Source organism: uncultured Porphyromonas sp. (genome assembly GCF_938023125.1).
In the GTDB taxonomy this organism is placed as follows: domain Bacteria; phylum Bacteroidota; class Bacteroidia; order Bacteroidales; family Porphyromonadaceae; genus Porphyromonas.
Window position 1 is genome coordinate 1 of record NZ_CALHDW010000002.1, and the last position, 57,671, is coordinate 57,671.

Below are 57,671 nucleotides of genomic sequence, written 5' to 3' on the forward strand. Positions count from 1 at the left end.
CTCCTCCAGCATCTTCTCCAAGTCCGAAGCCTTGTAGAGTATCTTTCCTGCAAACAAGATGTAAAAGAAAAAGCTTTGCTTTGAGATGAATTTTCCATTACGTAGAGGTTCCTCTCTCGCTCTGTAGGGCGGGTTAGTCGAGGTTGTTGAGCATCGTTTGGTAGCGGTGCGCCTCCTCAGAGTAGCCGAGTTGCTCGGATACTTCGATTAGCTTGGTCAAGAGGGGCTTATTATCGGGATGCTCCACCACAGCTCGGCTCATTATCTTATAGGCTTCCTTATCCGCCCCCATCTCTAGATTGGTGAAGGCGAACTGCATGGCCACCTCTAGGTGTCGGAATAGCTTTTCGTACCCCTCTTTGAGTAGCTTGTGGGCTTCTTTGATGCGCCCGAGGGAGCGTAGCGCAAAGCCTTTGCGTGCTAGGGCTGTGGGATGGAGCGGATTGAGCGCGAGAGCCTTGTCGTAATTGTTGAGCGCCGAAGTCGGATCGTCGTATTCGTCGAGGCACTGATCGCCCATTTCTATGTACTCAAGAGCCAACTTCTCGAGCTGCGCCTTATCCTTCTTCGTCTCTTTCGTCTTCTTTTTCTGCTGTTCGATTACGCCCTCTACCTGATAGAGCTTGTGGAGTAGAAGTCTGCGCGCCTGGGGTGAGTCGAAGATGTTTTTCTCGTTAAGAGCCTGACCAAAGAGTGTAATGGCTTGATGGAGGTCGCCCTTATTGAGTAGTTGGAGAGCGGATTGGTAGAGTGAGTAGGCATGGCTCTCCTCCAGAGCTACCTGCAATTGCTGTGGATTGGCGGCAGCGCGGTAGTACTCAATGATGGAGGAGCGAGTGATTACATCCTGCTTGCGGAAGGGGCGAAGGAGATTCATCCCCTCGAGCGAGCGGCATCGGCTAAGGGCTACATAGGCTTGTCCTGCGGCAAAAGTGCCGTCGGAGAAGTCGATAGTGGCGTGGTCGAACGTTAGCCCCTGACTCTTGTGTATGGTAATAGCCCAGGCGAGACGCAGAGGGTACTGCGTGAAGCGTCCTATTACCTCCTCTTCTATGGTGTTATTCTCCTCGTTGAGCGAATATCGCTTGTTCTCCCACGTGTAGGGCTCTACTTGGCATTCTCTCCCATCCTCCAATGCCACTTCTATAAAACCAAACTCCTCGTTTGCCCCTAGGTATCGCCCTAGTGTGCCGTTGACCCACTCGTGGTTGGGATCGTTGGCAATAAACATCACTTGCGCACCTTCTTTGAGGGCGAGTACAAGGTCTGTGGGTAAACTGCTCTCGGGGAATTCACCCGATACCGAACCCTTAAATTCGGACTTCTTGCTCTCCAGCTCAGCCAGCTGACTTTCGTTGATAGCCATGGCGCGATCTCGCCGCGAGGTGAGGGTTATGTTGAAGTCCGAGGAGGAGGCAAGGGCTGCGTTTTGTCCGCTCCGCTCATTCAAGAGAGCTACATCTTGGTCGGACGTGTTGCCGGTGCGTATATGGTCTAGGATGGAAACAAAGGTGCGGTCGGTCTGCCGGTACACCTTGTTGAGTTCGATCAGCAGGGGCTTTTGGGTATCGAAGGCGGCAGCTCCATAGAAAAAGGGCGTTGTGTAGAAGCGGTTGATGATCTCCGTTTCCCCCCTCGTTACCACGGGTTCGAGTTGGAAGAGATCCCCCACAAAGAGCATCTGCACGCCCCCAAAAGGTGTAGACATAAGCCCCCTGATTACTCTTAGCAAATAGTCTATGGCGTCCACAATATCCGCCCTCACCATAGATACTTCGTCTATGATAATTAGTTCGAGTTTGTTGATGAGTTTGCGTTGCTCCTTGCGGATGCGCTTGAGCGAATTGCGGAGGAGTTCCTTGTCGCTCGGCGGAATGGGACTAAAGGGTAAACGGAAGAAGGAGTGGATGGTTTGCCCCCCGGCATTGAGGGCGGAGATACCCGTAGGAGCGAGTATGACGTGCTCCTTTTTGCTGTGGGCGCTTACATGCCTTAGAAGTGAGCTTTTACCCGTGCCAGCTCGCCCCGTGAGAAAGATATTGCGGTTGGTCTCCTCTACAAGTTGTAGAAGGTATTGCATCTCCAGATTCTCGGGGTCGGGGATACGGATTAGTGGGTCGCTCATTGTGGGTCGGTGGGGTTCGGGTTGTTCCCGCTTTCCTTACAAAGGAGAGGGAGGGCACTTCTTGCTTTACCGGAGGTAGGAGGTGGGGTCTGGGATACCTGCTAGGGCAAATGCCTCTTTGCGTTCACGGCACGTGGCACACTCTCCGCACTGCGTCTCGCCGCCTACATAGCAGCTCCAGGTGGTGGCGTAGTCCAGTCCGAGGGGCATCCCTACGGCTACAATTTCGCTTTTGGAGAGGTGGGTATAGGGGGCAGCAAGCTCTACTTGGTTGGAGGTCCCTTGCAGGATGGCCTCTGCCATAGGTTCGGCAAAAGTGGCTCGGCAGTCCGGATAGATGTTGTGATCGCCAAAGTGATTGGCAATGAATAGGCGTTTCAGCCCTCGGCTCTCGGCAAGTCCGGCGGCAATGCTCAGCATGATGCCATTGCGAAAGGGTACCACCGTGGCTTGCATATTCTCTTCGTTATATGCCCCCAAGGGGATCTCTCCGCCCGAGAGAAGTAGGTCGCTACGGAAGTATTGCCCCATAAAGCCAAGAGGAATGATCAGGTGCTCGATGCCCAATTGCCGGCAATGATGTTGGGCGCAAGGTATCTCCCTTTGGTTATGTTTGGAGCCATAGTCGAAGGTAACGGCTAGGGCAATCTCATGGCGATAGTCGTAGAGCAGCGTGGTGCTATCCAGCCCTCCGGAGAGTACGATAAGTCCATCTCGGACGCCATTATGCGCAGTTATTAGCATACGTACAAAGAAAAAGAAAGCCTTAGAAGGTCACCACACCAAGGCAGTGACCCTCTAAGGTCTTGTTGTTATTGGGGATTAGTAAGCTCGTGCAAAGAGTACACGTTGCTTAGAGGGTTTGCCCGTTACCATACATACTCCGGGCGTTGGGTCTCCGCCAAGAGGGATACAGCGAATAGTCGCCTTGGTCTCCTCTTTGATACGCGCTTCGGTCTCGGGGGTGCCATCCCAGTGCGCTAGGATAAAGCCGCCCTTCTCAATCTCTACCTTAAACTCCTCGTAGGTATCTACGGTGCGAGTGCTTGCTTCGCGGAAGGCGAGAGCCTTGTCGTAGATATTCTTTTGGATGCTCTGGAGGAGCGATTCGATATGATCGGCAATACCTTCGAAAGCAACCGTCTCTTTGGTAAGCGTATCACGACGAGCTACCTCTACCGTACCCTGCTCCAGGTCGCGTGCCCCGAGGGCAAGGCGTACAGGGATACCCTTGAGTTCGTACTCGGCAAACTTCCAACCGGGTTTCTTGTTGTCGTTATCGTCCAGCTTAACGCTTATGCCTCTAGCCCGTAGGTCCTTGATTAGCGGCTCTACACGCTCACGGATGGCCGCGAGGTGCTCTTCGGTTTTGTAAATAGGCACAATTACCACCTGTATAGGAGCGAGAGAGGGAGGGAGCACGAGCCCGTTATCGTCGGAGTGCGACATGATAAGAGCCCCCATCAAGCGAGTGGAAACACCCCATGAGGTAGCCCAAACCAATTCGCGTTGCCCCTCTTTGTTGAGGAAGTATACATCAAATGCTTTGGCAAAGTTCTGCCCCAAGAAGTGAGAAGTCCCCGATTGTAGGGCCTTACCATCCTGCATAAGAGCTTCGATGGTGTAGGTATCTACGGCTCCGGCAAAACGCTCTGTCTCGCTCTTGACCCCACGGATCACGGGTACGGCGAGCACCTTCTCGGCAAAGTCTCCATATACCTCGAGCATTTTCTCGGCTTCGGCTACAGCCTCCTCGCGAGTAGCGTGTGCTGTATGTCCCTCTTGCCAGAGGAATTCGGCAGTGCGCAAGAAAAGACGTGTGCGCATCTCCCAACGTACCACGTTTGCCCACTGATTGCAGAGCACGGGTAGGTCTCGGTAGCTTTGGATCCAGTTCTTATACGTACTCCAAATGATGGTCTCGGAGGTAGGGCGTACGATGAGTTCTTCTTCGAGTTTAGCCTCGGGGTCTACTACTACACCGCTTCCATCCGGGCTGTTTTTGAGTCTGTAATGAGTTACCACGGCGCATTCCTTGGCAAACCCCTCTACGTGGTCTGCTTCGCGGCTTAGGTAGCTCTTGGGTATGAATAGAGGGAAGTAGGCATTGACGTGCCCTGTTTCCTTAAATCGTTTGTCTAGCTCGGCTTGCATTTTTTCCCAAATAGCATAGCCATAGGGCTTAATGACCATGCAGCCTCGAACGGCAGAGTTCTCTGCAAGATCTGCCTTAGTCACCAAGTCTTGATACCACTGCGAATAGTTTTCGCTGCGGGGAGTAAGCTCCTTAATCTCTTTTGCCATACGTGCAATTACTGCTGATTTTTCGTTTATTTCTGCCGCAAAGGTAGTCAAAAAGTATCGCCCCCCTTGCACAAATGCCCCGTGGATAGTGGAGGTAAAAGGCTGGTCGCGGTGAGGCGGAACAAAAGAAATAGGGCAGACCTCCCGCTTGACGAATGGGGAAGCCTGCCCGAGAGAAGGAGAGGGGAGGGGTTAGAATGCCCCTGAGTCGCTATCCTCGTTGAGTTTTTGAGTCGATACGCTGCGGCTCTTGCCCCAAGAGAAGTCGAAAGCAACATTGAGGCGAATTACCGAGCGGTCGTCGCGGATATGAGTACGACCCCTGCTCTGTACCAGGCTTTGAGGCACAGTGTGCGCGAGGTACTCGCATTCGGTCAAGAACCAAAGACAATCGGTCTTAAACGTCCAAGGCCCTGTGGTGTAGCTAAGTCCTAGAGAAGATTGATTCTCATTACTGCTAACCAGCAATCCGTCTATATTATCCCTTAGGAGATTACCTATGTAATAGATGCTCCATTTGCCATAATTGAGCTCCACCGAGTAGTTGAGTGGTGTAATCCACTTTTGGATGGCGGCACGGTCGGCTCCTCTATCAATGCGTATGTTATAGACATCGCCGGAGGTCTTGAATACCAAGCTACCTTTGTCGCTCATCCACGGAGTGTATTGCAGGTTATAGCTCGCACCATAGCCTCTACGATAGCGCGCATTCACGGGAGTGGTGACGAGGTACTCACGCCCCGTTTTGGGGTCCTTCTCCAAGAAGTAATCGTCGTATTCGTCTCCCCAATTGCAGTGAGCTATCGGGGCTAGTTCTACATAGAGATTGGGATAGGTCAGGCTATAGGTTACCCTCGCTCCAAGGCTACGGGTTGGCTTGAGATTGGGGTTCCCTCGATAGAGAATGTATTGCTCTAGATAGCGCATATTCTCAGCATGGGAGCCTAGCTGAGACTCGTAATAGGTATAGCTTGTGCGCAGACGTAGGGCATTGTGTTTGTCTATTATGTACTTGGCATTGAGGTACACTTGGGGACTTAAAGAGGATTGGCGGGCTCCATAGTAATTGCTGTGTAGGTAATCCAATGTACCTTTAAGGGAGAGGTTTACCTGCCCGAGTTTGTAGGAGAAATCCCCATAGAGCGAGTGGTTGTTTTGCGTTGTTACACTCGGTTTATTCTCGAAAAAAGAGTTGGTTACGATGGAGTTTAGCTTTGCTCCGTAGTAGCGATACCCAAGAGAGAGTTGGGTAGGAGACTCAAAGGTATGTGTGTAGTCCGCTTGCAAGATGAGCGAATTTTTCTTGAGGTCTTGTACTATTTTGTCACTAAAGACCACCTCTTTGTTGCTGATTTTCTCTTCGTGATTGGTATCTGTTCTATCGGTGAAGATCCCCGTCCATACAGCATTAAACGAGAGCGAATTTTTTTTGTTTATCTCTTTGATAAAGAGAAGATCCACAGAAGATTTTACCTCTGTAGACTGACTGGTATTCTTCGTCGAAAGCTCTGTTCCATTCTCATTTATCGCACCACTTCCTACAGCATGGTAGGGAACGATAGAGGAGGCCGATACCAGTTGTAGGGTATAGTTGCCGGTCTCTTGTCGCTGATAGGTTAGGGTAGGTAGGTGCAGGCGATAGCCAAAGGCATCTTCGAGGCGGCTCTTTCTGGAGATCTTGCCAATGCTAGGGAGGGTAAAACTCTGCTCCTTATCGGTGATGCGTTCTTTATACTCTCGGCGAGAGAAGTAGTAAGTTGCGGCAAACATATCCTTTCTGCCAAAGGCTGCCCCTTGCAGCCATACATCACTCATCCCAAGCATGGGAGAGACGCTCTGTACAAGGTCTCCGGCGAGGCTCCCTCCGCGGAAGTTGCCATAGGTAAGTACGTTAATCACCTTGTCATACTCACGATAGCGCATGGGTACCATATCGAGGATCTCTAGACGTTTGATTTCTTCGGCGGACATGGATCGTAAGATGCTTACGTCCGATTGTACTCCGTTGATGAGAATAAGAAAACGCTCCCCGTTCATCATCTCGGGTTTGCGTGTCTCGGGATTCATAGCCACACCCGGTAGTACGGTAAGAAGATCCATGGCGTTGGCCGCTTTTTTGCGCGCTACTTCGGGAATCGAAAAAGCAACTCGGTCGCTTTTCGTTCGTACAGGATCTGCCTTGATTACTACGGTTTCGAGCTCTTTGCTAGGGACAGCAAGACTTGTGCTATCCTGCTGCGCCTTGAGGTACATGGGGAGCGATAAGAGACCGAGGCAGCCCATGCTGAGGAATAATTTTCTAAACATTTCTTTTTAGGGATTGAGAGTTGTTATTCGGAGAGTATCATACTATCGTGCTATACGATAGAGAGTGTGGTACGCTTGTTACACACACTCTCTCTCTATCCTATTTTCGCAACGAACGTTGCAATTCTTTTACTTTACCTTGATATGAATGCGGGGAGAAGCTTTTTGGTACGAGGGGACTTTCTTTAGCTGCCCAATGTAACGCATAATTGCCTCTGCCGTATTGTAGCCCTGTCCTACGGCCGGCTGCTTGTGTTCGTAGGGGTAAGCTGCATTGATATAGGAGTTGTAAGCCACTTTGTAGCGACGCTTGGGGCTAAGGGGTTTACCCTTTGCATCGCGCAGTTCGATGGAGGTGCATTTTTTGTCAGGGGTGAAGACGTAGTGGGCAGTAGCGCCGGAGATAAGGAAGGGTCGGTGCTCTTCTTCTCGCACGGTACCTGCCAAGAGTAGCGCCTTCAGTTCGTCTAGTGATAGATCTGCCACCATCATTTCGTTGCCAAAGGGGTCGAGTGTGAGTATGTCCCTGCGGGTTATATCTCCCTTGGGGAGCTTGGATATACGCACACCTCCGTTGTTTTGAACGGCAATGTCGCTCTCCGTCATCGAGCGGTAGGCGTCTACCATAAAGTAACCGAGCTGGTCGTACGAAGTGAAGTTGTCGAGGGCTGTCCCTACTACTTCGGAGAAGACGGGATTGTTGTTAAACTGATCCACGAGAGCGCGTACCTCTTTCTTTTCTTTCCCTGCCTTGGGGTCAATGGGTAGAGAGTGCGCCTCTTTGGCGATTACTTTACCCTTATGCAGGGTCATTTGCATCATGTTGAGGTGCTGGAGTTTGCATCCACTTTGAGAGATCGAGACCCTACCGACTTCTACGGGAGCGGGTAGGTAGGTGTGAGAGTGCCCCCCAATGATAAGGTCTATCCAGGGATTCTGAACGGCTACTACTTGGTCTTCTTCGAGCCCCAAGTGGCTGATGAGAACGGTCGCATCGCACCGGTCGTGCATATCTTTATACCGGGGGAGGACGTCTCTTGCGAGCTCAAATTTGATCCCATGTAGCCAATCGGGGTGCGTAGCCGGCTTGCCGTCGGCCTCGAGTTGTACAGCACCGAGGAGGGCAACGCGTACCCCCTTGTCGTAGAATGTGTGTACGGTAGAGGGGAGTATACGTATACCGATGTAGGGCTCTACCTCTACATTGCTACAGATGAAGGGGAATTGAGCCTCTTGTGTGAGGAGGGCAAAGCCGTAGGGACGCGAGTCGAACTCATGATTCCCCACCGTGGAGTAATTAAACCCAACGGCATTCATAAGTGCAATCATGGGGTATCCCTTAGGAGAGAACTGGTCGTTGATGGGGTTGCCTGTTTGGTTGTCTCCTGCCGATACGAGCACGAGATCGGGGTAAAGACCGCGTAGACTATCCACCATGTAGGCAAAGCGAGGGAAGCGGTCGAGGGTTGCATGCATGTCATTCACAGAGAGAAACGTAATGGTTGTAGGTTTCTCTTGGGCAAAAAGAAACTGAATCCCCAACAACAAGGAGAGCAGGATTTGAAGGTATGTACGGTGTTTTTTCATAACTCCATAGTGCTTAGTTTTTAATCTGTTTATAGGATATGATCTCGTTTGAGGAGAGCATTGATCTCGGGTTTGCGTCCACGGAAAGCTACATATAGCTCCATGGCTTCTCGTAGGTCGCCCTTTTCTAAAATATGGGTGCGGAAGGCTTGAGCCACCTCTGGGTCGAATATCCCTTTTTCTTGGAATAGGGAGAAGGCATCGGCATCGAGTACTTCGCTCCATTTGTAGCCATAGTACCCTGCCGCATAGCCTCCCGAGAAGAGATGCCCAAAGGAGGTCGAACCCATACAGCCCTTGGGAGCCGGGGGCACAATGCGTACCGAGGCTGTGGCGTCGCGCTCAAATTGCTCTAGGTCGCACCCCTCTGGTAGAGGCGCCTCTAGGGTATGGTATGCCATGTCGAGGAGGCCAAACGAAAGTTGGCGTAGCGTATTGTATCCTGCAGGATAGCCTTCGGCTTCGATCATCTTGCCTAAGAGTTCCTCAGGTAGAGGCTGATTTGTTTGGAAGTGTAGGGCTAAAGTCTTGACAAACTCAGGCTGTAAAAGCCAATTTTCCATGAGCTGACTCGGTAGCTCTACAAAGTCGCGCGTTACGTTGGTTCCGCTGAGGGAGGTGTATTTGCTTTGGGTAAGGAGCCCGTGTAGCCCATGCCCAAACTCGTGCAAGAAGGTATTGACTTCGTTGGGAGACAGGAGCGAGGGGAGATCTTTGGTAGCCTGCGTGAAGTTCATCACAAGCAGGATGTGGGGGCGTCGCTCGCCCCGTTGCTCTTTGAGATTGTTCATCCACGCACCACTTCTTTTGCCTTCGCGAGGGAAGAAGTCGAGGTACAAAAGTCCGAGCAGTTGCTTTGTTTTATTGTCTTGCACTCGGTAGGGAAGAACATCGGAGTGGTAGATGGGGAGTTCCTTAGCAGGGATAAATGAAATATCGTACAAGCGAGAGGCTAAGCCAAAAACACCCTCTATCACACGATGGAGAGGAAAGTAGGGGCGGAGTTCCTCCTGACTAAAGGCATAATGTTGCTCCCTATATTGCTCGATGTAGTACATGACATCCCATGGCTCCAAGGGGGCATTTTTGAGTCGTTCGATAGCCTCCATCTCTTTTACTCCCGTGGGCTTGTAAGACTCCCGTAGGTCGGTAAGGAGTTGCATTACCTGCTCAGGGGTGCTGAGCATTCGCTTCTCTAGAGCATAGTCCGCATAGCTTTTGTAGCCGAGGAGTTGGGCTATCTGTAGACGATGATTGACGATCTTTTGCGTTATAGCTCGGTTGTCCGTCTCCCCTCCATGGCAGCAAAGAGTCGCCTTGGCTAGGTACATTTGTTGCCGGATGTTAGGGTCGGGGCAAAACTTCATGATAGCCGTGTAGCAGGGGAAGGATAGGTCAAAGAGATACCCGCCTTTGTGTCCCTTCTCTAGAGCGGCAGAGGCGGTTTTCTCCCGTATGGCTTGGGGGAGGGGGGCAATGGATTCTGCTTGGTCTATATAGAGAGAAAAGGCGTTCTCTTCCTTAATAACGTGGTTGCCAAAGGTAAGCGTGGCAAGGCTTAACTCCTCACGTAGCGTGCGCAAAATCTCTTTCTTCTCGGGGGGGAGCAATGCGCCTTGTCGGGTAAACCCATCGTAGCAATTCTCTAGAAGACGACGATCTGCTTCGTCTAAATTGAGGGATTCTCGCTGTTCATAGACAATGCGAACCCGCTCAAACAATTCGGGCGAGAGGCTCGTGTCGTTGCCCAGTGCCGTAAGTTCGGGCGAAAGCTCTTCGGCAAGAGCCATCAGTTGTGCATTGCTATTGGCATGGAGTAGGTTGAAGAAGACGCCTTCTACAGCCTCTAAGGCCGCCCCCATCTCCTCTAGTGCTACAATTGTATTGGCAAAAGAGGGAGGTTCGGGGTTCTCTATAATAGTGGCTAGCTCGGCTCGATACTGAGCGATAGCAGCCCGAAAGACGGGAGCAAAGTGCTCGTCTTTGATTTGGTCGAAGGGGTAGGCACCATCGGGTGTTGAGGGGTTTACAAAGAGTTGATCTAAGATTGTTTGGGCTGTTGAAGAGGCTTTCATTGTTTGTTATCCTTTAGATATTTCTTGTTCTTTCCCAACGGTTCTAACAAGCAAGACGGAAGATGCGCCATGCTGAGCGTAGCACAAGTAAGAATATGAGTATCCCGATAATCAGATCAGGGTAGGGAGAGTGCGTGAGAGTAACGCATACGGCAGAGGCTATGACACCGATATTCACAAGTATGTCGGCAGAGGTAAAGATCCGAGAGGCTTCCATATGAGCACCCTTGCGATTAGAATGATTTAGGATGAGGAGTGAAACCGTATTGCCCGTGAGAGCTATGAGTGAAATGCCAATCATCAGCCACATAGAGGGGATTCCACTAAAATGGATAACTCGCATGGTAACTTCATAGATCCCCCAAAGGGCCAGTATGAGTTGTATGCCTCCGGCAATACCTGCTACCCGCCTTTGCCTTTGTGCGGATGCTCCCACGGCAAGAAGGGCTAGCGTGTAGACAAGGCTATCGGCAAGCATATCCATACCATCAGCCAGCAAGCCCATGGATTCTCCGATATATCCCGTAATGCTTTCGAGAAGGAAGCACCCGAAGTTAATGATCAGAACGAACCAAAGAGCTCTTCGTTCCGTTTTTTCCTTCGTTTCATTCCCCTCCACACAAGAGCAACTGCAAGCAGCCTCATGGGGGACCATGGTGTTAGGTATGGTGGTTGATTCTGTTGAAGATAGGAGATGACTCCCCAGCCGGAGGGTATCCAGTGCTGTGGTGATACGCCCCTCTTCGATTTCGTGGTAGAGGGTTACCTCTCGCTTCTCAAGATCAAATTGCATCAAGTGGATTCCCTCTATACCGGCCAGTTTCATGCGGATTAACTGCTCCTCACAGGGGCAATCCATAGCATCTACTCGATAAATAGTCTGTTTCATGATTTTTATGGAGATCTAACAAGTACGAAGTTGAGGTTGTGTGGCAATGAATTGCCGTAGGGTGGTGCCGTCGTCAATATGCGCGATACCAGCGGAGAGAAGTGTAATACGTGAAGTATAACCGTGACGAATGAGATCTTGCAAACTCTGTAAAACACAATAATCCCCTGCGATACCGGCAAGGACAATCTCTTGTGCCCTTTCGATAGTAGGGGGAACGGACTCGGGGAATGCGCTATAACTATCTCGCTCCGGCGTTGTTGCTTTCTCTACCATACAGAAAGGGATATGACGCCGATATACTTCGTGCACCAGAGGAAGCAGCTCCGGTGTGATGGCGGCTCCCTCGGTATAACGCACGCAGTGGGAGGGCCAAACTCCGCCTTGAGACGTAAAACTACAATGGTCAAAAGGGTGCTGATCGCTCGTGAAAACGACACTCTCTATCTCCTCGATGTGCTCTAGCCCCCATTGGGCAAGATAATTCATTGCCTCATGGGCACTAGAGACGGCAAGGGAGCCACTTACGAAATCGACTTGAGGGTCGATGACTACCAAGGTGATGGGATTTTTCATTTGAGGAGCTGGACAAATCTTTCGTTATTGGCGAGAGAGGCAAACTCTTTGTCCGAGATGGCTCGAGAGCGTAGAGCCGGATCTCTTCTGATGGCCTCTGAGAGGAAGTTGATAGCACTGCGGTCGTCTTGCATCCGTGCGGCAACAATGGCTTTCAGATAGTCTGTAGTGGCATTGGTGCGTACTACGTTGTTCAATGTCTCCATGGCGCTATCGTACCGACGATTGAGCAATTGGGCAATGGCAGCGTTGTTGCTTTTGGTAGAGCCAAACGCCTTGAGAGCCTGTTCGTACTTCCCTTGCTTGAGGTAGAGTAGAGCGAGTACTTCGCCGTTGTCGCTTTGCAACGATTGCCCGATAAGCTCTTCGGCCTCCGAAGTCTTATCCTCTTCTAGAGCAAGAAGAGCAAGATTGAGGCGAGCCTCGGGGGTGTCGTTTACCGATCGGCTCCGCTCTAGCCAGGTCTTAGCTTCACTATTTTTCCCTTGTAAGATTAGTAGGGCTGCTATATTGTTATAGGCTCGTGCATCTTTGGGGTATAGCCCGGTAGCCTTTTGGTAGATCTGCTCTTTTTCTTTGTCGGTTTTAGCGATGGCAGCGGCGTAGAGAAGCTCTTCGATGGTCAGTTTTTGGGGTGTTGTCTGAGCTAGCTCGGCAATCTCCAAATCGCTCTTGCCGATAGTTTCTACGAGTGCCGATACACGAGAGCGACGCAGCTTGGGTAAAATGTCTTGGGCAAGCTGACTAAACACGAGACTGATGTTGCGGATTTCGCGCTCACGTTCCTCGGGGTCGGTATACATAGAGAGGACGCGCAGGATAAGGTCTTTGTCCTGAATATTGCTTTGCTCTACAAAGGTGCGGAATCCCTCCCAGTCTTCGGCGGTGTAGTGTGCCGCTATTTGGATGTCACGAGCTAAGGCACGATGCAATGCTTCGCTGGTGTTTTTCTCTCGCTGAGCCGATAGCTTTTCGTTAAGCGCAAGCCCACCATCGGGGGAGGCATAGGCTTGTACTTCTACAGATACACGCTGATTGGGAGCTTCGTGTGCATTCTCAATGAGCTCTCGTAGGTCGCTTACTTCCTGCTTTTTTAGCTCAGAGGTGCGTACGTTTGCTTGCTGTATCAAGAAGAGAATATCAGCATCGTAGCGATCTTTTATTATCCGTTGGAAAGCATCCGGGGCAATTACAGGAGTGCAGCCCGATACGCCGGCAAGCGTTACCGTAGAGAGTACTCCCTCTCCTACTTTTACATCGGGTAGTGTTACCTGTTTGCCCTTTATCGTAGCTCTAAAAGAGAGATAGAGGTCACTCTCTTGCATGCGAGGAGTGTAGGCAAAGCGAGTAGAAAAGTGGGTCGTACCCCCTGCTTCGTAAGGGACCACGGAGTTATTGTCTCGCACGTTTTCGCCCTGTATGGTATAGGTTGTTCCCCAAGTTTCTCCCCCTTTGTAGCGCAGTACGGGTACAAAGCTCACCTGTGCATTTTTGTTCATCCACTTAGAGGGGATATTGATTGTGAAGGAAGCGGGAACCTCTGTACCCACTAGCTCTAGAGGGCGTGGGTCTGCGGTAATATGCTCAGAGGCTAGCGGTTTGAGTTTGGCAGCGCACGACGAAATAAGGACTACCGAAGAAAGTCCTACTGCAAGGTGGAAAAAAGATTGACAACGGATCATTTTAGGGAGATTATTGGGGTTATTTCTATTTAGGATTGTAGGGAAGTGGGGGTAGATTCGGCTCTCTTACAACGGACGATAGGGAGTACAATCGAGAGTAAAGCCATGAGTAAAAGAAGTATGCTTGCTGACCAAGCAACCGCTTCGAGTGTGGAGATACTCCTAGGCGAGAAGGTGAAGCGCAGGGTGTGCTCTCCGCCGGGGACAATGACTGCGCGCAATACATAGTCCGCCCGTAGGATCTCTGTTTCTTTATCATCGATTGTGGCATGCCATCCCTCGGGATAGTAGATTTCGGAGCAGACCGCAAGGGCTGTCTCTCTGTTTTTTGTCTTATACACGATCTCTTTTGGGGTATAACTAACAATCGATATAGAGGCCGTGCTATCGGTTTGCTGTGCTGGGAGGGAGCGCAAAACGTCGCTAGCAAACCGCTCATCTACCACCGCCGTAGTGCGAAGGTCTACCTTGCGGAGAGCTTGCATCTCGCTATTGGCATCGGGCACGATCTCTACCTTTTGTGCAAACCAAGCCGCTCCGTATGCATTGGGGTTGAGGATGGCTTGAGGCTGCCCCTGCGGAGTAGGTTGTATCACGTAGCGTGTATTGAGCATATTTACTACCTCTATATTGATTGCAGAGGCATCGTATTGCCCCCCTCTCTGGGGCGTTAATTGGTGCGTTATCAGGTCTTGATAACGTTGTAGTTTGGCAGCATGATACCCTCCAATGCTGTGGTGCCATCGGCTGGTTGTGGCATCGTTGAAGGTATTGACAGATTGGTTCCAAACTCGGAATCCGGGGGTCTTGTCCGCTAGGATTGTCTCATCCGCAGGCGTCTTGGGGGCAGCCATGGCACTGACCTCCCTTTGGGGGCGAAACATTCCGTCGTTGAGGTAGCGTTTATCTACCATCCACAAGTCCACAAGGGAGAGTACACCTATGAGGGCAAATGCCGGGAGTGCTTTGAGTTTCCCCCGGCAGTAGATAAGTAGGATACCTCCCGAGAGCACGATAAAGAGAAGAGACCTCCAAGCATCAGCTTGCAGCATAGACTTGCGTACCGACACAAGGGCGTCTCGAAGTCCTACATACTCGGGGTTTTGCAATACGAGAGCGGATAGTTGCTCCTGCTCTGCATGAGATAAGAAGCTAACCAGTAAGCCGGGGGCTAACGCGTAGACGAGGCAAATAACGAGAGGTATCCCTAGAGAAATGCCAAGGGCGAGTCGATTCTTCATCACCTCTTGAGGAGCGCGAATCACTTCTACCAGGGCAAGAATGGCGAGCGTGGGAATGGTAAACTCTGCAATGACCAGTATAGAGGAGACTGCTCGGAAGTTGTTGTACAATGGGAAGTAGTCGATGAAGAGATCGGTCAGTCCCATAAAGTTTTTGCCCCACGAGAGGAGAATGGAGAGAATGGTAGTTGCAAGGAGAGCCCATTTGACAGGGCCTTTTACAATAAAACACCCTAAGAGGAAAAGACAGAGCACGAAAGCCCCCACGTACACAGGGCCGGAGGTGAAAGGTTGCTCACCCCAATAGGCAGAAGCCCCGGCTATTACCTCGCGATATTCCGGCCTTACCTTGGATAGTCTTGCAGGTTTGCTGCCGATAGGCTCGGAGGCTCCTCCTCGTACGTTGGGTACGAGTAGGGTCATGGTTTCTCCTACGCCATAGCTCCATTGCGTGATGTACTCTCGTTCCAAGCCTTCTGGGTTGGCTTGCGATGATGCGCCTTGCGGAGCCGTGGGGTCTGGGATGGTCAATTCGCTTCCCCCACGCATCGTCTGTTTGGCATACCTATAAGTGTGGTATAGATTGGTGGCATTGATCGCTACTCCCACCAGCCCGGCAATAAGAGCCACAGCGGTAGATTTGGCAAACTGAGCCATCTTTTTCGTGCGTATGGCCTCTACACCCCATGCTATGACCAGTGCTGCCATAACGAACAGGAAGTAATAGGTCATTTGCACGTGGTTGGCGAGGATTTGCATCGCCGTAAAGAATGCCATCGTAACACCCCCTGAGAGCCACTTGCCTCTGTATATCCAAACAAGACCTGCGATAGTGGGTGGAATATAGGCTAGGGCTGTGAGCTTCCAGATATGCCCGGCGGCAATTAGGATTACAAAGTAGCTCGAGAACGCCCACATTATCCCCCCAATGGCAGCAAGAAGGTTGCGAACTCGCAACGATTTTAGGAAGATGAAAAACCCTACCATTAGGGCAAAGAGAAGCCACCCTAGGCTACCCAAGAATGCCCTCAAACCATATAGTTTCTCCAGATTCATCCAGGGGCGAGTGGAGGGGTACGAGGGGGCTATTTGGTACATAGGCATCCCCCCAAAGAGACTATTGGTCCAATAGGAATGCTCTCCGGTGGCGGCCTCAAAGTCTCGTACGTCTTGAGCGGTGCCCGAGGCTCCTGCAATGTCTTGTTGGAAAAGCCCTCTTCCCTCAAGGTTGGCAGGGGCGAAATAGACAAAGGTAATGGCAGCAAAAAGCAGTATAATGCCTATGTAGGGGAGGGCTTTGCGAAGCCAATGGGGTAGAGAGAGAGCCATAGTTTATTTGTAAAATGTTTGATTGAAGGCAGAGAATTCGGGGCGGCGGAGCACAACACAACGCCAAGCTGCAATGAGAAGCCCCGAGCCGTAGCCAATAACTTGGGTAAATGAAGCCCTGATAGCAAGTAGGGCGATGGTGAAAGAATGGGTCTTGAGAAGGGCGTCTACAAAGAAGAGTAGAGCAAGTAACAGGATGGGTAACCAGACAAGAGTAGCCCAAGCTCCCAACAAGGGTAAGAGGATAAGCCCCAAAAGAAACAGAGCTACAATCCCCAGGGTAGCTATGGAGGGAAGCAAATGAATCAGCCTTAGGCTATTGGGATGCCTCTTGCTTAGGTGAATACGTGCTATGCCGCTATTGAATACTTGGCGGAAGAATTTGCGAAAGTCCACACGTCGCTTGTGGTACACCTTAGCATCTTCTAATAGACGCACATGGGCTCCGCGCTCATGGAGCCGCATACTAAAGTCGAGATCCTCGCCAAAGCGCATGCCGGTATCGAAGCCGTGTACCTCTTGGTAGAGAGTTCGCCTACAACCGAGATTGAAGCTCCGAGGAAAGTAGTGACTTACTCGGCGTTTTCCCCCTCGTATCCCTCCGGTTGTTAGGAAACTTGTCATCGAGTAATTGATGGCTTTTTGTACGTTGGAGAAATGCTCGTGCGCTGCATCGGGCCCCCCGAAGGCATCCAAAGGCTTGCCTATACCATCGTAGTAATTGATAGCCGCTACAACGTTTTTGATGTAATCCGGGGGGAGGACGACATCCGAGTCTAGTATTACAAGATACCGCCCTTGGGCTTGAGAGCTTCCCACATTGCGGGCATTGGAAGGCCCTCCATTGGGTATGGCAATGTATTGAACAGGGAATGCACCCTCGTAACGCTCTACCACCTCTTTACAAGGAATAGCCGATCCATCTTCCACAATAATAACCTCATAACAGAAAGGTTTCTGACCAACGAGAGAGGCTAGTAGCTCCTCAATCTCGTCGGGGCGATTGTAGACCGGTACAATTATCGAGAGTAAAAAATCCTCCATAGCACCTCTTGCGTATGTTGCTTCTAGTCCGAGGAGGGGATATTTACTCCCCGAGAGACCACTCAGCCCCCTGTTTGGTGTCCTTTACGATGAACCCTAGTTCGGCAAGGCGGTCGCGTATCTTATCGCTCGTAGCCCAGTCTTTGTTGTCTTTGGCTGTCTTGCGGATTTCCATCAAGAGGTCCATAGCACCCTTGTAGGCTTCTGCCCCCGAAGATGTGGATTCACGCTCATCTTGCATCCCGAGTATATCGAAGAGGTAGAGACGGAATACGCGCTTAAGTTCGGCAAGATCGCCTTGGGTAAGGCTCTCTTCTCCGTTGCGTAGGCGGTTGATCTTGGTCGCAGCTTCGAAGAGGGTTGCTATCACGATGGGGGTATTTAGGTCATCGTTCATTGCCTCCTGAGCCGCCTTCTCAATCTCTTTAGGATCAAAAGTGCTTGTTGCCCCGGGGGCGAGTTTGTCAAGAAGCGCATTGGCATCAAGTAAACGCATCAGCCCCTTGCGAGCCGCTTGTAGTGCTTCGTTGCTAAAGTCTACCGTGCCTCTATAGTGAGCCCCTAGGATAAAGAAGCGAATGGTCATGGGCGAATAAGCCTCTGCAAGCTTGGGGTGACTGCCGGTAAAAAACTCGTCGAGGGTAATGAAATTGCCATAGCTTTTTCCCATCTTCTTACCCTCGATGGTAATCATGTTGTTGTGCATCCAGTAGTGCACGAGCTCGTGCCCCATAGCGGCTTCGGCTTGGGCTATCTCGCACTCGTGGTGGGGGAATACGAGGTCCATGCCACCTCCGTGTATGTCGAACGGCTCTCCCAGATACTTACGCCCCATGGCGGTGCACTCGCAGTGCCAGCCGGGGAATCCTTCGCTCCAAGGGCTGGGCCAGTGCATCAGGTGCTCAGGCTTGGCACACTTCCAGAGAGCAAAATCCAAGGGGTTGCGTTTTTCGTCTTGCCCATCCAGCGTGCGGGTATTGGAGAGCATGTCTTCGATGTTGCGTCCGCTGAGCTTTCCGTACCCTTTTTCTCGGTTAAACTTCTCTACGTCGAAGTATACAGAGCCTTTGCTCTCGTAGGCATATCCGGCTTTGAGGATCTCCTCTACCAATCGGATTTGTTCGATGATATGCCCACTTGCCATTGGCTCAATACTTGGGGGGAGCACATTGAGAGCCTCCATGGCATGGCGGTAGCGAGTAAGGTAAAATTGCACCACCTCCATAGGCTCAAGTTGCTCTAGACGGGCTTTTTTTGCCACCTTATCTTCGCCATCGTCGGCATCGGCTTCGAGGTGTCCTACGTCTGTAATGTTGCGTACATAGCGCACTTTATAGCCAAGGTGCGTTAGGTAGCGATATAGTATGTCGAAGGTGATAGCGGGGCGAGCATGACCGAGGTGCGCATCCCCGTACACTGTAGGACCGCAAACGTACATGCCTACATGGGGAGCCGCAATTGGGATAAATTGTTCCTTCTTGCGTGAGAGTGTATTGTAGAGGTAAAAAGGGTGTTCCATTTTATTTCTTTCGCTAAGTGTATTACAATTCTAGTTACAAAGGTAACGAATACCCAGCAACCCTCCATTCTCTTTGTGGGCAGGATCTGTTTCGTTATCAGCCGGCAAAGGGGGAGAGGGTGACCTCGGGAGCCCCCCTCTATCTCTGTACGCTTTACAGCCTGCATGTAGAGCGCGGAAAATCGTTGGCTGGATTTTCTCTTTTTTTTAGCTGAAATAGAGGTGGAAAACAGGCTGATTTTTCAAAAAGTTTTAGGCAGAAAGTGAAGGGGAAACTAGCTGATTTCTGAGAGAAAATAGGCCTGCGATCCGTTCGCTTCTCGGATAAGAGTTTTTTTTTGGTAAGAGAGCCTTCTCCCGAGGTGGAGCACGAATAAAAGGGGGGCGGCTTTATCCTCAAGGGGGGGGAGGGCCCTTTGTTAAAGCGAATCGGGATGGCATTGCGCCAGATTCGTTATCTTTGTACTTGAATAAGTAGATTATATAGAGATCAATCGTATGTTTTCAGGAATCGTAGAGGGCACTGCCCAGGTCAAAAATATTCGTCAAGATGGAGACAATATCCACCTTACACTCACCTCTCCTTTTAAGGAAGATCTGACCATTGATCAGAGTGTGGCGCACAACGGAGTTTGTCTCACGGTAGTTGCCCTTGAGGGGAATGATTACACAGTAACAGCCATCCGAGAAACGTTGGATCGTTCGAACCTAGGCCTTTTGCACGAAGGGGACCTCGTGAATGTAGAGCGCAGCATGTTGCTGGATAGCCGTCTCGATGGGCATATCGTGCAGGGTCATGTGGACTGTACAGCGCGTTGTGTAGACCGCCGTGAAGCCAATGGTAGCCACTACTTCCGCTTCGAGTATAGCGTCCCCCGGGAGATGGCTCGCAAGGGATACACTACGGTAGAAAAGGGCTCTGTGTGCGTCAATGGCGTGAGCCTGACTGTATGTAACTCCACCGATACGAGTTTCGAAGTGGCCATTATCCCCTATACTCTAGAGTATACCAACTTCTGCCGTATAGAAAAGGGGAGTGTGGTAAATCTTGAGTTCGACATCATTGGCAAGTATCTTGCCAAACTAAAAAACTTTGACTAAAGGCGAGTCTCTCTATGGATGCTCAGGCGCTTTATGATCTTTTTCGCTCAAGACAGAGCGATCGGCATTACGATACGACCCGTACTATCCCTCGAGAGGTGCTACAGCGTATTGTAGAGAATGCTCTTCTTGCCCCCTCAGCTACCAATCAACAACCTTGGCAGATTGTAGTAGTAGATACTCCGGACTTGTCTCAGAAGGTAGCTTCGGCGGCGCGTTCGGGGATGTTGGGTCAGAATAAATTCCTACTTCAGGCTCCTATTCATATCCTGATCATTGGCGATAGACCCGGAGCCTTAGCCGCGACGATGGGGAAGACTTTTCGCGATATTAATTACGTGCCCTACGACCTTGGGATTCTCATTGCACACTTAGTACTCGCCGTGGAGGCTGAGGGGCTTGTGTCTTGTATTGTGGGTTGGCTTAATGGACGCAAGGTGGCCAAGGTCTTGGGGATCCCAAAGACCAAAAAGGTGCTCTTCGATATCTCCGTAGGCTACTCTCTAGACGCCAAACGCCCCAAAAAGAGAAAGAAGCCCGAGGATTGTATTCACTATAATGGGTGGTAGTGCCTTAGAGGATCCGGTGAACAAATCATTTTAGAGAGTGTTTCTGTAGATACAGACCTCAGGGGTTGTATTCTCTGCCCCTCCCTCTCAGAGATCCTCCACAATGGTGCATCCCCTTACGAAAAGAGACAAACGATTATTTATTACATCCTATACAGAGAGATAGAGATTGTACTGACAAAGCATGAAAAAAGAAGATAACCTTCTGCCCTGGTCGAGCTATTTCGACTTTTTATCAACAATAACCATTCCATTCCCTCTCCCGTACCAAATCATGGAAGAGTTTGTGGAAGATGCCCGCAATACGAAGGTCCTTTCGGAGCCTTTGCCCTTCCTTCCTTTGCGTGGGTCCGTTATGTTCCCACATGTCACGATGCCGATGGAGTTTTCCACTCCACGCGAGCAGGCTTTGCTTAAGCATCTGCATGACGGGGATGGTTACTTTATAGCGACCGCCACAACCCCCGATGTAAAGGGGCACGAAGAGCACGAATACGACAAGTTTTGCTACAAAGTGGGCGTGCTATGCCGTCTTGTGCGTGTTATTGCCATGGACGAAGATAGTACGCAAACCATTGTTTTGGGTTTGAGACGGGTGCGTATCCACACGATAAATAGCCAATCTCCCTTCTCTTTTGCAGAGGTAAATAGTTACCAAGAGGTGCTTGCTTCTAGCAATGAAGAGGAGAATGTCTATCTGCTGGGGCTTGTAGATAATATCCTTGTCGCTTCGCAAAAGAATGTATCTAAGGCATTCGATAACCTATCTAAGGAGATTTTCAAAAACCTAAAGGATAGTAATGATCTGCAGTTCATCATCAACTTTGCCGTTCAGAGCTCATCGCTCACTCCCTACGTTAAGCAGGAGCTACTCGAGCTAAGGTCTATCAAGGCAAGGGGGGAGCGTATCTTTGAGATTCTCGACAAGGAGAGTCAGTTCCTTTCTATTCGAGAAGACATTCGTAGAACGGCTCGCAAGGCCATAGATCGCAACCAAAAGGATTTCTTTTTGCAGCAGCAGATTAGTGCCATGCAGCAAGAGCTTGGGGGGGGGGACGCCATGGATTCACCCTTCTATGAGCTGATAGAGGCGGCAAAAGATAAGAAGTGGAGCGAGGAAACGGCCCAAGTTTTTGCAAAGGAGCTGCGCAAACTCGATAACTATAATCCACAGAGCCCCGACTATGCCGTTCAGTACCAATACTTACAGACGTTGCTGGAGCTCCCCTGGAACGAGTACTCCGAAGATCATTTCGACCTCGCCCAGGCACAAAAGATACTAGACCGAGATCACTTTGGTCTTGAGAAAATAAAGGAGCGCATCATAGAGCATCTGGCTGTGCTCCGCCTTAAGAAAAATATGAAGTCTCCCATCCTTTGCCTCTGGGGCCCTCCCGGAGTGGGGAAAACCTCTTTGGGCAAGAGTATTGCTGAGAGTTTGGGGAGAAAATATGTACGTATCTCTCTTGGTGGGGTACACGACGAGGCTGAGATACGAGGCCACAGACGTACCTATATAGGGGCTATGCCGGGGCGTATTATCCAAGCCGTCAAGAAGGCAGGGACTGCTAATCCGGTGATTGTGCTCGACGAGATAGACAAAGTGAGCAGCGATTACAAGGGAGATCCCTCAGCTGCCCTCCTAGAAGTGTTAGACCCCGAGCAGAATAATACATTCCACGACAACTACATCGACCTCGACTTCGACCTCAGTAATGTTTTGTTTATAGCTACGGCCAATACCCTTAGTACCATCTCTCGTCCCCTTTTGGATAGAATGGAATTACTTGAGCTATCCGGCTATATCACCGAAGAAAAGGTCGAGATCGCCAAGCGACACCTCGTGCCTCACCAATTAGAGGAGCATGGATTGAAGAAGACACAAGCCAAGTTTAGCAATCACCTACTAGAGAAGATCATCGAGCAATACACCCGTGAGAGCGGTGTACGTGCACTTGAGAAGCAACTCGCCGCTGCCATGCGTAAAATCGCCAAAAAGGTAGTTGCAGAGGAGCCTTACAATGTCTCCATCAAAGAGAGTGAGCTAAAAGAATACCTCGGCCCTGCGCCTTTCTCTCGTGATATGTACCAAGGGAATAAGTACGTTGGCGTGGTAACCGGGCTTGCTTGGACGCGTGTAGGTGGAGAGATTCTTTTCATAGAGTCGAGTCTGCACAAGGGCAAGGATAGTCGTCCCACCCTTACGGGAAATCTTGGCGATGTGATGAAAGAGTCCGCCATTATAGCCCTAAACTACACCCGGGCGCATGCTGCGGAGTTGGACATTGACCCCGAGCTATTTGCCACCAATGAACTGCATATCCACGTACCCGAAGGGGCAATCCCCAAAGATGGTCCCTCGGCAGGTATTACGATGGTAACCTCCATTGTTTCGGCATTCACCCAGCGTCTTGTGCGTGAGCGTATTGCCATGACCGGGGAGATTACCCTACGTGGGAAGGTATTGCCCGTGGGTGGTGTGAAAGAAAAGATCCTCGCCGCTAAGCGTGCCGGCATCACCGATATTGTGCTCTCGTCGGAAAATAAAAAAGACATCGACGAGATTAACGAGATATACACCCAAGGGATAACATTCCACTACGTGGATGACATACGCCAAGTTTTAGACTTTGCACTACTCCCCAAGGGGAAGAAAAAGAAATGATTTTGTCCTAAAACATACATCCATTCCTAGTTATGATACAAGATGTAGACCTCACCACTCATCAGTACCAAGAGGTGCTTAGAGTATGCCGTACACTCTACAGCCAAAAGTTGCAAGACTATGGAGTGGCATGGCGTATACTCCGTCACGAGTCGCTTACGGATCAATTATACATCAAGGTAATGCGTATCCGTAGCATTGAGAGAACGGGAGAGGCTAGGGTAGACGAGGGGATTATTCCTGAGTTTATCGGGCTGGTCAATTACGCCATTATGGGACAGATACAGTTAGAACTAGGGGAAGCTGATAGCGTCGATCTCGAGGTGGCGGATGCTTTGCGCCTCTACGATGCCGTTGCCGAGCGCACCTTCCGTCTCATGATGGACAAAAACCATGATTATGGAGAGGCTTGGCGCTCGATGCGTACGACCTCCTTTACCGATATGATTTTGTCTAAGGTACTCCGTACCAAACAGATTGAAGATAATAATGGAGCTACGCTGGTATCCGAAGGCATTGAGGCGAATTACATGGATATAGTAAATTATGCTATCTTCGCCCTTATAAGGCTCATGGTAGAATGAAATTAGCTACAAAACGTATTCTAGTAGAGGTTGCAAGATTCCTTCTTGCCCTTACTTTCCTTTTTTCGGGGATTGTAAAGGCAATAGATCCTGTGGGGGCGAGTATCAAGGTAGGAGAATATTTCACCTCCTTCCAAATGCCCTTTATGACCTCCTTTGCGATGCCCGTTGCCATTGCACTCTCCACCCTCGAATTCATGCTGGGGGCATTGCTTCTTATGGGTGTATGGCGCAAGCTAGCCGCTTGGGGTACAGCCTTGCTCATGGGGTTTATGACGCTGCTTACCCTCTATCTCGCACTCTACAATCCGGTGGCGGATTGCGGCTGTTTCGGGGATGCTTTTAAGCTAACGAACTGGCAAACCTTTGAGAAGAATGTAGTCCTCTTCTCTGCGGCTCTTGTCTTCCTCTTTGGCTCGAAGCATATATCCGGAGCCTTTACTTATAAGGCGGTGTGGATCCCTAGTTTGTTTGCCTTATTGGGTATTTTGGTTTTTACGTTTGCCAATTATTGGCACCTTCCCATGCTTGACTTCCGCCCCTATAAGGTGGGAGAAAATCTTCGCTCCTTGGTGCTTGTGCCCGAGGATGCTCCTCAAGATGAGTACGCCTATGAGTTTATCTACGAAAAGGATGGAGTGCAAAAAACATTCGATATGGACAACCTCCCCGATAGCTCTTGGAGCTATGTGGATAGGCACGACAAGCTTATATCCAAGGGTTACACACCTCCCATTACAGACTTTATCCTCTTTGCGGGGACTGAGGATGTCACGTATGATGTACTGATCAATGAGGGAGAGGTTGTCTTTATTACCACTCCAAATTGGACAAAGGTCTCCCCATCGTTGGGCCCAGAGCTAAACCTCTTACAGGAAGCTGTTGAGGAGCGTTCGGCTACGCTGTATGCCCTCTCTAGCTCCACATTCGAAGAGGAAAAGAACTGGAGAGAGAGCACCGGAGCCTCTTATGAGTGCCTATTCCTCGATGCCACAACCATTAAGACAATGGCACGAGGGGTGCCCTCTATCATCTTTATAAAGGACGGCGTGATCTATCGAAAGATGAATGGACACGATCTGCCCGGCACCCGGGAGGAAATGGGAGAATTGCTAGAGAATACATATGCACAAGGAGTACGTCACGAGGAGTATTTACTACGGTCTATCCTTCTGATAATTTGGTTTTTATATACCCTTGTATCCTTGATTGTTACCTCTACGCGTCGTGAGATTACCAAGTCTCGCACGCTGCCTATCCCTCCCTCTGCATAGCAAAGAATATTGTTTTACCTAAAATACGTACAACACCATTATGAGAACAAAAATTGTAGCAGGCAATTGGAAAATGAATAAGAGCGTTGCCGAAGGTCTCGAACTAGTAGAAACTCTCCAAAAGGAGCTGAAGGAACAGCATCCGAATTGTCGTGTTATTGTTGCACCCCCCTTCTTGCATCTTGTGCCGATGGTAGAGCGTGTTGATCAATCCATAATAGGTATAGGTGCGCAAAATTGTGCCGATCATACTAGTGGAGCTTATACGGGAGAGGTGGCTGCTCCTATGCTAGCGGCTAGCGGTGTTCGTTACGTAATTATAGGCCACTCCGAGCGTCGTGCTTACTATCATGAGGATAGCGAAACTCTCGCAATAAAGGTGGATTTAGCTCTTGCAGAGGGGCTTACTCCCATCTTCTGTGTAGGGGAGCAACTGGAGGATCGGGATGCAGACCGCCATTTTGAGGTGGTTGAAAAGCAGATCAAAGAAGCTCTATTCCATCTCTCATCAGAGGACTTCTCTAAGCTAATCCTTGCTTACGAACCCGTTTGGGCTATCGGTACCGGTCGTACGGCCACTCCTGAGCAGGCTCAGGAGATGCACGCTCGTATCCGGGCTTTTGTAGCCTCTAAGTATGGTCAAGAGGTAGCCGATAATTGCTCAATCCTCTACGGTGGTAGCTGTAAGGCTTCTAATGCAAAAGAACTTTTTGCCAACCCCGATGTAGATGGCGGTTTGATTGGTGGTGCTGCCCTTGCTGCTGATACTTTCCTTCCCATTATCCGTGCTTTTGATAAATAACGGATCCTCTCCCTCTCCGGAAGTAGAGTAGAAGAGTCGCTTTATTCTCAATTAATACAACGTAAGATGGTTCGTTATTCGATCTCAAATATAACTAGTGGCCGTACCCTTTTGAGGGGTATGGCTCTAGTGCTATTCATCTCATTGATATCTTGTTTCCAAGGCTATGCTCAGACAGAGAAGGAGTCTTTGGGTCATGGTGCCAATGGTATTTTTGAGGCCCTTGCTGCCCAACGAGATGGACAGGGAACAATTGATATTACTCAGCCCGAAGACATTAAAAACCAAGTCGGCCTAGTGCATCATAAGCAAGCCCTCCACTCCGAGGGTGAGAGGAGCGGATCCTACACACAGCAGGGTTTTCGCATACAAGCCTATACGGGCAACCTTGCAAAATCAAAAGACGAGGCTTACCGCCGAGCTAAGATCGTAAATGCGGCCAATCCTGCATTGGGCTGCTACGTAACCTATAAGTCACCCTTTTGGCGCTTATCGGTAGGCGACTTCAAAACCCGAGAAGAGGCTCAGAAGGCTATGCAAGATCTCAAGAGAGCGATCCCTGCGATTGCTCCGGAGCTATACATTGTACGAGACAACATTAGAGTATCATACTAGTGAACAAACAATCCACATTCGACCCTCAGCTCTCTCCCGAAGAGATGGCCGAGATGAAACATCTTCAGCGTCGCATCCTTGAGCTGATCGGCGAAGATCCCGACCGAGAAGGTTTGATTAAGACGCCCGAACGGGTAGCTAAGTCCCTCCGATTCCTTACTAAAGGATACAGAGAAGACCCCGAAGAAATATTGCGCTCTGCTATGTTTCGTGAGGAATATCGGCAGATGGTGATTGTAAAAGACATTGACTTCTTTTCCATGTGTGAGCACCATATGCTTCCCTTCTTTGGCAAGGCGCACATTGGTTATATCCCCAATAAGTATATAACGGGGCTCAGTAAGATCCCCCGTGTTGTGGATGTTTTTGCACGTCGTTTGCAGGTGCAGGAGCGTCTTACTACGCAAATAAAGGATTGCATACAGGCGACTCTCAATCCTCTTGGTACCATCGTGGTTATAGAGGCGCAGCACATGTGTATGCAAATGCGTGGGGTAGAGAAGCAAAATTCGCTTACTACAACGAGCGACTTTACGGGTGCTTTTGAAGAAGCTAGAACTCGAGAAGAGTTTATGAATCTTATTGGAATTCGTCGCAATTAATACTAGAGATGGCTTTTAAACTACTGCTCCTATCTCCCGAGATAGAGGACTTTGAGCGTCTTCTAGAGGTGCCTGAGTCGGCAACCTTGTTCGATCTGCATCAGCTTATCTTGCAGGCGGTGGACTATCCCTCCAACCTGTTTACCTCTTTCATGTTGTGTGATGAGGACTATAACGTGCTGCAAGAGATTACCAACGATTCGACCTCCGAAGAGGAGCCTAGAACCATGCAGACTATATCGCTTAGCGAGGTAGTAACCCAAGAGGACCGGCAACTTGTCTATATCTTCGATACCCTCACGGAGCGCTGCTTCTTTGTCAAGTATGTAGGGACTTCTCCCTCATGCGAAGAGGAGGCTAAGGTGCTCAAGAGCAAAGGAAATGCCCCCAGCCCGATTTTGTCTGATGCCGAGATGGATGCCCTTCTTTTCGAAAATCCCCTAGATGAGCCCTCTTTCGAAGACTTCTCTCTGGATGAGGACGAAGAGGATTTTGGTGAAGATGCCTCTTTCGACGATAGCGATTTCTATAGTGATAATCCGGACTACTGATACTGCTACAAAGAGGGGACACGTCCTGCTTCTGGCGGGCCCTACGGGCGTTGGTAAGACGCGTCTCTCTCTTGCTCTGGCCCATCACTTTTCCGCTCCCATTGTGTCTGTGGACTCTCGGCAGATCTATCGGGAGTTGCCCATTGGCACCGCAGCGCCCTCTCCGGAGGAGCGAGCTGCCATCCCACACTACATGGTGGGGAATGCTACCATACATGATCCCTACAATGCGGCACGCTACGAGAGCGAAGTTGTCCCCCTTATTCAAGATCTGCTCCAGACGCATCCCATCGTCCTTTTGGTGGGTGGGTCAATGCTCTATATTAGTGCTATTACTCAGGGTATAGACAATATGCCGGATGTAGATGTAGCCATTAGAGAAGAGCTTAACGAACGCTACGCTGCAGAGGGTTTGGAGGGAATGCTCCGGGAACTTGCTCTCGTGGATCCCGACTATTATCACATCGTGGACCGCTGCAATCCCAAACGGGTAATTCATGGATTGGAGGTCTTTCGTACCACGGGCCAACCCTTATCTTCTTTCCGAACCAACACGAGCAAAGAGCGTCCTTTTACCATTATCCCCTTTGAACTGACCTCTCCTCGGGAAGAGTTATACCAACGGATCAATGCTCGTACAGAGCAGATGATGGCACAAGGTTGGCTAGACGAAGCTCAAGCCGTCTATCCTCATCGAGCCTTAAATGCTCTAAACACAATCGGCTATAAAGAGCTATTCTCCTATTTCGATGGAACAATCTCTCTTGACGAAGCTATCCATAAAATACAGCGTAACACACGCATATATGCGAGAAAACAGATGATGTGGTTTAAGAAACAGCACGACTATCATCGAGTGGATGCTTCTATATCTTCTCTTGCTGATATCCTCGATTTCCTTCCTCTTTAGTGCTAGAAAAGCCTTTGATCAAGGCTGGAAAAACTCGGTTTAGGGGTAAAATGCTCTTTTTAGACAAATATTTCCATGGAAAAGGTAGTGTGAATCATATTTATTAGTACTTTTGAGGACGAGAGTAGTCTCCTCTTCTTTCGGAGCTAAGGACTCTGTAACTCTCTTTTGTACGGGGGCGTTTAACCAGAGAGCTAGAGGAGATAAAGATTGAAATACAGAATAAGATTAATACGAAAACAATGAACAAGACTGAATTTATCGCTGCTGTTGCAGAAAAAGCCGGCCTTACTAAGGCTGATGCTCAAAAAGCTGTCAACGCTTTTACGGAAGTAGTAAAGGAAACGATGGAAAAGGGGGATAGACTTCCTCTCGTAGGCTTTGGTACATTCTCTGTTTCTGAGAGAAAGGCACGCGAAGGAAAGAATCCTCGCACTGGGGAAACTATCAAGATTGCTGCTCGCAAGGTAGTACACTTTAAGCCGGGTGCTAATCTTGATCTTAAGTAAGAGTTCTCTTGTAGCTTGTCGTAGCCTGTAAAATGATTTGCGGATCTCCCAAAATCGTGTAGCCGGCGACTAAGGCGACTGAAGAAACCTTCTATTTTTATAGAGACACCCCGAGGTAAAACTTCTTGCCCCGGGGTGTTTTCTTTTTTATGAGTGTGAGGGGGAGTGACCCCATTCTCTCTGACGGAAATGTCAATTTTCGCTCATCATTTTTACCTTACTCTTACTGATGTGATGTGACGAAGAAAGGACTGTTTCTTCTCCTTCTATGCTACCCTTTGATTAAGCCCTCACTAGGACCTTTTTTGTCCGATACCTCGCTTTTGTCCGGTGGGGTACAGATCCCAAATCTTTTCTCCCTGATTTTCTTTCCCTTTTTGGCCTATTTTGATCTGCTTTACAGGCTGATTCCTTTTAATTTTTAGGGCAGTAAGGGGGGAAGTTCTGCCTGAAAAGTTTTTCGTTTTAGCTCGAAATTATCCGAACCTTTAGAGTCGCCAGAAATTCGCCGCTAGTGCAACGCCTCGGCCACCAGCCCCACAAGGGATCCCCTCTCCACCTCCCGATTTCCTGCCTATAACGAATCTCTCCTTTCCCTATTAACCCTACACTTTGGGGGATATCTGGGGATAAGAAGGGGAAAGTGTAAATGAAATTTTATCTTAAATCTTTTGGTTGCCAGCTATTTTGTACCTTTGTTTTGTTACAACTTTGTATGCTAGGGGTAAGATGATTCAACATCAGAGCAAATACTTTTGTAGTGTGATTTTTCTTTAATAAGATAATTGGACTGGTCGTGAGTAACTTGAGTAATAGACTGAAACATCTAGCACAAGAAAAAAGAATCTCAGTGAGAGCGCTTGAGAGAATTATGCACGTTGCGAATGGTTATGTGAGTGGAATTGGAGAGACGATGGGGGCAGATAAGGCTGAAAATATTCTACAAGCCTTCCCTGATGTCTCTCGGAATTGGTTGCTATTTGGTGAAGGCGATATGATGGGGAGCTCCTCTAAAGTACAAATAGGAGATGGAGATCTGAATTATCAAGGCAACACAACGAATAATAAGGAGAGCTGGATTTATGAGGCGAACCTCCTCGAGAGAGCAATGGAAGAGATCGGTGAGCAGAGAAAACTCCTAACTAAAGCTCAGGAGCAGATAGATCGCCTCCTCTCGATAATTGAAAAGATGAATGATAAATAAACACATGGGCGTGAGATGGTTCCCATTAGCCTATGCATACTCCTTCCAAAATGATATATCCGAGTATAGAAGATCCCTTTGTAGGCGTTAGATAGTTAAAGTTATGAGTGTAAATCTTAGCTTAATCCTTCCCAATGAATGCTATGACATCTGGGATAATGCCCTTGCCACGAAAGTATTCTATAAAAAGATCGAAGAGATTGCAGAGTACTTTGGGGGGAGAGAGACGTTTGTTGAGAACATCTGTATCCATAATTCAGACTCTCCTGATTGGGGAAGGTTCCGCACTTCTTCGGAGGACCCGGAGGATTTGCTGGAGTATAGTTTTGAACTCCCTCTCATTCATGCTACTTGTTTGCTTAGACAAGGATACTGGGATATCTGGATTATGTCTCGCTATAGCACTTACTTTTGGCCCTATTCGGTGGATATCAATGGGCATATTCGCTCGTGGCCAAGAGAGGATGCCTTTGATGTTGCACGGATCTTTGGATTCTCCGAGGGTTGGATTTGCGATGAGTATCATTCGTGGAACTCCCTCCTCGATGAAGATCCTAATGCCAGTTTTGAAAAGTGGTGTGCCTATGGAGACAGTATAGAGGATGCCCAAGTTCATGAGTTCGACCTCTCTATCTTCAAAGGGAGAATGGAACAAGTTCTGGACTATCACCCAAAGTACCATGATCTTTTCAGTGAGTGTCATGCATTGGTGGCGACCCTGGAGCAGAAGTATCCGGACTATAAAATCCTTTCCCTAAATAGACCAAAGAATTGGGTTTTAACCGCTAAAGGTAAGGAACTGTATGTTTTAGACCCAACTACGGGGGAGTGTCTCACCCCTTTCCCTATTGACTGTTGTCATGCAAACTTTAATGGTGCAGGCTTCTCCGTATCCAAAGGGGAGGAACGAGCCTTCTTCAATAGGCAAGGGAAGCAGCTTACGGAGTTCCGAAAAGGTGGTTTTAGATGGAGTTGGGCGGAAGGGCTCGGCTTGAGTACTATCGTCATTAAAGATGAGGCTAGTGGGCGTCTCTTCTTAAGTGACGGCACTGAAGTCCCCCCTGACCAGCAAAACTAAAACCCACTTCCCCCCTTTTCTCCTTAGGTATGCGAAGATCTGAAAAATTGAAACTCAGTTGGGAATATGTAGGAGAGAGAAATCGTCCTTTTTATAGCAGACATTGATAGATATAAAATAAAGAAGTGATACAGAGCAATAAATAAGGTGTTGCCAATGAATACAACAATAACCCTGAGAGAGTACCTCAACAAGCACAAAAACTTTATTATCCCCTATTATCAGCGAGGCTATGTTTGGGGGAAAACAAGCTCCAATAACCAGACAGATTCGGCAACCTACATGATGCAATCCCTTCTTAAAGGATTTGTGGAGAGGCAAAGTTCCATATTTATTCAAGGTGTTACTGTTTCTGAAATGGAGGAGTCTATTGTACTAGTAGATGGACAGCAACGCACGACTTTCTTCTATCTTCTATTGAAAAGTCTAGGTTATCAAGATCATTTTGTTATCAACTACGAAGTTCGCGAAGAGTCTCAGAAGTTTCTTCAGAGCAGTGAATTTTTGGGAGACTTCAATACTCTACCTGAGGATACTGAGGAGTATCAAGACATTTATTTCTTCAAGAAATCTCTGTATATCATTAAGTCCAGGATCAAAGAAGTCCAGGATCCTGGACTCTTCCTTGACTATATCCTTGATAACGTCAAATTCCTTTACATTGATATTCCGAAAGAAAGGGCCACGATAGTATTCTCAATGATGAATGGGAATAGAGCTGAGATGAAACCGGAAGAGCTTATTAAAGCAGAATTACTTCGCTTGGCATCTCTTAGTTCTCCAGACCCTAATACCGGATCCGATGAGCATCTTTCTCGGGAGTGGGAGTGCAATATGCTGCGAAGTCGCTATGCTCGAGAGTGGGACAAATGGCTCCAATGGTGGAATAAAAAGGAGGTTCAGAATTTATACATGGTGCATAATGTTATGGGGCTTCTCGTATTAACTCTGCATCAGTCTATGGGCTTTAAAGATTTATCATTCGAAGGGTTCTGCGAAGGGTTCCTAAAAAGACAGCATCCAAAAGAAGCCAAGGATACTTTTGATAGGTTACGAAGACTTCAGAAGCGTTTCGAAGACGCCTTCAATACTCCTAGAATCTATAATTGTATTGGGGCAATCCTTAGGATAAGAGAAAAGGGAGATAAGAAAGAGTTTATAAAATGGTACTTTTTAGGAGAGAAGCCTCGGCAGGACGAGTTGGAGAGGTATTATTTCTTGGCTTTCCTAGATGTGACACATAAGGAGATTATAGAGAATAATGAGGAAGCAATCCGTAATAAGTATCAAAAAAGGAGAGAAGAACTAGAGGACAACTATCTCTATCTCACTAATCCAGAGGTGGCATTTCAGCTCCTTCTTAGACTGAATATAGACGAGGACAATCTTCAAGAAGATGGATGGGGAAGGAATTTTGACTTCTCTATTTGGGACAGAACGGATAGTCGTGGACGATCTCTAGAGCATATTTATCCTAAATCTAAAGTCTATCACACCTATAAGGATGTTGATAGAGAACAATTATTGAATGGTAATGACGAAGAGCTAACTAACTCCGATATTGATGGTTCATACATCCGAAGAGAGGACTGTGTGTACGATGGGGTTACGGCAAGCGAGCACTCCATAGGGAACTTAGTTCTACTCTATAAGGATGACAATTCATCTTTCAGTAATAGTTCGTTTGAAGAAAAGAAAGCCCTCTTCTTCAAGAAACTCAATAATAAAAAGATGAAAGAGGTCTTCAAGAGTAGACATCTACTGCATAGTATTTACAAATTTTCCAACTCCGAATGGAAGGGATCGGATATCGCTCAAAACAAGTTGCAAGTACTAAAAGAGTTTGACACAACCTATGAAAGATACATATCGATCAATCATGTACAGGAATAAAATCAACTTTGTTACAGGGGAGACCTATACCCTAGCAGAGCTCTTCTCCGGCAATCGTAGAATTATCATTCCAGACCTACAGCGCGACTATTGTTGGGGAGGTGTACGGAATCCAAAAACAGATTCGATCAAAGGGGAATTAGTCCGAGATTTTATTCAAGCTCTTATAAGTCAGTTTAGGAATAACGATAGGTATTTTACACTTAATCTAGGGCTCTTTTATGGCTATGAGATGCCGGCTAATCATATTCAACTCTGTGATGGTCAGCAACGTCTTACTACACTCTATCTTCTCTTGGGGATGCTCAATAAACGTGTTGGCAAGTTCCGTCAGTATCTCATATCCGACTATGAGTATAGCCTAGATGATAGAGAGCCCTATCTTCAGTATGCTATTCGAGAATCATCTCTCTACTTCTTAAGCGATCTTGTCTGTCGATTCTTTATCGAAAACTCGGATGCAGTGAGATGCATTAGAGATGCGGAATGGTACTTCAGAGACTATGACTACGATCCGAGTATTGGATCTATACTTCTTGCTCTGGAGTCGATAGAGTCGATACTAAAGGACCAAGAAGATGCTTGGTGTGAAGACTTTGGGAATTGGCTTCTTCATGGACTCACATTCATGTATTTCGATATGGAGACCAGATCTAATGGAGAAGAGACTTTTGTTGTTATCAACACTACGGGGGAGCCTCTGTCGGTGACTGAGAACCTAAAACCCCTAGTTATTAATTCTGAAATCAATAAGAAAGAAGAAGATCTTGCTACAAAGTGGGAGAGAATTGAGACTTGGTTTTGGCGCAATCGCAGGGCTCCTAATGACACTGCAGATGTGGGATTCTCAGAATTCTTGCGATGGATCTCTATTATTGAATATACGGTCGGAGGCGCATCACAAAGAACTAGTCATAATGAAACAGAGGGGCCACGCAAGTTGGCGAAAAAGATTCTGAAAGGGGAAGAAATATACAAGTTCCCCTATGATGATATTTCATTTGATACAATATACAAGTACTGGCAAGCTCTTAAGTTGATTGTTGGTGAAAACAGAAATGTTTACAATTTCGAAGAAGACCTACTATCTCCTAAAAACAAAAAGATTGAGCAGAAAGAATGTTTCGTCTTGCTCCCTTTGCTACGCTTTGTCTACAATCAAGGGGGGGCCATCCAAGAGAGACAATGTCTCAGAGTATATAACTTCTTCAAAAACTTAATCCGTATTGACAATGTCCAGAAGTCGGTAAACGATCTAGTCTCCGAGACTCTTGACCTTGTTGAGCAAATCGCAGACTCCGATATTACCTCCTTAGTCAACGTTAAAGATGAGTTTAAGATACTTTCTAAAGAAGAAATACGGAAGCTAGAGATTCTTAGAGACTCTGACTGCCGTGAGGAAGTTGAGGAGCTATTCTGGAGTCTCCAAGCACAAGATCTATGGGATGGCGAGATCTTGCCAATTATCGAATGGGCTAGCCATAATGGAGAATTTGATTTCGATCTCTTCCGACAATACACTGAACTTCTTGATAGATTGTTCTCAGGAAAGGTCGAATATGAGGACCTTACTCAAACACTGCGTCGTTGCATAATAGTTTGTTTGAAGTCCTATGAACCCATTGCACGAGGGGCATATAGAACATTTGGTTGGCTCTGGAGTGAGTGGAAGAAGTTCTTAAGTCAAGATTGTTCCCAGATAAAAGCCTTTCTTGACTATCTCCTAAAAGAGGACGCTTTGAGTGTCAATAAGGGTTGCGATGAACTCCTGGCCCTTTTGGAAAGATATATTAATGAGCATATTGACCCAAAGGAGGAATATAGCGAATTTGCCAAAGATGATTACTTACTCTCTTTCACGAATGATTCTGGAGCTTGTGATATAATTTGGGAAGCCAACGATTGGAAAATCTCTACCTCAGGTAGCACCGTAAAACATACAGCTTTCATTTCTCGACGCAATGCTTATATCCTCAAGAGCTTCGAGGGAGGGTATGAAAATAGAGGATGGAATCAAAAGCTTCTTAAGCATGATGGGTGGACTGTTTGGTACTGGGACGCTTCCAAATATGAACTCAATTGTATAGTTCTTCAATACAAGAATATCAAGCTCGATATACGGTTCCTCTCGAAGAGCAGCAGTAGCTCTACTGGAGTACTGAGGATCAATCTGAAGGATACGGACAACAATACGGACCTCTCAGCTTATCCAAAGTTGCTTGAGGTGTTTGGTTGCTCTAAAGACCAAAAAGAGGAGGTCGTCAAGGAGGTCAAATTTGACACTTTTGATCCTTCTAAGATCAAAGAAGAACTCGAAAAGCTTATGACAGAGGTAACTAATTCATTTCTTTAGATAGAGGTTTCGGAGACTTTAGCATCGTTTCTATTCGATGATTATTCCTCAAAACAACCCTAGATGAGCCACGCCATTCAGCCTCTAGAATCTCCCCTTGCAGATATTTAAGGGGGGAAAGCATGCGGTTGGGTGAGTAGAATATAGAATGAAGTACCTTTGAGTAGAAGACAGCAATCGGATTATGTTAGGAGCAATTATAGGGGATTTAGCTGCTTGGACTTGGGAGCGTGACCCAGCTCTTTTTTATCGAAGGCTCATTGCGCCTGAGGCCCAGATTTCGGAGGTCGGACTAGCTGTGCTTGGCCTTGCAGAGCCTATGCTTCGTTGGTCTTCTGACTTCGAGTGGGAGAGTCTTTATAACCATATCAGAGGGGTCTGTCGTAAAGGCAATATCGCCGATGCCTCTCCCTACTTCAGAGATTGGCTGCAAGCAGGATATCATACGCTCATCCCCAAGAGAGTAAAACGAGTGATGCTCCTTGTTATCCCTCTTATCGGGGGATGGTGCAAAGCATTCTATCGGAATGCTGTTGATAAAGAGCGGATTGTCGCCTTTTCGAGAAAGTTTCACGGAAATAAGGAGGAGCATTACTTCTCGCAGTTGGCCGAGGTTATCTATCGTTTGCGGCAGGGAGCGACAAAGCACGAAGCTATACAAGGTGTTCATTATCTCAAAGACTGGAGTCTCCTCGACCCAGAAAGCCCTCTTGGCTATGCCTACCATGCGTGGGAATGCTTCAAGAAGAGTTGGGATTTTACCTCCGCTCTTCACAATGCGATGAGATGCCCCTATGGTGACAAACACCTCCTAGCTGCCTTAACCGGGGCTATTGCAGAGGCAATGTACAGCTGTGAATATGGGTTTATTAGGCGGAAGTATAGCCTTAATAATGACATCCGTTTTGAGGTGTCTATTCCCGAAGAATTGGGGCGATCATATCGGGATGAATTTGCCTTGATCAGTTCACATAAAGACCTTGATCGGGTTTTCTTTCCCAAGAATAGGGCACTGACGAATGTAGAGCGCTGGCTGTGGTTTGACCTTCCCAATATCTTTGTGGATCGCCTCTTGAGGCCAGAGGAATACCAACGCATTCGCCTATCTCATGATACGGATTGGGAGGCTCGTTATGGTATTTACCTCGATGATGGTTGGTACTATGTCTATCGTAGTGAGATACTTCTCAATCGCTTTCTGATCGAGCAGGCGACAGAGAATACTTATCGCATCTCGCGAGTGCAATACTGTCGCAACCATCCACAGGGGAAAACGTATCAAGCTCTCATCGAAGCACTTCGGGAGGATGGCCTGGATATGTCTGATTGTTCGCTCATAAATGATTCCCATTTCGTGTGACTACGGCGTGCAGTCTCTGATGATTCGTGAGCAAATGTGGGCAAATGAATGAGATTATTCAATGGGGTGTCTCGCTACCATCAAATAACCTCGAAAGTACTAATTCACTTTGTTAGCTCTGATTAAACTTCTACCATGCAGTAGTAAAAATCTGCATTGGGGTTGCAACCCTAAACTCTAGAAATCTTAGGCTGTACATCTTCAGCATTTCAGCTAACTTTCCCAGCCCTCTCCCCCAAGGGAGGTCACTAACGCACAGAAAGGGTAAAAAGAAAGGCGCCCATCAATGAGCGCTTTTTCTTTTAGGTGTTGTGTCACTACCGGTTGTAGTCGGATTCCTATTTGCCGATGCAATATATTTACCTCTCTATCAATTAGGCGATTAGCCTTTTAATCGGTACAAATACCCCTTAAATAAATGGGGAAACAGTTTTATCTCACTGTTTTATAGGGATTTATATACTTGTACCGCATGGCTTAGTTCTCAGTCTTTCAATCTTCTTTTGGGTGTTGCACTCTATAAATCAATAGATTACAACACCTCCCATTTGTACTTAGCACGCTTGCTCACTGCAAAAGTACCCATTTCGGAGCATATCAAAGCAAAGTGATGCAAGGAAAATATCATAGTCCTCCTTATTGGGTATAATTCCTTCTTTCATTGAAATAATATCCCCGAAAAGGGTATAATTGATTTTTTATTCCTTATATTTGCTACCGATAAGGTATATAATGACTTTGAGTGGAAGAGTGTAGTGTACATATTCTCAGTCATTATTCATAATCAACTCAAGAGATGATATACAATAATTATGGATGAAAATCTACGACAATTAGCAGAGAGCATACTCACAGATCTCACCCAAGATGCTCCGATAGCAAATACCATGCTGAAGGCCAAAGTCTTTGCATCCAAGAAGAATGATAAGGATTTACTGTCTTGGATAGAGCATGAATTGAATGGATATGAGGAGAACCTTCCGAAATACAGATTACTTAATGCTGGGGTAAAGGTGGATATACATCGTGGATTCCAAGAAGTACTGGGCTATAACTACCCTGTGGGCATGGTAAAAGACGAGAAAGTCAGAGAGCGCTTGTTGCATCTACCTATCCATGGATCAATATCTGAAGTTGAAGAGCTCAGTACGAAGTCTGGTGAAGGAACCATACACATTGATATACCGATAGAAATATGGTATCATCACATGAGACATTGCATCAACGGCGATATCCAGCGAGCATATCAATTTGCTACAGTGGCCTCTGTCAAGCAAATCATGGTAAAAATAAAGTCTTTATTGATAGATTATTTCCTCAAAATAGACAAGGGAGAGTCGCTTCCCTTCCTCTCACTCATAAAAAAAAGAAACGCCAACAATGCAGATAATAGCAGGAATCGTAAACACCGGCTCGGGGAATGTAACAGCAAATGGTGCAACCATAATATCTGGTGCCAATATCAGCATAAACAAAGATAATCTTCCAGAGTTACAACGTATCTTGTCGTGCATTGAAGAAATAATGAAATCTCTTAATTCGGACGACTATAAAGAGATATCGGAAGAGTTGAAAACTGAAATAGAAAAGGATAGCCCTTCACGGAATATCATCAAAAGAGGGCTTCAAGCCATTAATGGCATAGCATCTGGCATCGTTTCTGGAGTAATAGCTAATCAGGTCTCGCCACTCGTGACATCGGCAATAGCATTATTATAGACTCAAAAGAATATCCCCGAAAAGGGGTATAATACATTTATATTCCTTATATTTGCCACTGATAAGGTATATAATGACTTTCTCGGAGTGAGCCGTGCATAGTGATATGCCTTGAATATGTACCCAAAAGAGACAAAATGGGTACATATCCTTGGGACGTGTACCCGAAAACGGCATTTGGGGTACATATTCGGAATGTGGAACTTCAAGCAAGCGATGTAAGATGCAAGCGAGGACAATCATAGCGCAGTATGTGAAAGAGATGCGCAAGAAATATAAACTAACACAAGTAGACCTCTCCGAGAAAGCAGGAGTGGGGCTACGCTTTGTGCGTGAACTAGAGCAAGGCAAGACCACGCTTCGCCTTGATAAGGTCAATAAAGTCTTCGAACTCTTCGGCTCAGAGTGTGGACCTGTACCCATGAAACGAGGAGGAGATGATGTATGAAGCAGGCTATTGTTTATTGGAAGACGCTCAAGGCAGGCGTTCTTACAGAAAGTGATGAGGGCTATTCCTTTGCTTACGACAAGAACTATCTGACTATGCCTGAAGCTCAAGGCATTAGTCTAACGATGCCTTTGCGAGAGGAACCATTCCAAAGCAATACGCTTCATCCATTCTTTGACGGACTTATCCCTGAGGGATGGCTGTTAGATATTGCTCAGAAGAATTGGAAGATAGACGCAAGGGATCGAATGGCTTTGCTTCTGGCTTGTTGCCGAGACTGCATTGGAGCGGTAAGTATCGAACCTCTAAATACGACTGAAGATGACGAATAGATGCCTATACTGCTACGAACCTTTGGTTGATGGAGAGATGGATTACCATGCCAAGTGTTGTCGCAAATTGTTTGGGACGCCCCAAGCTCCTATATTGCCTTATACAAGTAGCGAAGTACGAGAGTTGGCTGACGAGGTTGTTCGTTCGCAAACCACAATGACAGGAGTACAACCCAAGCTATCTCTCGACTTTGACCAAATGAGCAATTCGCCCAAGCGATTTACCATCGTGGGCTTGTGGGGACGGTTTATTCTTAAACCTCAAACAGAGCGTTATTCGCATCTCCCTGAATTGGAGGATGTGTCAATGCACCTTGCAGAGATTGCCAAGATAGAAACAGTTCCTCATGGACTGATGCGATTCAGCGATGGCGAACTATGCTATATCACTCGTCGCATAGATCGAACAGGGCAAGGGGAAAAGCTCCCAATGGAAGATATGTGTCAGCTTTCAGAGCGTTTGACGGAGTATAAATACAAAGGCTCACACGAGCAGATAGCCAAGCTCATCTCCAAGTATAGCTCTGTGCCAAAACTTGATCTTGTCAAGTACTGGGAGCAGGTGCTCTTTTCGTGGCTGATAGGTAATGCCGATATGCACCTCAAGAATTACTCGCTCTATGCTCCAGAGGGAAATGAATATCAACTCACTCCAGCTTACGACCTGCTGTCTACGGCACTTGTTATTCCTGAGGATACAGAAGAACTTGCATTGACCCTCTGTGGCAAAAAGCGCAAACTCACCCGCCAACACTTCCTCGAAGCAATGATAGCCTCAGGTCTGGATGAAAAAGTGTGCGACAACATCTTTGCTCGCTTTGGGCGCATCCTCCCCGAATGGGAAGCCTGCATCCACCAGAGCTTCCTACCGAAGGAGATGCAGAGACAATACATCGAGCTTATTAATCTCAAAATCAACCAAATTTAAGAATGGAAAGGAAATATCCGTCTTGGGAAGTGTTTAAAGCAAAGTATCCAAGTGAACAGCTTCAACGAGATCGTTTCGAAGACTTAGTTCGTTCTCTATTCTGTGATAGATTTGGACTAAAGTATGGCATTTTTCAGTACCGGAATCATGCAGGTAATGAAACACAAACGGTTACTCAAGGTCTAGATGTCATAGGGTTTAATGCAAAGTTCTTCGAGAAGGAAATTGATGTAGGCCAAATTATAGGCTCCATTGAAACAGCCCACCAACGACATCCAGAGCAAAATAGGATGATAATATATACTAACATCCCATTTGGTAATCCTCCTAAAAATAAGGAGAAAACCTCAGCTCAGCAGAAGGTAGAGGAACACGCCTCGTCTGTGGGTATCACTGTTGAGTGGATTATGGACAAGATGATACTCGACCATGTGATAAAACTAGATTGGGTATATGATTATTTCTTCGCATTGGAATCTCCTTTGGAGCAAATATTAGAGTCCGAAGAATCTAATGCAAAGGCAATACTCGCCCCAATTCGTACAGCTCTATCCTTTAATGGAGACGTTATCAAGATTGATTACACTCAGGAGGAAACACGAGTACTGGATGCTATAAAGGAAAGGAGGCATATTGTCGTCTACGGAGAAGGAGGATGTGGAAAAACAGCCCTATTAAAGTCTATCTACGAAAAGAGAGGTGATTCTATGCCTATTTGCATTAGAAAAGCACAGGACATAAAGAATATAGGCTTAGATAGGCTATTTAATAGCGACATTGATACTTTTCTTAAAGTCTACAATGACGCCAGTACCAAAGTTATGATAATTGATTCTGCCGAAAGGATACAAGGTATAGATGATACGTCTACATTTGAATCATTTATCACAAGGTTAAATGATGCTGGATGGACATTCATATTCACAGTACGAAGTGCTTACATGGGAATCCTCCTAGAGGATCTAGGCTTCTCTCACAATATATTTCCCGAAACGATTCAGGTTAGTTCATTAATGAGAGATAAATTGATTTCATTAGCCGCTAATCACAACTTTAAACTACCAGAAAATGAAGCCTTTCAGGATAGACTATCTACTCTGTTCTACCTAGATTACTACTTAAGGCTATATAGTACCCTTAAGAAAGATGATAGTTACTCTAAATTTTCCGAGCGTATTTGGAGAGAAAAAATATCTGGTAAAACAACGGCTAAAGGGCTGGACATCAAAAGGGCTCAGACGTTTGTAAAATTTATAGCACACAGAATCTCAGGCGACATCTTCTATCTTAATGATAATCTCTTCGACCCTGAAGTAACTCAGTTGTTGATTGATGATGAGGTGCTAGCTCGTAATGATTATGGGCTTTTCATTACCCATGATATATATGAAGAATGGGGAATAACTAAAATCATTAGTGATACATGGAGAGACAGGACATCTGTAGAACATTTTTTCAACTCTCTAGACAAGTCCTATCTAGTGAGGAAGACATTTAGACAATGGCTTATAGAGAGAATCGAAACATCCACAGAAGATCTTGAGGAGCTATTAAGTAACAGCTTTTCCCCACAAATAGAGTCGCTTTGGAAAGACGAGATACTCATTGGTATTATGAGCTCTTCATACGCTACTGCATTTCTAGCCAAACATCAAGAAGTCCTACTGGAGAATGACGCCAAACTATTAAATAGAATTGTATTCCTGTTGCAGCTTGCTTGTAAACGTCTGAATAAGGTCATTGAATATAAAGGCAGAGAATACCCTCTATACGTCCCAATGGGAGCAGGCTGGGAGGCTGTGATTTCTGTTTTGTATCAATTGAAGGACAGAGACATTCCTTTGAAATACAAATTCAAAGTATTGAAAGAGTGGGTAGCAAATAACGATGAAGGTCTGGCCACAAGACAAGCTGGATTACTTGCACTTGCAATCTGGGAAACAACAGAATGTGACGATGAGCATATTTATGATGAGAGTCTAGTACAAGACTTATCCGAGATCACTTTTAAATCAGCCAAAGAGATAAAGGCGGAGCTCAGTAATCTTATGAAAAAGATAGTAGATAATAAGTGGAACTCATTTGAAGACCCTTATTACGAATGGATCCATTATATCCTCTCAAGACCTCTTGATGCTCAGTCGTTAATTAGAGCTATCCCCGAAGATATATTTCCATTGATGGATTTATTCTGGAGGTATAGTAAGCCTAAAAACCGACCCAGAGGACAGTTAGCGGACTATCTTGACTATTCTCCTTTGGACGAGAATCTATTAGGTCTTAATAAAGAATTAAATTACTCTTATGGTAGTCCATGGGCATGCCAAACCCCGTTATTTGCTCTTTTAACAACCAATAAATACTGGCAAGCCTTAGATTATATCATCGACTTTACTAATGACCTCGTTGCACGAATATCTAAAGATAAGCGTAGAAATGAGCAACTAAACAAGGTGAAAATCTACCTTAGACATGGGAAGTCTAACATACAGTATGGTAATTACTCACTTTGGGGGCTATATCGTGGAGCTGTTCACATTACCTATCCATATGTTATGCAATCTATGCATATGGCCCTAGAGCGAGTTCTGCTAAACCTTGCTGATGATAAAAAATGCGATGACATAGTCAAGGCTTCTTTTGATCGGATCTTAAGTCACTCAAAGTCTGTATCACTAACTGCTATAGTAGCCAGTGTTGTTTTAGCTCACCCTGAGCGATATAGTGAATATGCCACCAATCTATTCAAAACAATCGAATTATTCCATTGGGACAATATGAGGAGTTTTGATGAGTCCCTATTGGCCTCAACTTATGGTTTATCTCATGGTCATTATTTGGAGTGGATTATCCAAGAGAGAGCAGAAACTCTTAATCAAGCTTTTAGGAAAAAGAGCTTGGAAGCCCTGTGTGTAGAGTATCAATACACTAGAAGTAGTAATACCGATGAAGAGGAACACAACAAGCTGATCAAAGAGATACATACGGTGTGCGATAAACACTATAATGACATACAAACGCTCTCTGATGGTGAAGAAAAGAGGACTAAATTGATACTACTCCACAGACTAGATCGGAGAAAACATAATCCTCAATGCTCCGAAATCAGCGAAGGTATTCTTATAGATATGAACCCTCAGCTACCTGATGAACTAAAGAGATTTAGTGAAGAATCGAATAATAATTTTAGAGAGCAGACACGTTCTGGGCATCTGTGGATTTGGTGTTCAAAGAAATTTGATGGGGAAGACGTATCAGTGTATCAACAATATGAAGAAGAACCATTAAAAGCTATTGAAGATGCAAAGAATATACTTGCCCAGATTGAGTCAGGGCAACCTTTGCTGCCACTAGACGACTCTATACCTGCTGGTGTTGCTGGAACTATGTTGGTGTTTTATGAACATTTGCTTACAAAGGAAAACCTATTATTTTGCAAGCAGGTAGTTGAAGATAGTGTGTCTTCTATACTTAGTTCTAGATATCGAATACAGTTCCCAAATAGTTTAGAAGTATGTGTTCGTGCTTTGCCTATTCTCATTAGACTATTCACTGAGAATAAACTCAGCTATGTAAATATGCTGGCTTCAGTTCTATGCATTCATGATAATGCTGGAAGAAAGCGTATCTGTGATTATGCAATCGAAACTATGAGGCTACACAGAGACGAGGAATGGTACAATACGATATTGGCTCATTATATTGCCATTGCTAGTGATCAGAGTCAAGAGATCACAGGACTCATAACCTTTAGTGGCAATCTAGGAATACATATAAATGCTTTGAGTCTGGAGGTTGCAGAAGTTCTATTTGAGTTATTTCCCTACGGAACAGAAGATATTCTGTATAGGCAGTTTATCAACCAACTACTTCCTCGCTTTGCAGGGACCCTTGAGCCTAAAGATTATCATGCCCATTCATTGGAATATAAAGAACGGATGTGTTTATATCGTTCTTTGGCATACCACGCACTGCACCTCAAAGAGGAGGATTTAAGAGCGTTCTTAGCTCCATTTATTGAACATCTTAATTGCGATCGTAACTGTGCAGATTTTATTCGAGAGCTTGTTAGAGCCGAGATCGCTTTGAAGACTGGGGCTCAGTTTTGGGCAATTTGGCAGTATTTTTATAACAAGGTATTGGCTAGATGCGTTGATCATCATGGGGAGGTTCTACAGGTATATCTCCTTGCGGATCGCTTGTCTACACCAGAAACGCTAGAATGGCACAGCTTCGACGACAATAGTCTTTGGCTATATGATAATGCATCACAGGATTGTGGAGATTCTGCTACGACAATGTATTCAATAGCCAGAAATCTCAACTATTTTGCTCGTAAATTTGAGAGCAAGGGGATAGAATGGTTATACGCAATGGTGTCAAAATATCCTTCAATAGACCTTCAGGGAAAAGAGTCTGATACCATCTTCTATATGGAGAGGTTCATCGGCGAAGTCATACGGAAGAATCGCTCGGAGATAAGAAAAGACAAAAGCAAGAAATCTAAACTGATAACCATTCTGACCTTTATGGTTGAGAGGAACTCTGTGCAAGCTTTCATGCTAAGAGACACGATTGCATAGATATGATAAACGAGTAGACTTATAGATGTAAAGTAGCAAGTGCATTAGGAACGTTCAAACTAGGGTATCTAGGATCCTGCATTCCTAATGCACTTGCTCTCTATTTCAGCTATATGAACCTATTACAGGCGGCCTGTACTCTCAAGGTCGGTAATCGAATAAGCCACGAAATAGAGATATAGAGCCACCAGCATACCGACAGTGACTTGTACTTCAGATTCGCTCGCCTCGGGGGCTAGATGCGACTCTTCGTTGCGCCAAGCGCGTACACGATCGAGATGCTTAGAGAAAGCCTGCCCAACCTCATCGGTACGATACCTCAAGCCCCTAAGACTATCAAAGGCGAAGATACACTCGGCGAGTCCAGCTGATTTGGTGGGCGTCTTAGGGTTACGAGGCACGTCCTCGCTGTGGATGAGATAGTATAGCTTCTTGAGGAAGGTCTCGTACTTCGTCAAGAGCGAATTCAAGTATGTGCGCCTATCCATCGCCTCTAGAGCCTCATTGCAGTATAGATTGCCTAGAGCTGTCTTGGTCAGGCCATCGACCTCATCAAGCTGAGGGATACTGCTCTCTCTGAGAGCATATGTAGGAGGGAGTCAATGACCTCTCTAAGCGGACGTATCTGCCCAACTAATGGAGCAAATATCGGCTCGAAGGCTTCGTGTAGTCGCTCCTTGAGTGCCTCCTCGTCATAGACAAAGCTAGAGGTACGAGCACTACGCTCGGCTATAGATGCGCGAGAGGTCAATGAGGTCACCCGAGGTATCGGTACGCACGAAGTTCGCCAAGATGTCTCGTACATTGTCCGTGAAGCCATCGAGATAAGCTTGGAAGGCTGTGCCAATTTGATCGGGAGCTCCGAGCAAGAGCTCTAGGGATAGCCCAGAGGTATTGAAGAAGGTGAGCCCATGTTGCTACATCAGACTACGGGGCTTCATGCGACGCATAGTCTCGGGTTTATCACGCATTGGTTCTAGCTCCTGCATGATGCTGGCACGGTGTAGGTCGAGTACGCAGTCTAGGCGGCGCAAGAGCGTAAAGGGGAGGATGACATCCTCGACCTCGGCATCGTCGTAGAGGTTGCGGATAATCTCTTTAATATCCCAAATGACATTGGCAAGTTCCTGTTCGGTCATACGATGGTTCTAATTCGTTATATAGAACAAAGATAAAAAATCTTGAGTGGCTGACATGACCTCGCCTCAGGCTAAGCCTAGCTTCTCAAAATTACGAGCCTAGGCTTTCCATCCATTCACTCCCGCTCTGAGCCTCAAGTGTGGACTAGGTAGGAAGTGCTATGTGCCTTAGATAGATTGTGAGCTGACTCCTAATCTAGGGGGGCTCTTCGGATAAGAGTAGGTAGAAATAATTCTAGTGGGCCATACTACGCGGAGATTTAGAGATACCACAAATACAGACCTCTAGCCTAATATATCCCAAAGCATATCATTATCTTTGAGATATATAATCCTCTCAATGAGTCTGAAATGATTCAAGATAAAACATATGAATATAGAATGGACTAAACTCAGGTCTTATAATGGAGACCAAAAGAATGCCTTTGAAGAACTCGTTTGTCAGCTGGCAAGAGCAGAGACCATAGAGGGTAAGCAGAAGTTTGTAAGAGTAGCTGCTCCCGATGCAGGAGTTGAGGCCTATTGTATCCTAGATAATGGTGATGAATTTGGTTGGCAAGCTAAGTTCTTCAACTCCATGGGGGATTCTCAATGGAATCAACTTAAAAAATCGTTTGAAACAGCTCTATCGAAGCACCCTCGTTTGACAAGGTATTATATCTGTATTCCACTGGATAGAGCAAATGCAAGAATTAGTAGTCGAAAATCTTTATTGGATAGGTGGAATGAAAGGGTTACTGCTTGGACAAAGATTGCTCACAGGCAAGGGCGTAAGATCGAGTTTGAATACTGGGGTGATTCGGAGATATTTGATAGATTGAGCAAATCAGAACATGCTGGTCGACGGTACTATTGGTTCGGTCAAGAGGAATTCTCCGATAGTTGGTTTAGTCAGAAGTTAGAAGAAAGTATTTCTAATCTCGGTGTGCGTTATACACCTGAACTCAATTTTCAATTGCCAATATCAAGGAGTTTGCAAGGTTTATCAAGGGATAAATGTTTTCAATTTCAATTTGATACGTGTTTTCGTAAACTTCAGACAGAGTTCAACAATCATATGTTGCGAATGGGTATAGTAGAGCTTCAAGCTGAAATACAAGAAATCTATCTATTATATAATGAAATTACAAGCCTTATTAATCAGATTGATTTTGTAGAAGTTAGCATTATTCCTCAAGACCGATTGACTAATCTTTTAGATGCCATACGAGACAAGATAAGTACTCTGATAAATAAGCTTTATGAATATGGGGCAAGAAAATCAGACCATGGAGAGGGAGCATCTAGTATTCATTTTTCATCCAAGCACGACTTTGAGATTAATAAATTGGAAAAACTAAAAGAATCGATTCTTCAATTTAGAAAGTTTATTAGTAGCTCATCTGTCGACTTATCAAACAGACCGATTCTTATTTTGCGTGGAGAGGCTGGTGTAGGTAAGTCACATCTACTAGCCGATATCGCACGAAATCGGAAAAAACAAGGGGCGTATACACTGTTACTCCTAGGTCAGCAATTTGCCACAACAGAAGATCCTTGGACTCAAATAAGAAAACTTCTACAGCTCCAGTGCGATAGAGATACTTTTCTAGGAGCACTTAATGCTAAGGCAGAAGCATCTGGAGCAAGAGCTCTCATACTCATAGATGCGATCAATGAAGGGCAGGGCAAAAATATTTGGAAGGATCATATCTCAGGCTTCATTACTGCTCTCAAGAGATTCCCTAATGTTGGACTCGTTTTGAGTTTGAGAACATCCTACGAACAACTCCTCGTTCCCAATATAGATCGCTTGGGGGTAACTAAAATCATGCACTCTGGCTTCTCTGGATATGAATACAATGCTTCTAAGCTGTTTTTTGACAATTATCAGATTAAACAGCCAAGTATTCCTCTGCTTCATCCAGAGTTCTCAAATCCTTTGTTTCTCAAATTATTCTGTGAAGGACTATTCAAAAAAGGGCTTCACGAAATTCCAGATGGGTATGAAGGGATTAGCAGTATTCTAAACTTCTATTTAGATGTTGTAAATGAGAAAATATCTGACAAGTACAATTATCCACGAAAACTTTTTTTAGCTCATAAGGTTCTGAAAAGAATAGCAGAAAGGATTGCAGAGACGAACAACTCTTACCTGAGTTATGAGGATGCTTTCAGTTTTATTGAAAATCTTGAGGATGCGAAAAGTATTTTAGACAAATCTCAATTCTTTCAAGATTTAATCTCTGAGGGACTATTGACTGAAAATATCTATTGGGATAAAGGAGGTAATCCTATTGAGGGCATATACATAGCTTACGAGCGGTTCAGCGATCATTTGATAGCCTCCTACTTGTTAGAAAAATATTTAGACAAAGGAAATCCAAAGGGAACATTCTCTGATAGGAATAATAAACTGGGATGCGTCCTATGGGATCGGCATAGTGCTTATCACAACAAAGGATTAATTGAAGCTTTGTCTATACAATTGCCAGAGAAAATCGGACTGGAACTATATGAAGTAGCTGAGCATGCGAAGGCATTCAAGCCTGTTATTTCGGGTTTTATCGAAAGCATTATTTGGAGAAAGAAGGAGACTCTTAGTGATAAGCAAATTAGCTACATTAAAGCAACTATAGTAGGCTCCGAGTATGAGAAAGGCTTTATAGACACAATTTTATTGGTTACCTCTAATCCTGGGCACTACTTTAATAGCGATTTCTTGCATAATGTTCTTGCTCCTCTTTCTATGGCAGACCGTGACGCTTGGTGGACTCAACTAATTCATGATATGTACCCAGGTGATTCAGATACTCCAACGACGATTCGGCGCATTATAGACTGGGCTTGGATTGATGATATTAGAGAAAGTCTATCAGATGAATCAGTCAGATTGATGAGCCAGACAATGATATGGTTTTTGGTAAGCTGTAATAGGACATTACGTGATTCCTCAACAAAAGCTCTAATTTGTCTGCTTAGAGATAAAATACACGTGTTGATGCAACTTATGGAAAGATTCAAGGAAATTAATGATCCTTATGTTCTCCAACGAATTTATGCAGTTGCCTATGGTTGTGCCGTGCGGACAGGCAATATAGAGATTCTAAAGCCATTTGGAGAATTGGTATTTAAATTGATATTCAACACAGAAGAGGTTGTTCCCGATATCCTTTTGCGAGACTATGCCAAGGGTATAATTGAGTACGCAGTTTTTAAAGGACATAAATTTGAGTTTGATTTAGATCGGATTCGCCCACGATTCAGAAGTGAGCTACCCGATAGTTTTCCTTCAAACGAAGATATCGATCGCTATGAGTTTGGCCATGCTCAGAAAGGTTTTACAGGAGTAACCAATATCATAAGCTCTATGACCACGGAATATGGACGTGGAGTTGGTGGCTATGGGGATTTCGGTAGATATATTTTTGCTAGCGCCTTGTCTCATTGGGATATAGATGTAGATGGATTAAGCAATCTAGCAGTCCAACAGATTGTCGAGAAGTATGGCTATGATATAGAGAAGCATGGAAGGTTTGATCAGAGCATTGGCTATATGGGACGACACAGCCACCATGAAGAAAGGATTGGTAAAAAATACCAATGGATTGCTTTTCATGAGTTACTAGCGAGAGTTTCTGACAATTGTACCTTTTCCTATAATCGATATGGAAATAACCTAGAACCTCTATATGATGGGCCTTGGGAGCCATTTGTTAGAGATATTGACCCAACTATAACACTCCGCAGAAATGAAAAGAAAAAAACTGCAAAGAACTGGTTCCCTCCCTTATCTTATTCAAACTGGGAGCATTCAAATAGAGATTGGGTACACTTGAAAGATGATCTATTAAATCCAATAGACCAAGTCTTAGTTGTTGATGAACACGGAGTAGAGTGGCTTGTTCTGAATATGCGCCCAGATTGGAGAGAACCAGGTCCTTTAGATGAAAAGGAGAGTGATAGTCTGAAGAAGAGACTAGTCTATGACTTGAGTAGTCATATCGTCCACAAAAAAGATCTTCCCAAGATACTTGGTTACTTGGAAAACTCTAATCTGAGAGGATGTGGACTATCTGAAAGCAAGGTTCGATACGAAATGTTTAGTCGAGAGTATTATTGGGCATCTGCTAATGATACTTTTAGATCAGAGTATTACGGTGGTAATAACTGGGACAACTTTTACGATAGACGTACAAATCGAAAGTTTATTTGTAAAGTGGCAAAGACTGCAATCCAACATTTATGGGAGAGCGAGCATGACTACTCCAAAGATGAGTCCATTAGTTTCTATAAGCCTTCAGAACTCGTTTTTTGTCTACTTAATCTACAGTATACAGATGTAGAGGGAATACTTGCCAATGCTGAAGGAGAAGTAATTTGTTTCGACCCTAGCATTGAGTATAACATGCCTAAATGTTTGCTAGTAAGAAAAAAAGACTTCTTAGAAACCCTTGATGCCAATAATCTAAGTGTTTTTTGGAGCATTTTGGGAGAGAAGCAAGTTCTCGGATTTTCTATTAAACCAGGATGGGCGGGAAAACTAAATATCTCAGATTTAGTCTATTTTGAGTCTGGAGAGTTCAAAAGTAGTTCATACTATAACATAGAAGAGAATGACTCAGAGGAATAAGTATCCTGAAGTATATCTTTTGAGATGTTGTAAAGTTCTTGACATATAATTCGGTCTTCCGTTCCTAATAGAACAAAAATAGGAAGAATAAGGCAATCGCCTAATGGCATTCGTAGGATGCTATTAGGCGGTTTATTGTTTTAGTGTTTCAGTTGTTGAGAGAGGGCTTCTTGCTCTTGAGAGAGACGTTGCTGTTGAAGGTGTAGTTCGGCTTGGCGTTCGACTGCGAGTTCGTAGTTCGTGACACGAGAGCGGAACTTGCGGATGCTGTCGTCTGAGTCCTCAGCCGAGAAGAGGCTGTCAAGACTGGCGATGTTTGGCTGTGTATAGCCGAGCTTCATTCGTAGGATACGATAGCGGAGAGCATGACTATCAAGGGTTTGATTGACACCATAGAGATGTGTCGCCCAACCAATGACGCAGGCAAGGACAGCAACCATCACACCCCATATGAGCCATTCTGCCCAGCGTTTGACATAGAAAAGGTAGTATTTGGAGAGCTTTATTTCGGGTGTAGTTTGTTTAGTTTGGAGTTCTGTCAAGAGTTTGTCGGTCGCTTCGTCTTGACTTATCCGCACCTCGGCAATGCCTGACTTCATTTCGTGGATGCTCTCTCCAAGTTTAGCAATCACTTGACAAAGTTCCTCTCTAAATTGACGATGAAAATCCAGCTGTTCCTCTAAAATCTTGGCGATTCCTGCGAGATTTTTCCTGTTCTCAACTTCGCCTTGTGACTCTGTTGGTTGTGGTAAATTGGAGATACTCGTTTTGAGTTCTCTATTCTGTTGCTTAATTTCTTCGAGTACTTCGAGGAGGACGTTGATTTGGTCGTTCATAATCTTCAGCGTTTTAGTTTCTTATTAACTTGATTTCTTAGTTTACGCTGGAATACGAGTTCTGCGACATCTACGGCAGGTATATTGCTGTCGAAAAGCCCCTCGCCAAGGGCTTCTATGGATTCTCACTCACTTCTCCGATAAAACTTTCAGTTTCAGAGGTGGGGAGTGATGAAGAAAGAGCTTGTTTTGCATTCTCATTTCACTCGATATGATTATCCTATCTTATTCCATATTCAACCATATTCAACTTTGTCTAGTATCTCGGTATATACGAGAGAGGCTGGAGGATTGGAGAGCTACGTGCGGTACAAATAAGGTACAAGAATGAGCGAAAGAACGGCTCTGAATGATGCCTAACGCACAGGACGGGCAAAAGAAAAGGCACTCATAATGAGTGCCTTTGTGATTTTTGGTGATACTTGATTATCGTTGATAATCAGAAGTTACTTGCCGATGCAGAAGTGAGCGAATATGGAGTGGAGCACCTCCTCTCCGGTGATGGTGTGACCCGTGATTTCGCCGAGCGCCTCGAGCACGAAACGGAGGTCCAGCGTGATAAAGTCGGCCGATACGTTGGCATCCAGAGCCTCCAACACAGTCCGAAGATGGGTGGCGGCCTTCTCTAGGGCGTGCAGGTGCCGTTCGTTTGTAATCAACGTTTCTTCTTCGGTATTGCCCTCTTGTATTCCGCTTTTCTCGAGGAGTAGCTCTTGTAACTCTTCGAGTCCACGCCCCTCTTTTGCCGATAGTAGGACGGGCATCTGCCGGAATGCCAAGCTAACCTCTGAGGCTAACGCCTCCAGCTCTTCCTCAGTTAGAAGGTCGATTTTGTTGAGGAGGACGAGTCGATTTTCGGGGGATAGCGGCAGAGAGGTGAGTTGCTCTAGAGACGGATTTACCCCTTCCTTCTGTACACGTAATGCATCCAGGAGGATAAGGCTGAGGGCGGCATCTTCTGCCTTTTGTAGCGCTCGCTTTATTCCCAGCTGCTCGATAGGGTCTTGGGTATGGCGCAGGCCTGCTGTATCTATGATGCGGAATAGCACTCCCTTTATCACCAGTCTCTCTTCGATGCTATCGCGAGTGGTGCCCTCTATATCGCTTACAATGGCGCGATCCTCTCCCAGTAGGGCGTTGAGTAGTGTGCTTTTACCCGTATTGGGTTGTCCGATAATGGCAATAGGGATGCCCTCTTTGAGGTGTTTCCCCTGGGTAAAACTGCCAATGAGTTGCCCGATGCGTTGTTGGATAGCGGTGGCAAGAGTGCGCAAGGCCTGGCGATCGGCAAACTCAACATCCTCTTCGCTGAAGTCCAATTCGAGCTCGAGCAGCGAGGCAAACTCGAGTAATTGATCGTGCAGAGAACCTAATTCTTGACTTAATTTTCCCCTTAATTGCTGCAAGGCAAGGCGGTGCTGGGCGGCACTCTCGGCTGCGATCACATCCGCAACGGCTTCCGCTTCGGCTAGGTCTTGACGACCATTGAGGTAGCTCCTGAGGGTGTATTCTCCCGGTTGTGCCGGGCGGCATCCCTCTGCCACAAGCCAGCGCAGGAGCGTTTGTACGATGTAGGGGGAGGCGTGGCAGGATATTTCCACGAGATCCTCACCCGTATAGGAGTTGGGTGCCTGGTAATAGGTCACCACCACTTCGTCTAAGATTTCTCCCGAGCGACTTATCGTTCCGTAGTAGGCATGGCGGGGAGTCCAACTATCTCTATGGGGAGAGAAAATCTGTTGGAGGCAGGGGAGAGCCTGACTGCCCGATACACGGATGAGGGCAATGCCGCCACCACGGCCCGAAGCAAGGGCGCAAATGGTGGATTCGTCGGTGAGATGATCTAGATTCATGAGGCTTGGGAGAGAAGAGAGGCGATGCGTTGCTGCGCTAGGGGATGCACGAGTGTGGGGGCAATAGAGGCCAAGGGCTCCAGCACAAAGAGGCGCTTGAGCATCTGAGGATGAGGGATTTGGAGCCGATCACCTTGCTCTATTACCTCTTGATTATATAACAGAATATCAATGTCGATGGGGCGATCTTGATAGGCTTCGTGGGGGAGGTGCTTGTGCCTACGCCCCAGAGCTTGCTCTATGGCTTGCGTCTGAGAAAGCAGTTCGAGAGGCGTGAGAGGCGTGTAGACAGCTACTGCCGTATTGAGAAAAGGGTGCGGAGAGCTAAAGCCCCAAGGTTCGGTTTCTATGTAACGAGCAATGGATGCAATAGAGCCTACTTCGTCCCTTATCTTGTGGATAGCAAGCGATAGCAACTCCCATCTCTCTCCTTGATTGCTCCCGAGAGATAGGTAAACCAAACTAAGCGGAGCCAATTTCTCCATCAAAGAACCCCCTTCTATCTAGATAATAAGCATGGCATCGCCATAGGCTCCGAAGCGGTACTTCTCTTGCTTTGCCACTTCGTAGGCGTTCATAATGTTTTGGTATCCTGCCACAGCAGCTGCGTTCATGAGAAGGAGCGATTGCGGCATGTGGAAGTTGGTAATAAGGGACGTTACAAATTCGATAGGGTAGGGAGGATAGATGTACTTATTGGTCCAGCCATCGAATTCCTTTACATATCCATCGGTGCTTACGGCGGTTTCGAGGGCACGAAGTACGGAAGTACCCACTGCTACGATATGCTTCCCTTCGTCACGGGCTTTGCGAGTAATTTCGCAGCATTCGGGCCCGATGAACATCTGTTCGTTGTTCTTTTTGTGCTTAGATAGGTCTTCGATATCTTGATTTTCGAAGTTGCCCAACCCATTGTGTAGGGTAAGGTACGCAAGACGGCAATCCGCAATTTCTAAGCGTTTGAGTAGCTCACGACTAAAATGCAACCCTGCTGCAGGAGCAATAACAGCTCCCTCTTCGCTGGCATAGATGGTTTGGAAGCGTTCCAAATCCTCTTCGGTTGCATCTCGCTCCATGTACTTGGGTAGAGGAGCTTCGCCCAGAGCGTAGAGGTACGACTTGAACTCTTCGTGAGAGCCATCGTAGAGGAATCTGAGGGTACGTCCGCCATTGATTGTATTGTCAATAACCTCAGCCATGAGACCATCGTCGGGCCCAAAGTAGAGTTTGTTGCCGATACGGATCTTACGAGCGGGGTCTACAAGTACATCCCATAGCTTGATTTGGGGGTTGAGTTCTCTCAAGAGAAAGACCTCTATCTTGGCATTTGTCTTCTCTTTCTTGCCGTAGAGGCGAGCCGGTATTACCTTGGTGTTGTTGAAAACGAAAGTGTCTCCCTTTCCGAAGTATTTGAGGATGTCTTTGAAAATACCATGTTCGATAGAGCCATCTTTACGATGTAGGATCATAAGACGGGACTCATCTCGGTGCTCTACCGGATGTGAGGCGATCAATTCCTGGGGAAGGTCGAAGTCGAACTCAGAAAGTTTCATAGCTATCTTAGTATTTAATCATTATCAATATAGGGGGAGCAGAGGGGAAATTAGCCTTTCTACTCCTTTTAGTTTTAGGGGCAGATGCTACTTCGAAGTAGGGGGGACAATGGGGTCGAATCCCTCTTCGTTTAGTTCTGCATGGGCTAGAAAATCGGGCAACTCAGCCAGGGTGAGACTATCCTCTACCCGTACATTGCCCAGCTGCGTGCGCCGTAGAGCGGTGAGGTAGGCACCACTTTGGAGCCTCTCCCCAAGGTCTCTAGCGAGAGAGCGTATGTAAGTGCCTTTGCCACAACTCACCCGTAGAGTTGCATAGGGAGGCTCGAAACTTACCACCTCTAGCTCGTGAATCGTAATGGGCTTGCCCTCTAGTTGGCAATCCTTTCCTTTACGTGCAAGGTCATACGCACGCTTGCCTCCCACGGAGACGGCTGAAAATATAGGGGGCACTTGCAGCGTTGTGCCGAGGAACTCCCGAAGAGCCTCCTCTAGCATCTCCCGAGTTATATGCTCATAGGGGTAATGGGCATCTTCGGGGTGCTCAAGATCAAAAGATGGGGTAGTGGCTCCAAATTTGAGGGTGGCCACATACTCTTTTCTGTCGAGCATTAGTTGCTCTATTTGCTTGGTGGCTCGCCCCGTACAGAGGAGGAGTAGCCCGGTTGCCTTGGGATCTAATGTACCCGTATGCCCTACCTTGATTTTCTTGAGTCCAACCATTTGCTTGACCATGATGCGGAAGCGATTAACCACATCAAAGGAGGTCCAATCGAGGGGTTTGTCTACGGCAATAATGCTCCCCGACCTGAGGGTAAGGGGTGCGATAGGCTTGCCATCTTGCGTGCGAGTATGCAGTACTATTTCGCTCATCTTTGCGCTATGCCCTCCCTTAATCAATCGTAAGTTCTACCCCACAAGCCAGTAGGGTGAGGATGAGAATCCCCACGACAATACGATAGTATCCGAATACCTTAAAGCCATAGCGTGTGAGGAAGTTGATGAAGAATCGTATAGCTACAAGAGCGAGAAGGAAGGCTACTACATTGCCAATAAGCAGGGTCTGCCAGTTCTCGACAAAGATGGCTGAGCCAAAGCCTTTGTAGAGTTTATAGGCTTTGAGTAGGGTAGCGCCAAACATAGTGGGGACGGCCAAGAAGAAAGAGAACTCGGCAGCCGTTCTACGACTCAGACCCTGTTGCTGCCCTCCCACGATGGTGGCCATGGAGCGAGATACCCCCGGTATCATGGCAATACATTGGAAAAAGCCGATCCAAAGAGCATTGCCAAAGGTAATCTTTTCCCCTTGAGATTTGCTGAATAGGCGGTCTACAAAGACCATGAGTACGCCACCAAGGAGCAGCATCGTTGCCACTACCCAAACACTACCAAGTAGGGCATCAATTTGCTTTTCGAAGAGCAAGCCCAGCACCGCAGCAGGGAGGCACCCCACGGCGAGTTTGAGGTAGAAGAGGAAGAAGTCTTTCCAACGAGTGGATTTATCACCGGTGGCACCCATCTGTTGCTTCCCGGGAACGAAGAACCTACGCCAGTAGAGAACAACTACGGACAGAATGGCTCCGAATTGAATCATAACCGTAAAGGCACGGCTATAATCGGTACTCTGCATCCCAAGGAGCCCTTGGGTGAAGATCATATGCCCCGTGGAGGAGATGGGTAAGAACTCTGTAAGCCCCTCTACAATGGCAAGGACAATAGACTCTAAGATGGTCATTGGCGAGGCGTTTCTTCGGATTTATTTTTCTTTTTCTTGTCTTGTCTCATGATGGCATAGATCATAAGTACAAACCCTATAAGGCATACTGCAGGTGCTACTATAATGCGACGAGCCGAGAATATAGCCGGGTTAAAGCTGATACCATCCTCAGAGCCTCCGCCCATCATTAGGATAAAGCCTATAGCTACGAGGGCTATAGATGCGAGCATAAGCACGTAATTCTTCTTGCCAAAAATCATATATTGTATGGATTGATACTTAGGGAGATGCTTTTCTCTTTCGGATAACTTGCCCTCTCTCTTACGAGGTGAGGTGCGAAGAAAAAGAGAGAAGCTGCCCCCTTATCTTGTTAATTTCTTCTTTAGCTTAGCACCATGCGACCTCCATCCATCCGGATGTAACGGCGAGTGGCAAAGAGTGCCGTGATAAGGGATAGTAGCATCCCGAGAAGGGGAAGAGCTATCATCACAATGGCACAATGTAGATGGGAGAGATAGCTTATGGCTTGCTGCATGTAACGATCGGCCCCCCAGAGAGAAGCAAGCAGCAAGACTACGGCAATACAGCCACCCCACAGGCCGTTCATCAAGCTATAGAGCAAAAAGGGGCGGCATATAAAACCAAACTTTGCCCCTGCCAACGTCATCGAACGGATCAAAAAACGCTTGGTATAAATCATAAGGTGGGTAGTATTGTTTACCTGTACGATAGCGATCAGGAGCAAGAGCCCGATCAAAACCAAAAGAATGTAGGAAATTTTGCTCATCCTCTTGTCTACCGTAGAGAACATATCTAGCCGGTAGGAGAGCTTATCCACTCCATTTATCGATGCTATGTAGGCATCAACCAAAGGTAGGCTGTCGGGGTCGGTGTATTCGGCATTGAGGTGCAACTCGATAGAGGGGAGTAGAGGATTGTGACCAAGCACCAGTTCCGGATTTTCTCCTAACTCCTCTTCCAAGTCTTTTGCTGCCTCTGCCGGAGAAATATAGCGCACCTCCTTGATATACCTATGTTGAGCTAATTCTTGACTCAAGGCCTCTGCTTTCTCTCCCTCCATCTCCTTGTCAAGATTGATAGTGAAGGTTAGCCCCTCGCGCATTTCGCGCTCCATCCCCTTTTGTACCGACTCAAGAATACCAACCCAACCTAGGATAAAGAGGGGGATGGCAATACTTATGA

At 46.6% G+C, this 57,671-nt stretch carries 45 protein-coding genes (1 of these 45 running past the window's edge); 22 read left to right on the top strand and 23 right to left on the bottom strand.

Annotated elements, in window-relative coordinates:
• Positions 1–133: 133 nt before the first annotated feature.
• The 12 genes from Q0090_RS00125 to cysS all read right to left on the bottom strand — a co-directional run bounded on the left by Q0090_RS00125 (position 134) and on the right by cysS (position 18,678).
• Positions 134–2,125 (bottom strand): AAA family ATPase, encoded by a 1,992-nt coding sequence (locus Q0090_RS00125; RefSeq protein WP_297946147.1) that lies wholly within the window; start codon positions 2,123–2,125, stop codon positions 134–136.
• A gap of 66 nt (positions 2,126–2,191) precedes the next feature.
• On the bottom strand, positions 2,192–2,869 hold the full coding sequence (queC, locus tag Q0090_RS00130; protein ID WP_297946150.1) for a 7-cyano-7-deazaguanine synthase QueC: 678 nt from the start codon (positions 2,867–2,869) through the stop codon (positions 2,192–2,194).
• A gap of 78 nt (positions 2,870–2,947) precedes the next feature.
• Positions 2,948–4,429: a proline--tRNA ligase gene (gene proS, locus Q0090_RS00135; protein WP_297946513.1), complete on the bottom strand. Its 1,482-nt coding sequence runs from the start codon at positions 4,427–4,429 to the stop codon at positions 2,948–2,950.
• A gap of 192 nt (positions 4,430–4,621) precedes the next feature.
• Positions 4,622–6,736, bottom strand: coding sequence for a hypothetical protein (locus tag Q0090_RS00140; RefSeq protein ID WP_297946153.1), 2,115 nt, complete (start codon positions 6,734–6,736; stop codon positions 4,622–4,624).
• Between the two features lie 129 nt (positions 6,737–6,865).
• On the bottom strand, positions 6,866–8,323 hold the full coding sequence (locus Q0090_RS00145; RefSeq protein ID WP_297946156.1) for a bifunctional UDP-sugar hydrolase/5'-nucleotidase: 1,458 nt from the start codon (positions 8,321–8,323) through the stop codon (positions 6,866–6,868).
• Between the two features lie 29 nt (positions 8,324–8,352).
• The gene (locus Q0090_RS00150) at positions 8,353–10,398 is read right to left on the bottom strand and encodes a M3 family metallopeptidase (protein WP_297946159.1); all 2,046 of its coding nucleotides are present in this window, start codon (positions 10,396–10,398) and stop codon (positions 8,353–8,355) included.
• Between the two features lie 43 nt (positions 10,399–10,441).
• Positions 10,442–11,287 (bottom strand): cation transporter, encoded by an 846-nt coding sequence (locus Q0090_RS00155; RefSeq protein WP_297946163.1) that lies wholly within the window; start codon positions 11,285–11,287, stop codon positions 10,442–10,444.
• A gap of 15 nt (positions 11,288–11,302) precedes the next feature.
• Positions 11,303–11,863 (bottom strand): isochorismatase family protein, encoded by a 561-nt coding sequence (locus tag Q0090_RS00160; RefSeq protein WP_297946165.1) that lies wholly within the window; start codon positions 11,861–11,863, stop codon positions 11,303–11,305.
• Positions 11,860–13,545 carry a hypothetical protein gene (locus Q0090_RS00165; RefSeq protein WP_297946169.1) on the bottom strand — a complete coding sequence of 562 codons (1,686 nt, stop codon included), beginning with the start codon at positions 13,543–13,545 and terminating at the stop codon, positions 11,860–11,862. The genes Q0090_RS00160 and Q0090_RS00165 overlap by 4 nt, the downstream gene beginning before the upstream one ends.
• A gap of 29 nt (positions 13,546–13,574) precedes the next feature.
• The gene (locus Q0090_RS00170) at positions 13,575–16,115 is read right to left on the bottom strand and encodes a hypothetical protein (protein WP_297946172.1); all 2,541 of its coding nucleotides are present in this window, start codon (positions 16,113–16,115) and stop codon (positions 13,575–13,577) included.
• A gap of 3 nt (positions 16,116–16,118) precedes the next feature.
• Positions 16,119–17,159 carry a glycosyltransferase gene (locus tag Q0090_RS00175; protein ID WP_297946175.1) on the bottom strand — a complete coding sequence of 347 codons (1,041 nt, stop codon included), beginning with the start codon at positions 17,157–17,159 and terminating at the stop codon, positions 16,119–16,121.
• A gap of 43 nt (positions 17,160–17,202) precedes the next feature.
• Positions 17,203–18,678, bottom strand: a complete 1,476-nt coding sequence (gene cysS, locus Q0090_RS00180) for a cysteine--tRNA ligase (RefSeq protein ID WP_297946178.1) — start codon at positions 18,676–18,678, stop codon at positions 17,203–17,205.
• Between the two features lie 498 nt (positions 18,679–19,176).
• Between cysS and Q0090_RS00185 the strand changes: the two genes are divergently transcribed.
• The 21 genes from Q0090_RS00185 to Q0090_RS00285 all read left to right on the top strand — a co-directional run bounded on the left by Q0090_RS00185 (position 19,177) and on the right by Q0090_RS00285 (position 44,758).
• Positions 19,177–19,779, top strand: coding sequence for a riboflavin synthase (locus Q0090_RS00185; RefSeq protein ID WP_297946181.1), 603 nt, complete (start codon positions 19,177–19,179; stop codon positions 19,777–19,779).
• Between the two features lie 14 nt (positions 19,780–19,793).
• Positions 19,794–20,348 (top strand): nitroreductase family protein, encoded by a 555-nt coding sequence (locus Q0090_RS00190; protein WP_297946183.1) that lies wholly within the window; start codon positions 19,794–19,796, stop codon positions 20,346–20,348.
• Between the two features lie 184 nt (positions 20,349–20,532).
• Complete coding sequence (gene lon, locus Q0090_RS00195) at positions 20,533–23,013, top strand: endopeptidase La (RefSeq protein WP_297946186.1); 2,481 nt, start codon at positions 20,533–20,535, stop codon at positions 23,011–23,013.
• Positions 23,014–23,045: 32 nt separating this feature from the next.
• A complete protein-coding gene (locus Q0090_RS00200) occupies positions 23,046–23,597 on the top strand; it encodes a DUF1599 domain-containing protein (RefSeq protein WP_297946188.1) in 552 nt (183 codons plus the stop codon).
• On the top strand, positions 23,594–24,871 hold the full coding sequence (locus Q0090_RS00205) for a BT_3928 family protein (RefSeq protein WP_297946191.1): 1,278 nt from the start codon (positions 23,594–23,596) through the stop codon (positions 24,869–24,871). Before Q0090_RS00200 ends, Q0090_RS00205 begins: the two co-directional genes overlap by 4 nt.
• Positions 24,872–24,911: 40 nt before the next feature.
• A complete protein-coding gene (tpiA, locus tag Q0090_RS00210; RefSeq protein ID WP_297946193.1) occupies positions 24,912–25,673 on the top strand; it encodes a triose-phosphate isomerase in 762 nt (253 codons plus the stop codon).
• 120 nt (positions 25,674–25,793) lie between these two features.
• Positions 25,794–26,288 (top strand): SPOR domain-containing protein, encoded by a 495-nt coding sequence (locus Q0090_RS00215; RefSeq protein ID WP_297946195.1) that lies wholly within the window; start codon positions 25,794–25,796, stop codon positions 26,286–26,288.
• Positions 26,289–26,332: 44 nt separating this feature from the next.
• Positions 26,333–26,890, top strand: coding sequence for a GTP cyclohydrolase I FolE (folE, locus tag Q0090_RS00220; protein ID WP_297946516.1), 558 nt, complete (start codon positions 26,333–26,335; stop codon positions 26,888–26,890).
• 8 nt (positions 26,891–26,898) lie between these two features.
• Positions 26,899–27,441 (top strand): hypothetical protein, encoded by a 543-nt coding sequence (locus tag Q0090_RS00225; protein WP_297946198.1) that lies wholly within the window; start codon positions 26,899–26,901, stop codon positions 27,439–27,441.
• Positions 27,422–28,351, top strand: coding sequence for a tRNA (adenosine(37)-N6)-dimethylallyltransferase MiaA (miaA, locus tag Q0090_RS00230; protein WP_297946201.1), 930 nt, complete (start codon positions 27,422–27,424; stop codon positions 28,349–28,351). Before Q0090_RS00225 ends, miaA begins: the two co-directional genes overlap by 20 nt.
• A 227-nt stretch (positions 28,352–28,578) precedes the next feature.
• The gene (locus Q0090_RS00235; RefSeq protein ID WP_297946519.1) at positions 28,579–28,860 is read left to right on the top strand and encodes an HU family DNA-binding protein; all 282 of its coding nucleotides are present in this window, start codon (positions 28,579–28,581) and stop codon (positions 28,858–28,860) included.
• Between the two features lie 871 nt (positions 28,861–29,731).
• Complete coding sequence (locus tag Q0090_RS00240) at positions 29,732–30,064, top strand: hypothetical protein (protein WP_297946203.1); 333 nt, start codon at positions 29,732–29,734, stop codon at positions 30,062–30,064.
• Between the two features lie 103 nt (positions 30,065–30,167).
• On the top strand, positions 30,168–31,142 hold the full coding sequence (locus Q0090_RS00245; protein WP_297946206.1) for a hypothetical protein: 975 nt from the start codon (positions 30,168–30,170) through the stop codon (positions 31,140–31,142).
• Positions 31,143–31,298: 156 nt separating this feature from the next.
• Positions 31,299–33,035, top strand: a complete 1,737-nt coding sequence (locus tag Q0090_RS00250; RefSeq protein ID WP_297946209.1) for a DUF262 domain-containing protein — start codon at positions 31,299–31,301, stop codon at positions 33,033–33,035.
• Positions 32,998–35,388, top strand: coding sequence for a DUF262 domain-containing protein (locus Q0090_RS00255; RefSeq protein ID WP_297946212.1), 2,391 nt, complete (start codon positions 32,998–33,000; stop codon positions 35,386–35,388). The genes Q0090_RS00250 and Q0090_RS00255 overlap by 38 nt, the downstream gene beginning before the upstream one ends.
• A 184-nt stretch (positions 35,389–35,572) precedes the next feature.
• Positions 35,573–36,748: a hypothetical protein gene (locus tag Q0090_RS00260; RefSeq protein WP_297946213.1), complete on the top strand. Its 1,176-nt coding sequence runs from the start codon at positions 35,573–35,575 to the stop codon at positions 36,746–36,748.
• Positions 36,749–37,560: 812 nt separating this feature from the next.
• Entirely contained in the window at positions 37,561–38,229 is a 669-nt protein-coding gene (locus Q0090_RS00265) for a hypothetical protein (protein WP_297946216.1), read from the top strand.
• 461 nt (positions 38,230–38,690) lie between these two features.
• Complete coding sequence (locus Q0090_RS00270; RefSeq protein ID WP_297946219.1) at positions 38,691–38,915, top strand: helix-turn-helix transcriptional regulator; 225 nt, start codon at positions 38,691–38,693, stop codon at positions 38,913–38,915.
• Positions 38,912–39,247 (top strand): HipA N-terminal domain-containing protein, encoded by a 336-nt coding sequence (locus Q0090_RS00275; RefSeq protein ID WP_297946222.1) that lies wholly within the window; start codon positions 38,912–38,914, stop codon positions 39,245–39,247. Before Q0090_RS00270 ends, Q0090_RS00275 begins: the two co-directional genes overlap by 4 nt.
• The gene (locus tag Q0090_RS00280) at positions 39,237–40,175 is read left to right on the top strand and encodes a HipA domain-containing protein (protein ID WP_297946223.1); all 939 of its coding nucleotides are present in this window, start codon (positions 39,237–39,239) and stop codon (positions 40,173–40,175) included. The genes Q0090_RS00275 and Q0090_RS00280 overlap by 11 nt, the downstream gene beginning before the upstream one ends.
• Before the next feature lie 2 nt (positions 40,176–40,177).
• Positions 40,178–44,758 carry a hypothetical protein gene (locus Q0090_RS00285; RefSeq protein WP_297946225.1) on the top strand — a complete coding sequence of 1,527 codons (4,581 nt, stop codon included), beginning with the start codon at positions 40,178–40,180 and terminating at the stop codon, positions 44,756–44,758.
• Between the two features lie 122 nt (positions 44,759–44,880).
• On the opposite strand, the gene Q0090_RS00290 is transcribed toward Q0090_RS00285, so the two are convergent.
• The 3 genes from Q0090_RS00290 to Q0090_RS00300 form a co-directional block, all read right to left on the bottom strand.
• Positions 44,881–45,246, bottom strand: a complete 366-nt coding sequence (locus Q0090_RS00290) for a hypothetical protein (RefSeq protein ID WP_297946228.1) — start codon at positions 45,244–45,246, stop codon at positions 44,881–44,883.
• A gap of 231 nt (positions 45,247–45,477) precedes the next feature.
• Positions 45,478–45,627: a hypothetical protein gene (locus tag Q0090_RS00295; RefSeq protein WP_297946231.1), complete on the bottom strand. Its 150-nt coding sequence runs from the start codon at positions 45,625–45,627 to the stop codon at positions 45,478–45,480.
• Between the two features lie 48 nt (positions 45,628–45,675).
• Complete coding sequence (locus Q0090_RS00300; RefSeq protein WP_297946234.1) at positions 45,676–45,897, bottom strand: type I restriction-modification system subunit M N-terminal domain-containing protein; 222 nt, start codon at positions 45,895–45,897, stop codon at positions 45,676–45,678.
• 370 nt (positions 45,898–46,267) lie between these two features.
• Between Q0090_RS00300 and Q0090_RS00305 the strand changes: the two genes are divergently transcribed.
• A complete protein-coding gene (locus Q0090_RS00305) occupies positions 46,268–50,509 on the top strand; it encodes an ATP-binding protein (RefSeq protein ID WP_297946237.1) in 4,242 nt (1,413 codons plus the stop codon).
• 140 nt (positions 50,510–50,649) lie between these two features.
• On the opposite strand, the gene Q0090_RS00310 is transcribed toward Q0090_RS00305, so the two are convergent.
• The 8 genes from Q0090_RS00310 to Q0090_RS00345 all read right to left on the bottom strand — a co-directional run.
• A complete protein-coding gene (locus Q0090_RS00310) occupies positions 50,650–51,345 on the bottom strand; it encodes a hypothetical protein (RefSeq protein WP_297946240.1) in 696 nt (231 codons plus the stop codon).
• A 446-nt stretch (positions 51,346–51,791) separates the two neighbouring features.
• Complete coding sequence (gene mnmE, locus Q0090_RS00315) at positions 51,792–53,198, bottom strand: tRNA uridine-5-carboxymethylaminomethyl(34) synthesis GTPase MnmE (RefSeq protein WP_297946243.1); 1,407 nt, start codon at positions 53,196–53,198, stop codon at positions 51,792–51,794.
• Positions 53,195–53,683 carry a 2-amino-4-hydroxy-6-hydroxymethyldihydropteridine diphosphokinase gene (folK, locus tag Q0090_RS00320; protein ID WP_297946246.1) on the bottom strand — a complete coding sequence of 163 codons (489 nt, stop codon included), beginning with the start codon at positions 53,681–53,683 and terminating at the stop codon, positions 53,195–53,197. The genes mnmE and folK overlap by 4 nt, the downstream gene beginning before the upstream one ends.
• Positions 53,684–53,701: 18 nt before the next feature.
• Positions 53,702–54,751, bottom strand: coding sequence for a tRNA preQ1(34) S-adenosylmethionine ribosyltransferase-isomerase QueA (queA, locus tag Q0090_RS00325; RefSeq protein ID WP_276774287.1), 1,050 nt, complete (start codon positions 54,749–54,751; stop codon positions 53,702–53,704).
• 87 nt (positions 54,752–54,838) lie between these two features.
• Positions 54,839–55,624, bottom strand: a complete 786-nt coding sequence (gene truB / locus Q0090_RS00330; protein ID WP_297946252.1) for a tRNA pseudouridine(55) synthase TruB — start codon at positions 55,622–55,624, stop codon at positions 54,839–54,841.
• 19 nt (positions 55,625–55,643) lie between these two features.
• Positions 55,644–56,486: an undecaprenyl-diphosphate phosphatase gene (locus Q0090_RS00335; protein ID WP_297946254.1), complete on the bottom strand. Its 843-nt coding sequence runs from the start codon at positions 56,484–56,486 to the stop codon at positions 55,644–55,646.
• On the bottom strand, positions 56,483–56,728 hold the full coding sequence (locus tag Q0090_RS00340; RefSeq protein WP_297946257.1) for a DUF3098 domain-containing protein: 246 nt from the start codon (positions 56,726–56,728) through the stop codon (positions 56,483–56,485). Before Q0090_RS00340 ends, Q0090_RS00335 begins: the two co-directional genes overlap by 4 nt.
• 122 nt (positions 56,729–56,850) lie before the next feature.
• Positions 56,851–57,671, bottom strand: the 3' portion of a protein-coding gene (locus tag Q0090_RS00345) for a permease-like cell division protein FtsX (protein WP_297946259.1). It continues 52 nt past the right edge of the window; only the last 821 of its 873 coding nucleotides appear in the window; its start codon lies beyond the right edge, outside the window; the stop codon is at positions 56,851–56,853.

Coding starts and splice junctions, on each gene's coding strand:
- Q0090_RS00125 (WP_297946147.1), bottom strand. CDS start 2,125: ATGAGCGACCCACTAATCCGTATCCCCGACCCCGAGAATCTGGAGATG.
- queC (WP_297946150.1), bottom strand. CDS start 2,869: ATGCTAATAACTGCGCATAATGGCGTCCGAGATGGACTTATCGTACTC.
- proS (WP_297946513.1), bottom strand. CDS start 4,429: ATGGCAAAAGAGATTAAGGAGCTTACTCCCCGCAGCGAAAACTATTCG.
- Q0090_RS00140 (WP_297946153.1), bottom strand. CDS start 6,736: ATGTTTAGAAAATTATTCCTCAGCATGGGCTGCCTCGGTCTCTTATCG.
- Q0090_RS00145 (WP_297946156.1), bottom strand. CDS start 8,323: ATGAAAAAACACCGTACATACCTTCAAATCCTGCTCTCCTTGTTGTTG.
- Q0090_RS00150 (WP_297946159.1), bottom strand. CDS start 10,398: ATGAAAGCCTCTTCAACAGCCCAAACAATCTTAGATCAACTCTTTGTA.
- Q0090_RS00155 (WP_297946163.1), bottom strand. CDS start 11,287: ATGAAACAGACTATTTATCGAGTAGATGCTATGGATTGCCCCTGTGAG.
- Q0090_RS00160 (WP_297946165.1), bottom strand. CDS start 11,863: ATGAAAAATCCCATCACCTTGGTAGTCATCGACCCTCAAGTCGATTTC.
- Q0090_RS00165 (WP_297946169.1), bottom strand. CDS start 13,545: ATGATCCGTTGTCAATCTTTTTTCCACCTTGCAGTAGGACTTTCTTCG.
- Q0090_RS00170 (WP_297946172.1), bottom strand. CDS start 16,115: ATGGCTCTCTCTCTACCCCATTGGCTTCGCAAAGCCCTCCCCTACATA.
- Q0090_RS00175 (WP_297946175.1), bottom strand. CDS start 17,159: ATGGAGGATTTTTTACTCTCGATAATTGTACCGGTCTACAATCGCCCC.
- cysS (WP_297946178.1), bottom strand. CDS start 18,678: ATGGAACACCCTTTTTACCTCTACAATACACTCTCACGCAAGAAGGAA.
- Q0090_RS00185 (WP_297946181.1), top strand. CDS start 19,177: ATGTTTTCAGGAATCGTAGAGGGCACTGCCCAGGTCAAAAATATTCGT.
- Q0090_RS00190 (WP_297946183.1), top strand. CDS start 19,794: ATGGATGCTCAGGCGCTTTATGATCTTTTTCGCTCAAGACAGAGCGAT.
- lon (WP_297946186.1), top strand. CDS start 20,533: ATGAAAAAAGAAGATAACCTTCTGCCCTGGTCGAGCTATTTCGACTTT.
- Q0090_RS00200 (WP_297946188.1), top strand. CDS start 23,046: ATGATACAAGATGTAGACCTCACCACTCATCAGTACCAAGAGGTGCTT.
- Q0090_RS00205 (WP_297946191.1), top strand. CDS start 23,594: ATGAAATTAGCTACAAAACGTATTCTAGTAGAGGTTGCAAGATTCCTT.
- tpiA (WP_297946193.1), top strand. CDS start 24,912: ATGAGAACAAAAATTGTAGCAGGCAATTGGAAAATGAATAAGAGCGTT.
- Q0090_RS00215 (WP_297946195.1), top strand. CDS start 25,794: ATGGCTCTAGTGCTATTCATCTCATTGATATCTTGTTTCCAAGGCTAT.
- folE (WP_297946516.1), top strand. CDS start 26,333: ATGGCCGAGATGAAACATCTTCAGCGTCGCATCCTTGAGCTGATCGGC.
- Q0090_RS00225 (WP_297946198.1), top strand. CDS start 26,899: ATGGCTTTTAAACTACTGCTCCTATCTCCCGAGATAGAGGACTTTGAG.
- Q0090_RS00240 (WP_297946203.1), top strand. CDS start 29,732: ATGCACGTTGCGAATGGTTATGTGAGTGGAATTGGAGAGACGATGGGG.
- Q0090_RS00245 (WP_297946206.1), top strand. CDS start 30,168: ATGAGTGTAAATCTTAGCTTAATCCTTCCCAATGAATGCTATGACATC.
- Q0090_RS00250 (WP_297946209.1), top strand. CDS start 31,299: ATGAATACAACAATAACCCTGAGAGAGTACCTCAACAAGCACAAAAAC.
- Q0090_RS00255 (WP_297946212.1), top strand. CDS start 32,998: ATGAAAGATACATATCGATCAATCATGTACAGGAATAAAATCAACTTT.
- Q0090_RS00260 (WP_297946213.1), top strand. CDS start 35,573: ATGTTAGGAGCAATTATAGGGGATTTAGCTGCTTGGACTTGGGAGCGT.
- Q0090_RS00265 (WP_297946216.1), top strand. CDS start 37,561: ATGGATGAAAATCTACGACAATTAGCAGAGAGCATACTCACAGATCTC.
- Q0090_RS00270 (WP_297946219.1), top strand. CDS start 38,691: ATGCAAGCGAGGACAATCATAGCGCAGTATGTGAAAGAGATGCGCAAG.
- Q0090_RS00275 (WP_297946222.1), top strand. CDS start 38,912: ATGAAGCAGGCTATTGTTTATTGGAAGACGCTCAAGGCAGGCGTTCTT.
- Q0090_RS00280 (WP_297946223.1), top strand. CDS start 39,237: ATGACGAATAGATGCCTATACTGCTACGAACCTTTGGTTGATGGAGAG.
- Q0090_RS00285 (WP_297946225.1), top strand. CDS start 40,178: ATGGAAAGGAAATATCCGTCTTGGGAAGTGTTTAAAGCAAAGTATCCA.
- Q0090_RS00290 (WP_297946228.1), bottom strand. CDS start 45,246: ATGGATAGGCGCACATACTTGAATTCGCTCTTGACGAAGTACGAGACC.
- Q0090_RS00300 (WP_297946234.1), bottom strand. CDS start 45,897: ATGACCGAACAGGAACTTGCCAATGTCATTTGGGATATTAAAGAGATT.
- Q0090_RS00305 (WP_297946237.1), top strand. CDS start 46,268: ATGAATATAGAATGGACTAAACTCAGGTCTTATAATGGAGACCAAAAG.
- Q0090_RS00310 (WP_297946240.1), bottom strand. CDS start 51,345: ATGAACGACCAAATCAACGTCCTCCTCGAAGTACTCGAAGAAATTAAG.
- mnmE (WP_297946243.1), bottom strand. CDS start 53,198: ATGAATCTAGATCATCTCACCGACGAATCCACCATTTGCGCCCTTGCT.
- folK (WP_297946246.1), bottom strand. CDS start 53,683: ATGGAGAAATTGGCTCCGCTTAGTTTGGTTTACCTATCTCTCGGGAGC.
- queA (WP_276774287.1), bottom strand. CDS start 54,751: ATGAAACTTTCTGAGTTCGACTTCGACCTTCCCCAGGAATTGATCGCC.
- truB (WP_297946252.1), bottom strand. CDS start 55,624: ATGAGCGAAATAGTACTGCATACTCGCACGCAAGATGGCAAGCCTATC.
- Q0090_RS00335 (WP_297946254.1), bottom strand. CDS start 56,486: ATGACCATCTTAGAGTCTATTGTCCTTGCCATTGTAGAGGGGCTTACA.
- Q0090_RS00340 (WP_297946257.1), bottom strand. CDS start 56,728: ATGATTTTTGGCAAGAAGAATTACGTGCTTATGCTCGCATCTATAGCC.